The sequence below is a fragment of the Xaviernesmea rhizosphaerae genome (genome assembly GCF_001938945.1).
Taxonomy (GTDB): Bacteria; Pseudomonadota; Alphaproteobacteria; order Rhizobiales; family Rhizobiaceae; genus Xaviernesmea; species Xaviernesmea rhizosphaerae.
On record NZ_MKIO01000031.1, the window covers coordinates 284,880 to 327,443 of the forward strand.

A 42,564-nucleotide genomic window follows, 5' to 3' on the forward strand; every position below is an offset into this window, starting at 1 on the left:
AAAGCCGCAGCACCTGGGCGATCGTCGTGTGAAGCGAAAGAGCCGCCAGCAGCTGTCCGGTCGCCTCCTGGCCCAGCCGGGCCGGCGCCAGAGCCTGCAGCATCTCGGCCGTACTGGCGCCCGCAGCCGGGCGGGCAAGGCCCCGGCTTGCGGCAGCCACCATCAGATCCTGGGCGATGAATTCGATATCGACAACGCCGCCCTCGATCAGCTTCACATCCCAGATGCCCGCGGGATGTTTTTCCCGGGCGATCATGCCGCGCATCTCGGCGATATCGCGATGCAGCTTGGCGAGGTCGCGCGGCTGGTCCAGCACGGCGGCAATCGCCTCCTGCGCGGCGGCCACCATGCCGGCATCGCCCGCCACGCCGCGGGCGCGCGTCAGCGCCATATGCTCCCAGGTCCAGGCCTCTTCCCGCTGATATTTCGCGAAGGCAGGCAGGCGCGTGGCGAGCGGCCCTTTGTTGCCCGAGGGGCGCAGGCGCATGTCGACGGGGTAGAGCACGCCCTCGCTGGTCGGCGCGGACAGGGCGGCAATCAGCCTTTGCGCGAGTCGGGCGAAATAGCGCGGCGCGTCCAGGGGTCTCGGACCATCTGAATCCGGCAGCTCCCCGTCATGATCGTAGAGAAGGATGAGATCGACATCGGAGCCGGCCGTCATCTCGCGGCTGCCGAGCTTGCCCAGCCCGATCACCGCCACGCGCGCGCCGGCAATGCGGCCATGGGTCTCCGCCAGCGCATCCTGCGCCACATCGAGCGCGGCGGCGATGGAGAGGTCGGCGAGATCGGTGAAGGCCGCGGCGGCATCCTGCGCGTCCGCAACGCCGGTGAGCAGCCGCACGCCGATCAGGAAGCGTTGCTCGGCGGCGAAGATCCGCAGGCGATCCAGCCGCTCCTCCACGGCCCGCGCGCCGGCCAGAAAGAGATCGAGGCGCCGCGCCATTTCCTCACGCTGCGGCAGCTCGGTCAGCTGGCGCGGATCGAGCATGCCGTCGAAGACATGCGGGCGCGCGGCGACGATATCGGCGAGACGCGGCGCGGCCGACATGATGGTGACGAGAAGGCCGAGCAGACCCTGATTGTTGGCCATCAGCGAGAAGAGCTGGATCCCGGCCGGCAGGCGGGCGAGAAAGGCATCGAAGCGCATCATGGCTTCGTCCGCCATGCGGCTCTCGCCGAAGGCCTGCAGGAGACGCGGCGTCAACTCGGTCAGCCGCTCGCGCGCTTCGGCCGATTGCGTCGCGGCATAGCGCCCGGCATGCCAAGTTCGAATCATCCGGCAGATGTCGGAGGGGCGCGCGAAGCCCATGCGCGACAGTGTCGCGAGCGTCTCGGGATCGTCGTTCTGGCCGGTGAAGACCAGATTGCCCTGCCCGTCGGAAAGCGAGCGCTCCCGCTCGAACAGCGCGCCATAATGGCGCTCCACCGTCTTCAGCCGCGCGGTCAAGGCTTCGGCAAAGGTGGCCGTGTCGGCAAAACCCGCCATCAGCGCGATGCGCTTCAGCTCGGCCTCGGTCTTGGGCAGCGTATGCGCCTGCTCGTCATGCACCATCTGAATGCGATGTTCGACATCGCGCAGGAACCAATAGGCCTCCGTCAGCGCTTGCGCCGTTTGCGCATCGATCCAGTGCGCCTCGCTGAGGGCGGCCAGCGCGGCCTCGGTCTCGCGGGCGCGCAAGGCTGGCATGCGTCCGCCAGCGATCAGCTGCTGGGTCTGGGCGAAGAACTCGATCTCGCGAATGCCGCCCCGGCCGAGCTTGACGTGATGGCCCTTGACCGCGATCGCGCCATGGCCCTTGTGGTCATGGATCTGCCGCTTGATCGAGTGGATGTCGGCAATGGCGGCGTAATCGAGATATTTGCGGAAGACGAAGGGCGTCAGCTCCTTCAGGAAGCGCGCGCCGGCGGCGAGATCGCCGGCGACCGGCCGCGCCTTGATGAAGGCCGCCCGCTCCCAGTTCTGCCCCCGCCCCTCATAATAGGTCATGGCTGCGTCGACCGAGATCGCCAGCGGCGTGGCGCCGGGATCGGGCCGCAGGCGCAGATCGGTGCGAAACACATAGCCGTCGCCGGTGCGCTCCTGAAGGATGCGGATCAGCCGGCGCAGCAAACGTCCGAGATCCTCGGCGAGATCAGGCCGGCCGGCCAATGCCGGAGTTTCCGGATCATAGAAGACGACAAGGTCGATATCGGAGGAGTAATTAAGCTCGCAGGCCCCGTGCTTGCCCATGCCGAGCACGATCAGCCCCGAGGCCCGCGCCGGCTCGGCCGGGTTTTCCAGCCTGAGCTTGCCCGCCTCGTGCGCCGAGAGGAGCAGATGGTCGACCGTGGCCGAGACCGCCGCATCGGCAAAGGCGGAAAGGCGGCGCGTGGTCTGGCGCGCATCGAACAGGCGCAGGAGATCGCCGAGCGCCAGCACGAAGGCTGTCTGGCGCTTGGCTTGGCGCAACCCTGCCATCACGATGCCGTCGGCACGGGCCGGCTCGCCGGGCGCAGGCTGCCAGCTGCTCCGCGCGGCCTGGCAGGCGGCGTCGAGAAGCTCTTCCAGCGGCCGGGCGATGAGATCGAGCAGAAGGTCGGGATGGGTGCGGGCGAGATCGGCGAGATAGGGAGAGAGCGTGAAGGCGGCGATCACGGCGTCACGTGCCGCGCTTTCCGCGGCCAGCCAGCGCGCCAGAGGCGGCCGGTCGGCCGCCAAGGCCTTCAAATCCGCCAGCACTGCTGCTGCCGCCTTGCGGCTGAGCGGCCGCAGGGGATTGTCTTGGAGATCATCGAGCCGATGAGGGTCCAGCCTGTCCATTCTGCCTCCCTTCGGAATGCGCTTTGCGGACAGGACAGTCCTTCAGGCCTGATCCCTTCCGCCGGCATTCTCGTCTTGCGCCGCATGGTCGGCGCTTGTGCCGGAAGCTAGCCGGAATGAGCGGGGCTGGGAAGGGCAGTGCCGACAGGCAGGGCGAACAGATCCGTCATGGCGTCAGCAGGATTTCCGAAGGATCAGGTATCCAGCCGCGGAAACACCATCGACACGGTCAGGCCGCCGCCCTCCGTCTCTGTCAGTTCCAGCGTGCCGCCATGAAGCTCCATCACCGCGACCACCAGCGAAAGGCCAAGGCCGGTGCCGGGCTTCGAGCGGCTTTCGTCGAGGCGGACGAAGCGCTGCAGCACCGCCTCGCGCTTGTCGGCGGGAATGCCGGGACCGTGATCGGCCACCGAAACCAGGATCGCCTCCGCGCGCGTCGCCAGTCGCACGGTGATGACCGGATCGGTCGCGCCTGCGGCATATTTGATCGCATTGTCGATGAGATTGCCGAGCGCTTGGCCGATCAGCTCGCGATTGCCGTGGGTGACGATACCCGGCAGGATCTCGCTGGTCAGCGTCAGCGCCTGCTCCTCGGCCAGAGGCTCGTAAAGCTCGACGCAGTCCTCGGCACTTTGGGAGAGATTGACCAGGCTCATCTCTGCCACCGCCGAGCCAGCCTCCACCCGCGAGATCATCAGGAGGGCATTGAAGGTGCGGATCAGCTGGTCGGATTCGGCGATCGTGTTTTCCAGCGACGCCCTGTAATCTTCCTCGCCGGCACTCTGGGCAAGTGCCGCCTCCGCGCGGTTGCGCAACCGGGTCAGCGGGGTCTTCAGGTCATGCGCGATGTTGTCGGAAACCTGGCGCAGCCCTTCATTGAGCTTCTCGATGCGCTCCAGCATCGCATTCAGCGATTCCGAAAGACGGTCGAATTCATCGCCTGAGCCGTTGACCGGCAGACGCTGCGAGAGGTCACCCGCCATGATCCTGGTCGTGGCATGCGACATGCGGTCGATCCGGCTCAGCGCATTGCGGCCAATGACGAACCAGATGACCAGCGCGCCGACACCCATGATGCCCAGCGCCACCATCAGCGCATGACGCACCAGACCGCCGAATTTCTGCGGCTCCTGCATATCGCGGCCGACGAGCACATGCAGGCCGTTGGGCAGCACCATCACCTCGGCCAGCGCCAGATGCTTGTCGGCGTTCCCCTCCTCGGAATAACGCTGATAAAGGAAGGGCTTGCTGCTCCAGCCCTCGGAGTCCAGCAGCCCCGGCTCCAGCCAGGCGACATTGCCGGCCAGGATCTCGCCTGCGGGGCTGGCGATCACATAGAGATTGGCGCCGGGCTGGCGCGCGCGCCGTTCCAGCGTGCGCAGAACGCCGGCAATGCCGCCCCTGTCATAGATCGTCTCGATCTGATCGACCTCGGCGGCCACCGCCTCGCGCGTCTGGTTGGTCAGGAGGCGCTGCGACATGGCCGTGACATAGACCACGAGAAGCAGAGCGCAGAGCGAGAACAGCAGAAGATAGAGCGCCGACAGCCGGACAGCCGTCGTGCGCCACAAAACCCTGAGGCGGCTCATGCCTCCGCCCGTCCCTCATCCTTGATCATGTAGCCGGCGCCGCGCACGGTGCGCAGCAGGGGCGTGTCGAAATCCTTCTCGATCTTACCGCGCAGCCGCGACACATGCACGTCAATGACATTGGTCTGCGGATCGAAATGGTAGTCCCAGACATTTTCGAGCAGCATGGTGCGGGTGACCACCTGCCCGGCATTCTTCATCAGATATTCCAGCAGCCGGAATTCGCGCGGCTGCAGCGGAATTTCCCGTCCTTGGCGACGCACCGTATGCGAGAGACGGTCGAGCTCGAGATCGCCGACACGGTAGACCATGTCCTGCTCCGGCCGGCCCTTGCGCCGGCCCAGCACCTCGACACGGGCCAGAAGCTCGTTGAAGGCATAGGGCTTGGGCAGATAGTCATCGCCGCCGGCGCGCAGACCCGTGACGCGATCATCGACCTGGCCGAGCGCAGAAAGAATGAGGGCGGGGGTATGAATGTCGCTCGCGCGCAGCTCGCTGATCAGCGAAAGACCGTCGCGCCGGGGCAGCATGCGATCGACCAACAGCACGTCATAGCTGTTTTCCCTGGCCATGAAGAGGCCGCTCTCGCCGTCGCTGGCATGGTCGCAAAGGATCCCGACCTCGCGGAAGGCTTTGGTGAGATAGGCCGCTGCCTCGAGGTCGTCTTCAATCATCAGGATTTTCATGTGCGCGACCATAATCGTGTCCCCTTGCCCATGACAACGGGCAACCGCCCGTATTGAACCAAATCGCCATGGAAGCGCCGCGGAACCAGGCGGTTCCGCGGCGGCATTGCCGTCTAGGCCTCGTCAACGGCCGTCATCGTCGCACCGATCAGCCCTGGTTGATCGGCAGAGCGATGAAGCGGCTGCCCTTCTCGGCCTGGATCTGGAAGAGCGCCTTGGTACGGCCTTCCTTGCGGGCGGCATCCATGGCCTTAAGAACGTCATCGGCCGACTTGACCTCGCGATTGTTGACCGAGACGATCTTCTCGCCTTCCTTCAACCCCTTGTCGCCGGCATCGGAGTCGGGATCGACGGAGGAGATCGTCACGCCTGCGCCATCGTCGGAAGGCGTCACGCTGATGCCGAGATTGGCGAGCGCCTTTTCGCTGGAGGGCTTGCGATCCTCGTTGCGGCCGGTCTGGTCGTCCGCGGCCTTCTCGCTGTCGGCCGGCGGCAGGGTGCCGACATTCAGCTTGACGTCCATGCTCTTGCCGTCGCGCCACAGGGTGACGTCAGCCGTGGTGCCGGGCTGCATGCCGCCGATCTTGCGGGCCAGTTCGCGCGGACCCTTGACCGGATCGCCATTGACGGCGGTGACAACGTCGCCCTTGCGGATGCCGGCCTTCTCGCCGGGAGAACCGGCCTGCGGCTCGACAACCAGGGCGCCGGAGGCATCCGACAGGCCGAGCGATTCGGCGATATCCTTGGTGACCGGCTGGATCTGAACGCCAAGCCAGCCGCGCTGGACCGTGCCGTCCTTCATCAGATCGGCAATGACCGTCTTGGCGGTCGAGGCCGGAATGGCGAAGGCGATGCCGACGCTGCCGCCCGAGGGCGAGAAGATCGCGGTGTTGATGCCGACGACTTCGCCCTGCAGGTTGAAGGTCGGGCCGCCGGAATTGCCGCGGTTCACCGCTGCGTCGACCTGGATGAAGTCGTCATACGGGCCGGAGCCGATATCGCGGCCCCGGGCCGAAACGATGCCGGCTGTCACCGTGCCGCCCAAGCCGAAGGGATTGCCGACGGCCACGACCCAGTCGCCCACCCGCACCTTGCTGTCATCGGCGAAGCTGACATAGGTGAACTTGCGCTTGGGGTCGGTCACCTTCAGCAGCGCCAGGTCGGTCCGGCTGTCCTTGCCGACCAGCTTTGCATCGAGTTCGGTGCCGTCATTGAGAACCACGGTGAAGGCCGCGCCGTCATTGACCACATGGTTGTTGGTGACGATGTAGCCATCGTCGCTGATGAAGAAGCCGGAACCCTGGGCGGTGGGGCGCAAATGCTTGGGGCCGCGGTCGGCATGGCGCTCACCGCGCTCGCCGCGCTGGCCGCGCTCGCCATTCTGGCCGCCGAACTCGCGGAAGAAGCGCTTCAGCGGATGATCATCCGGCAGATCGTCGAAGCCCTGACCCCCGAAGTCGAAATTCATGCCATTGCCGTCAGCGGCAGCCGGCTGCACCTGCGACTGGACGCGCACCGAGACCACGGCGGGCGAGACGGCATCCACCACATTGGCGAAACTCGGAACGCCGGGTGCCTGGACGGAGACGGGAGCGGCGAAGGAATGGGTGATGGTGGCGGGAACGCCTGTGGTGACCATGACCGCCGCGAGGCCTGCCAGCGTGGAGGCCTTCAGGACCGTCTTGAGAGACGGGCGGTAAAAGGAGGTCTTGTTCATCGTCAGAGCCTTTCTCTTGAAGGGGCCGGCCGGTGCTTCGCCTTGGCCGTTGATCAAGAGATAGGATCTTGCACCTTACTCCGGTATTTCCAGCGGGTGAATTTTTCGTAATCTTCTCAAGGGGACTGAAGAGCGGAGATCGCGCGATGCCGACAGACCCGCCGAGGCGGCGGTTTCGCCCGGCGGCGTTGGCGGCCCAACGCCTCGAGAAACGCCTCTTGCGTGGCGTTAATCCTGGGCCCGCAGGATCGCATCGAGCCGCGCCGCCTCGGCCTCGCTGAGGCGCTCCGTCTGGCCGACCCTGCGCCGCCGCCGGGCCGCCCAGAAGAGGCCGCCCGCGCCGACGACAAGCAACAGAGCCGGCGCACCCCAGAGCATCAGCGTCTTGCCCTCCAGACGCGGCTTGAGCAGGACGAATTCGCCATAGCGCGATACGACATAGTCGAGCACCGCCTGATCGCTGTCGCCGCCAGCCAGGCGCTCGCGCACGATCAGCCGGAGATCCTTGGCAAGCTCGGCATTGGAATCGTCGATTGACTGGTTCTGGCAGACCATGCAGCGCAGCTGTGCGGACAAGGCCCGCGCGCGGTTTTCCAGCACCGGATCTGCGAGACGCTCCTCTGGATTGACGGCGCCGGCCGGCCCGGCGAACAAGATACCGGCCAGCAGCAGCGCGGCCAGACCGTAACGCGGCGAGAGGGTCATTCGGCGGCCTCCGCAGAGAGGCGAGGCCTTGAGGGCGCTTTGGCGGGCACCCCGATCCGCAGCCGGCGATCGCTGAGCGAGACGGCCCCGCCGACCGACATCAGCAGCGCCCCAAGCCAGATGCAGAGAATCCAGGGCTTCCACCAGATCCGCACCACAACGGCGCCATCATCGCGGGCATCGCCCAGCGAGACATAGAGCTGGCTGAGACCGAAGGTGCGGATGCCGGCTTCCGTGGTCGGCATCCTGCGGGCTGTATAGAGCCGCTTGGACGACCAGACCTCGCCAGCCGAAACGCCGCCCTGCCGCAGCAGGAAATGGCCGCGCTCCTCGGTGAAATTTGGTCCCACCGCCGGGCGCAGCCCGTCAAAGGTCAGGCTGTAGCCGCCGGCCTCCACCGTCTCGCCCCGGCGCATTTCCAGAATATGCTCGGTTTGATAGGCGGTTGCCGAGACGATGCCAATCAGTGTCACGCCCAGACCGAAATGCGCAAGCGCTGTGCCGAAACTCGCGCGCGGCAGGCCAATGAGGCGGCGCAGCGCGACGGAGAAGGCGAGCTTGGCAAAGCCCGCGCGCGTCCCGAGCTCGGCCAGGGCGCCCAGCATCAGGAAGACGCCGAGCCCCATCACGAAAGGCGCCAGCACCGGGCCGCCCCACCGCAGATAGAGCATGACGGCCGCAGCGACCAGCGACAGGAGCGCCGCCGCCATCAGCCGTTGCGCCGCGCCGATCAGATCGCCGCGCTTCCACGCCAGCAGCGGACCGAAGGGCACGGCAAACAGGAGCGGCATCATCAACAGGCCGAAGGTCAGATTGAAGAACGGCGCACCGACCGAGATCTTGTCGCCGGTGAGCGTTTCCAGCACCAGCGGATAGAGCGTGCCGATCAGCACAGTGGCCGCCGCCGTTGTCAGCAGCAGGTTGTTGAGCACGAGCGCGCCTTCGCGCGAGATCGGCGCGAACAGGCCGCCGGCCTTCAGCGCGCCGGCGCGCAGCGTGAAGAGCGACAAGGCGCCGCCGATGAAGATCACGAGAATGGCGAGGATGAAGACGCCGCGCGTCGGATCGGTGGCGAAGGCGTGGACCGAGGTCAACACGCCCGAGCGCACCAGGAAGGTGCCGAGCAGCGACAGCGAGAAGGTGAGGATCGCCAGCAGGACGGTCCAGATCTTCAAGGCTTCGCGCTTCTCCATGACCAAAGCGGAATGAAGCAGCGCCGTGCCCGCGAGCCAGGGCATGAAGGAGGCATTCTCTACCGGATCCCAGAACCACCAGCCGCCCCAGCCGAGTTCGTAATAGGCCCAATAGGAGCCCATGGCGATGCCGAGGGTGAGGAAACTCCAGGCCATCAGCGCCCAGGGCCGCACCCAGCGCGCCCAGGCGGCATCGAGCCGCCCTTCAATCAAGGCGGCGACAGCGAAGGAAAAGCAGACGGAAAAGCCGACATAGCCGAGATAGAGCAGCGGCGGATGGATCGCCAGGCCGATATCCTGCAGCACCGGATTGAGATCGCTGCCCTCGCCGGGCGCGGGATCGAGCCGCAGAAAGGGGTTGGAGGTCGCCAGGATGAACAGCGCGAAGGCCGCGGCCAGCGCGGCCTGCACCGAGAGTACCAGCGCCTTCAGACGCTCGGGCAGATGCGTTCCGAAAAAGGCGACGAGCGCCGAGAAGAAGGAGAGGATCAGCAGCCAGAGGAGCATCGACCCTTCGTGATTGCCCCAGACGCCGGAGAAGCGGTAGATCAGCGGCATCTGCGAATGCGAATTCTCGAAGACATTGGCCACCGAGAAATCGGAGGTGACATAGGCGGTCGTCAGCGCACCGAAGGACAACAGCGTCAGGCCGAAGCCGGCAAAGGCGGCATTGGTGCCCGTACGCATCAGCGCCGAATCAGACGACAGCGCGCCGGCCAGCGGCAGCAGCGCCTGCAGGATCGCGGTGGCCAGCGCCAGGACCAGGGCATAATGGCCGAGCTCGACGATCATCGGATGGTCTCCCCGCCGCCGAGCGAGACGCCCTGCGCCTTCAGCCGGTCGGCCACATCCTTCGGCATATAGGTCTCGTCATGCTTGGCCAGCACGGTATCCGCGACGAAGCTGCCATTCTCCGCCAGCCGCCCTTCGGCCACGACGCCCTGCCCCTCACGAAAGAGATCCGGCAGGATACCGTCATAGGTGACCGGAACGGCGCCGATCGTATCGGTCACGGTGAAATGGACCAGCGTGCCCGCGCCGCGCTGCAAGGAGCCGGACTCCACCAGCCCGCCCAGGCGGATGCGCGTGCCGGGTGCCAGATGTGCCTTGGCCAGATCGCCCGGCACATAGAAATAGGCCACGGCCTGGCTGAAGGCGAAGAGCACGAGCAACACCGCAAGCGCCACGAAGCCGACGCCGCCGGAAATCAGCGCAAGACGCTTCTGTTTGCGGCTCATGGTCCCTCCTGCGAAAGCCCGAGCGACTTCGCCAGTGCAATCAGCGCCTGCCCGGCCTCGCCATCGGCGGGGAAGCGGGCAAGCCCCTCCTTGAGCGCGCTGCGGGCTTCCTCGGGCCGCCCGAGAACCATATAGGAGCGGACGAGCCGCTGCCAGCCTTCGGCATCGTCCGGCCGGGCCTTCAGCCGTGCGGCCAATCCGCCCACCATGTCCTCGATCATCCGCCGCCGGTCTTCCTCGTTCATCGCGGCCGCGGCGGCAATCTCCTGCTCGCCAGGCCCGGGCGCGGTCACCGCGGTCGAAGGCGAGGCATCCGCCGGGCCCAGCCGCGCCAGATGCTGGCGCACCAGGGGCAGCCAGGGAGCGTCGACAGGGGCGGAGGCGGCCAGCTTGGTGAAGGCGTCGCGGGCAGCTGCAGCCTGGCCGTTCTGCTCCAGACCCAGCGCCAGATAAAAGCGGGTGCGGGGATCATCGGGCGAAAGCGCCGCGCTTCGTTCAAGCGCTTGGCGCGCCTCCGGCACGACCTGGCCGCCGGCCGCGGCGATCAGGGTCTCGGCAAGGCTCGTCAGGCGTTCGGGCGTCTCGCCGAGATATTGTATCGCCTTGCGATAGGCCTCGACCGCCTCTGGGAAACGTCCGCGTCGAGCATAGACGGGAGCCAGAACCTCCCAGCCCGCGCCATCGGCGGGATTGGCGGCGAGCGCGGCCTCGACACGCGCGATCAGCACTTCGACATCGCCATCCGGGGACGCCAGCCGTGCGGCGAGCGGCTGGTCCGGCAGGTCGGGGCTGCCCTTGGAAAGATAGATCCCGAGACAGAGCGCGGGCAGGAGAAGCACGATCACAGCCTGCGCAGCCTTGGCTGCCCGCGGCCGTCTGTCCGAATTCGTCTGGCGCGCCTGCGCATCCGTTGCGGCGATCAGGCGGCGGCCGATCTCGGCGCGGGCGCGCTCGGCATCCTCGGCAGCGATCAGGCCTGCGGCCCTGTCCCGCTCGATCTCGGCGAGCTGATCGCGATAGACGGCGATGTCGCCGCGCATCTCGATCCCGGACGCAGGCCGGCCGCGCAGCAGAGGCATCAGCAGCGCCATGGCAACGACAGCGGTGAGAAGCGCGACGAGAACCCAGAAGATCATGCGGCAGTCATAGACCGGTTGGCGTGCGCACTCCACGCATGGCGGTGCGCCTCAAGCAAACGTGACGCGCGAGCAGCCGTCACAACGGTGTCCAAGTCCCGTCGCCATTGCGGCAGGCCACGCCGCGCGCCACCTGCTCGCGGTCGTCAATGGTGACGGTGTGGGTCAACTGCCGGCAGTTCTGCGAGCCGACCTGATAGGGTGCCGCGGCAACGATGGTTCCGCTTGCCCCCTTGCCTTCCCATTCGACCTCCTGGCCGCTGGGTGTGCCCTCAAGAGCGCGATACTCTGCCGTCAGCGCTCTCTGATGATCGGCCGTCGAAAGCTTCAAGCCCTTGATCTCCCCGACGATCCCAGGACCGAGCGCGGCGAGATAGGTCGAGGCGGCCGCGGCCCCCGTATTGACGCCGACCAAGGACGACTTGTTGGCGCCGGCCCCGCAGCCCGACAGTGTCAGGCAGAGGCCGAGAAACGGAAAGAGCGAAAACCCGGCCGGGCGCAGCGCCCGGACGTGCGGGGCCGTCCCGGTCGAAAACAGATTTCCCGCCGTCGCATTCTGCCCGATCGTCACGTCCTGCAACCTCATTGTCAATGTCCTGCGCCTTGTCGCATCTGTTGGCGGCGCAAACAAGTTGCGCGCACCAGAAGATACAGGCCCATGCCTGCCTTCCGGGCGTTCCGCAGGCCGCCTGTTTCCCTTTCGCAACAGAGGCTTGTCGTCTTGCGGCCGGCGCCTGCCGGTCACGACACGCCCGGCAGCACCAGCGTCGCCTTGAGCCCGCCGCCTTCTCCGCGCGCCAAGCCGAAGGCGCCGTGATACTCGCTGGCGATCTCGCGCACGATCGACAGGCCGAGCCCGGTGCCGGGCTTGCTCTCATCGAGGCGCTTGCCGCGCTTGATCGCCAGCGCGATCTGCTCGGTCGTCAGCCCCGGTCCGTCATCCTCCACGTCGATCACGATCCAGCTGCGCCGCGCGCTGTCCTGGCCCGCCGGGGCTTCCGGGGCCGGCATGGCAGTGATCCGCACCTCATTGACGGCATAGCGGGCAGCGTTTTCCAGGAGATTGCCGACCGTCTCCTCCACATCCTGCTGCTCCATGGCCAGCGTCAGGCCGGGGGGAGACACGGTCAGGACGAAGCTGCGCTCGGGATTGAGCCGGCGCATGACGCGCACCAGACGCTCCAGCGCCGCCTCGACATCCGTGCGCGCCAGCACCGATTCGCGTTGCGCGGCGATGCGGGCGCGGTTGAGATAGGTCTGCACCTGCGTCTGCATGGCATCCGCCTGCGCCCGTAGGAGCTCGCCATGCGGCGCCTCCAGCACGCGCGCCTCATTCATCAGCACCGCGATCGGCGTTTTCAGCGAATGGGCGAGATTGCCCACCTGCATGCGCGCGCGCTCGACAATGCGCCGGTTGCTCTCGATCAGCGCGTTGATCTCGCTGGCTAGAGGCTGGATCTCCCGCGGAAACTCGCCATCCAGCCGCTCGCTCTCGCCCGCGCGGATCTTTTCCAGCGATCGGCGGGCCTGATCGAGCGGGCGCAGGCCGAAAAGGATCGCCAGGGCATTCATCCCAAGCCCGCCGAAGCCGAAGATCGACAAAGCGAGATAGAGATTGCGGTTGAAGTCGTTGATGTCGCTTTCCAGCACATTGCGGTTGCCCGCGACACGAAAGCGGGCGGTGTGCCCCTGAATGTCGAGCACGACCTCGGTCTCGGCCACCTCCACCTCGTTGTTGAACGAATCGCGGGTGGTGTAGAAGCGCTCATAGCGGATGTCGAAAGGCACTTTGTCGACGCTGACGATCGGCAGCTTGCCGGTGCCGAGCGACGTGGAGACGAGCGGCGGCGTATTGAACTCGCCGATCGGCTCGACGATCCAGTACCAGCCCGTCTGCGGCTGGGAGAAGCGCAGGTCGCCCAGCTGCGGGCTGCCGGCCAGCTGCTGGTTTTCATTGACCACGATGGAGTTGATGACGTTGTAGAGCTGGGCGCGCAGGAGATCCTGGAAGCCGCGCTCCGAGCCCTGGCGGTACAGCGCCGAGATGACGATACCGATCACGACAAGCGACGAGACCGCCCAGATGGTCGAGACGAGCAGAACGCGGGCAGTGAGCGATTGTGGGCGCAGCATCATCGGCGCAGCGCTCCGCCCGTCCGGCCCCGGCGCGCTGACGTCACGGTCTGGCGTCCTTGCCGGCCGCGCCCGGCGCCTGCATGCGATAGCCCAGACCCCGCACGGTTTCGATCAGATCATTGCCGATCTTCTTGCGCAGTCGCCCGACAAAAACCTCGATCGTATTGGAATCTCGGTCGAAATCCTGATCGTACATATGTTCGACAAGCTCGGTGCGAGAGACGACCTGACCCATGTGATGCATGAGATAGGAGAGAAGGCGGAATTCGTGCGAGGTCAGCTTCAGCGCCACGCCGTTCATCGTCGCCTTGGAACCCTTCGTGTCGAGCCGCACCGGGCCGCAGACGATCTCGGAGGTGGCATGGCCGGCCGCACGGCGAATGAGCGCGCGGATGCGGGCCAGCACTTCCTCGACATGGAACGGCTTGGTCACATAGTCGTCAGCGCCGGCGTCAATACCCGCGACCTTGTCGCTCCAGCGATCGCGTGCCGTGAGAATCAGCACCGGCATGACCTTTCCATCCGCCCGCCACTTTTCCAGAACGGTGATGCCGTCCATTTCCGGCAGGCCGATGTCAAGAATGATGGCATCGTAGGGCTCGCTGTCGCCAAGATAATGCCCCTCTTCCCCGTCGAAGGCTTGGTCGACGACATAGCCCGCTTCCTTCAGGGTATCGGCCAGCTGGCGATTGAGATTGGCGTCATCCTCGACGACCAGAATACGCATGGCGGAACTCTTCTCTTCATGTCGGCGGCCCCTGGCCGCCCGGTGCCACCGCAAGGGAGGCGTCAACTAAGCTATAAGGTCGCGCGGCGGAATTGGAAGACGAAAAGCCTGCCCTCACATCGGCACGCGCACGGTCATCTTCTTCGGCCGGCCGCCATTGCCGGGAATGAGAACGGTGATGATGCACTTGCCGTCGCCGGTCGGCTGTGCGGACAGAAGCTCACCGCCGGTTTCCGAAATCACCTGGGCGGCAGCCGCACTGCAATCGGAGGCCGAGACCTTGAGGATCGGCGGCGGCACGTCGACATTGTGCGGCGGGGCACCGGTAAGGCCCGCGGCAAGCGTCGCGATGAGCAGGGGAGACGACATGAACGCACTTTCCACGAAGGGCCGGTTTATGAGGATTTGATAGCGAAACCTGTCTGAATGGCAAATGAATGTGGAATGATCCTCTCGCCGCGATGCTGTTTCCGACCCCGCGCAGCTTTCCCGCGCGAGGCCGGATCTGGGACTCGGGCGTTTTGCGACAAGCCCGCCCCATGCGGAGATGAGAGCGCTAGACAAGCCGATGGCGCGCCCGCACCCGCCCGTAGAGCGCCAGAATTCCACCGGCCGCGCCCGCCAAGGTGCTCAGGCCATCCACCAGGCCAAGCTGATCATCCGCCTCCAGCGTGTAGCCGGCAAGATGCGCGACCGACGCCAGGATGGCGACGATCCCGCCCCAGACGGTGCGGGAGGCATACCAGTTCTTTTCCTCTGTCATCATGTCACTCCTTTGTGAAACACGCATTTGTGGATCTCAGGGAAAAAGCACGGCCTCGGCCGGCAAGCCGGCGGAGACGACACGCCCGACCTGCCGGATGCGCAGCCGGAGCCGGTCCTGCCGGCCGCTCCAGTCGGCCAGTTCATCGGCCTGGCTGTAGAGGAAGGCCGGGGTCGTCACCGTCACCGTGCGGCGCAGTGCGCCCTCGTCCGACAGCAGCTCCACCCGGTAGCGCTCCTGGGGCTCATCGAAAGGAATATCGCCATCCGCCCAGGCATCCCCGTCCAGCCGGCCGCAGCGAATCCAGCTGATCAGCACGTCGCCATCGGCTTGGCGCTCGGCGCGCAAATGCACCGGCGCCAGCGGCGTCGAGGCACGCAGCCCGCCGGTGAAGGAGAAGGGCGCGGGGGCGGCGGAGGCGGCGCCCAGACCATCGGCCACCCACCAGAGCGGCCGGCCGACCTCGTCGGCCGTCAGGCCGCAGGGCGGCACTGCGGCGTCCAGGCGAATGACGCGGGCGCCGGCGGAAGCGCCCGCCGCCATGGCATCGGTGCTGCCGCCCAATCCACGCAGAAGGCCGGAAAGCTGCCAGCGGCCGGCCGCGACTTCTTCCGCCGTCAGAAAGGACAGGACCTCCCAGGCGCCATTGCGCGCCTGGACGGCAAGCCGATTCGCACCGTTCAGGAGCGCGAGCATGACGACCGATTCGCAGGCGCCGGCGCGCAGGTCGATGGTCATGGTCGTCGGCATCAACCGGCCCGCAACGCCGGAGGGCAGCGGTTCGGCGAGGCTGCCGAGCGTGGCGGGCCGGTTGAGGTTCTGGCGGACGGCGAAATCCTCGCGCACCGGCGAGACGGAAAGCACCGCGCGCCGCCAGGGCCGGGCGAAAACGGCGATGCGGGCGAAATCCTGCGGCGCACCGGGCTCGAAGGGCGGCAGGTCCATGGGCACGACCAGCGGCGCATAGCCCCGGGCCGCATCACGGCCGGAGGCCGCGCGCCGCTGCGGCCGCTCCGGCGCACCGGGCTTGGCAGGGACAAAGGCCCTGGTATCGACGCGGCGCACCGCGCCGTCCTCGATGCGTTCGATGCGAAAGACGCCTTCGGGCCCCGGCGCAAGGGTAATGCAATCGCCCGGCTCCATGGCCAGAACATTCGGGCCGAGCGCAAAGCTCAGCCGCCGGCCGGAGGCCTGATGATCCCTCAGCGCCATCTCGACGGCGGCCGCGGCCGCTTCGGCATGCAGGACCCCGGCAACGGACAGCGCCAGCACGCGCGAATTGGCCGCCAGCGGCGCCAGCGCCCGAGCCGTGCCCCGGCCGTAACCCGTATCGGGATCGAGATAGTCCAGCACCGCCGCGCCGGAGAGTTCGCTGTCATGGGCGCGGGTCTCGATGAAGGCCGGCTCGTCCGGCTGCTCGGCCAGCACGTCGAGCGTCACGGGCGGCCCGGCGCAGAGCAGCCGGCTGCGGAAGGCAAGACGCTCGCCCCGCTCGACCGCATCCAGGCAGAACGCCGCCATCAGCGGCTCGATCAGCGTCCGCGCGGAGCCCTGCTCGGCTTTGACATAGCCGATGAGATCGCCCGAGACCGCCTCTGTATCGGCGGCATCGAAACCATGATCGGCCAGGAGCACTGCGAGGATATCGGGCAGCGTTCCCGCGCCCAGACGGCCGTTCAGCCAATGGCCGGTGCGCCAGTTGTCGCCATCGGCAAACAGCGCCGTCTGCTGCGGAAAGGCCGGGAAGGCGCGCGCATCCCAGGTCCAGAGAAAGATGTGGGCGGGATCGACGGCGCGGGGGCCAGGGCGGCCTGCCCAATAGGCCAGATGCGCCTCCAGAAAGCGGCGCTGCGTCAGGTCATCACGCCGGCCGGTGGAAAAATAGGGAGCAGCGCTTTCGGCCGATTTCGGATCGAGGAAAACATTGGGCTGGTTCGCCCCCTTGTCGATCGCCGGGCAGCCGAGTTCCGTGAACCAGATCGGCTTCATGCGCGCCACCCAGGCGGTAGGCGCGGCGACCTCTTGCCCGTTCACGCGGTCATAATGCGCGCTCGCCCACCAGGCCTCGATATCCTTGACGCGGAAAGTCCAGGGCTTAGCCGCGCCACCATCCGTGATCGGCACGCGCCGGCGCTCGCGCCGCGCCGCCGCATCGGGATAATACCAGTCGAAGCCTTCGCCGCCGGCAATCATCGCCGTCATCGCCGCGCGGTCGGCGGCCAGCCGGAAGCCGTCGGGATTGCCTTGCGCCACATCCTCGTCGCGCCAGTCGGCGAGCGGCATGTAATTGTCGATGCCGACCGCGTCGATCATGGGCGATGCCCAGAGAGGATCGAGATGGTAGAGGACGTCGCCGGATCCATCCTGGGGATGATAGCCGAAATATTCCGTCCAGTCGGCGCCATAGGTGAGCTTAACGCCTGCCCCGAGCACGGCGCGCACATCGCTCGCCAGATCGATCAGCGCCTCGACGAAGGGAAAGGCGCCGGCACTGTCGCGCAGCACCGTCAGCCCAACCAGCTCGGAACCGATCAGCATGGCCTCGACGCCACCGGCGCGTTTGACCAGCATGGCCGCATGCAGCACCATCCGGCGATAGCCCTCATCCTGCGCGCTGCAGCGGATCTCTCCATCGACGATGGTGAAGTCGCTCGCGTCCGCCGCCCCCATGAAACGAACAATTTCGCCGCGCAGGGCCGCCGTGCCGTCCGTCGTGCCCGGCCGGCCGGGCGCAATGGCGCTGGTGATGCGCCCGCGCCATGGAAAAGCCGCCTGCGCGCCCGCGCCATAGGGGTCCGGCAGGTTGTTGTTCGCGGGGATGTCCATCATCAGAAAGGGGTAGAGGACGACTTTCAGCCCGCGCGCCTTGAGATCGGCGATGGCAGCGATCACCGAGGCATCCGATGGCGTGCCGCCATAGGCCGGACTGCCGCCGGCCCCGGTGATGGGATGCGCCTGTGAGCGCGTGAGGCCCGCCACGCGCCAGGCCGAGGATTCGCCCTCCCGCTTCGGAGTCTCCACGCCGGGAAGGATGCGGCAGACGCCGGCCCTGAGATCGGTGCCGAACCAGGAGACGACGAGCGCCACGCGCTCCAGCTTCGGGCAGAGTGCCTGCAACTCGTCCAGCGACGCGGTCCAGTCGCTCGATGCCTGGAACACATGGCGGTTGACGAAACGGCTTTCGCCCTCGCCGAGGCTCTCGCTGACCGAGTTCGGATCGTAGCCATGCTCGGTGGCGCCGGGAATGAGCGTCACGGCCCGGATCTGGCTTTCCAGCGTACCGACGCTGCGCAACACCTCGGCCTGGATCGCGGGAAGGCGGTTGCCATAGGCTTCCAGCGGAAAATGCTCGAACACAAGATAGGCAAGACCGCGGTAGGCCGGCGCCATGCCCTCCCCCTGCTTGGCCTCGATCAAGGGATCGGGAAGCTGGCTGCGCGTGCCGAGATAGACCCGCATCTCGATCGTCGTCAGGTCCAACTCGCGGCCATCGGCCCAGACGCGGCGCACGGCGGCGATCGGCCCCTCGCAAAGGCCAAGGGCGAAATTGGCGTGGTAGCGATAGGTCTCGAGCCGAGGGCCGCTGCCCTTGCCGCCCTGGCGTTCCACCCGCGTTTCCTCCTCGAAGCGCGTGGCCCAGATCAGCGTTCCGCCCAGCTTGACCGTGCCATAGGCGCGCGGCATGGCCGTGCCCTCTTCCGCCCCCACCAGCCGCGCATCGCCGAGCCGCGGGCCCATCGATTGCGTCTGGCCGAACAGCGCCCGGTCGATGGCGGAGCCGGCCATGGCGCCAGCCGCCCGGCCGATGATCGAGCCGACAGGACCGAAGACGCTGCCGAGCGCCGCGCCGGCCGCCTGAAGAAGAAGGGTCGCCATGAAGCCTCACAGATCGGGAAAACGAAAGCAGCCAGCGATGCGCCGCGCCCAGCCGGGCGCGAGCGGCGAGACGATGACCGCCGCCTTTTCATAGGCATGGATGAAACGCTGCCCGCCGGCATGGATACCGCAATGCCGGGCCGGCAGATCCGGCCGCCAGCGAAACAGCAGAAGATCGCCGGGCGCACAGGTGTGCCCCGCTTCGCGCGGCTGGAAATGGCGCCTGGCCGCCTCGGTCAGGCGATCCTCGCCGCTGCGCTCGGCCCAGTCGCGGCCATAGGCCGGCAGGGCTTCCGGCTCCGCGCCATAGAGGTCCCGCCAGATGCCGCGCACCAGACCAAGGCAATCGCAGCCCACGCCCTTCATGCTGGCCTGATGGCGATAGGGCGTGCCGATCCACTCTTGCGCGGCGGCAAGAACGCGGGCACCGATGTCCTCTTCCGCGCCGGTCATGGCGCGTCGTCCTGATAGAGCGGCCGCCCGTCATGCTCGGTGTCGCCATCGGCATAGCCATAGGCGAAGTCGAGGCCTGGCATATGGGGAAAGCCCTGGAAGTTCACCCCGTTGCCAAAGCGGTCGCGGCAGGTGGAAAAGCGCTTGTCGCAGCCGGCCGTCAGCGCCACACGGTCGCCGACGCTGATGGCAACCGGCGGCGCCAGCCAGAGGGTCAGCCGCGTGGATCCGTCCGGCTCCGCCCGCTGATCGGCGATCTGCGCCTGCCAGCCAGCCGCCGCGCCATCGAGGACGGCAAGGCGGCCCAGCCGCCAGTAGAGGGAGGATGGCGGCGCCGGCGCGGCGACAAGGATGTCCAGAGCGCCGGCGACGGCAACCACGCGCCGCTGCGCCAGCAAGGGCGGCGACGTCGCATCTATCCCGCAGCGCGCATCGCCGAAATCGGCATCGCAGCATCGCCCGTAAAGCCGGCCCTGCACCTGCTCCAGCCGGTGGGTGATGCGGCGCAGCTCGGCGCGGAAGCTTTCGCCCGCGCGGGTCACCTCGCCGATCTCATGGACGGAGAGGAGCAGCAGCTGAGCGGTGTCGGCCCAGTTGACCCGCAAGAGTTCGACCCGCGCGCCATCATAGCGCCCGGCGGCAACATCGGCCTCGGCGATCGCCTCGCTGGAAAAGCCGCCCGTCACCTCACCGGCCTCCACGGAAAGGCCAGCGGCAAACAGAGCTTCGGCCGAGGCGAAGCCGCTCGCGGCGCGATAGAGGAGACCGCCGAACGCCAGGTCCTCGTCATGATCGGTAAAGCCGATGCGCACGCCATCGCGCCGCGTCACGCGCCAGGCATGGCAAAGCGTGGTGGCGTCGCCGGCCAGATGCGCGGCCAGCGGTGCGGAAATCTCTCTCATGGGCGGATCTCGATCAGCGGGATGGTGGGAATGCGGCCGGCCTGGAACTGGGCCAGATCCACATCGATCCGATCCGTGTCGAAGCGAACGGGAACGTCGAATTCGAAGCCAGCGGTGATGATCGCCCCGGCGGCCGGCGCCTTGCCAGCGGCGAATTCGAGCATACCGGTCGCCGGATCGCAGCTCACCTCGGCTGCGGGAACGGGGCGGCCGTCGACGGCAACGAGCACGGAGCCCGCCACCGGTTTGGTGATTTCACGTTGAGTGGCGCCGCCGGCATCACCATAGGTCTTGCGCAGGGAAAAGCGCAGGCGCGCGCCATCGCCCGTGCCGAGCGTCTGGTCGCCCGCCTGCGGTGTTCTGCCAGGCGGGCAGGAGCGGAAATCCACGGGATCGCGAAAGCGAAACCCATGCAGCCTGCCCGCCCGCGCCTCGAAAAAGGTGAGAACGGCGTAGAGATCCTCGATCGAGCGAATGCCCGATCCGGCATCATAGCGGCGCCGGGCGCGGGCCCAGCGCTGATTGCGCGTCTCCCGCCCGTTGGACAGGCTGACGATATCGGTGCGCCGCTCCGGCCCGCCGCTGGTGCCAAGCGCCACGCGCAGGGGAAAGCGGATTTCATGAAAACCCATCGGCCATGCCTCCTGAAAAGGGTCAAATGCGCGAGGAGCGAGGCAGAGTTAAAGACCGCGCCGGCCGCGCAGCACCGTCCGGCTCAGCATCGCCGCGATCTGGCCCTCGGACCGGCGGAAGCTCGCGGCATCCTCGGTGCGGATGTTGAACACGACCGAGGGCGCGGCAGGCGCCGCCGCGCTGGCCGGCATGCCGGCGGAAACGGGCTCGGACAGGCCCGGATCGCGCGCGCTTGCGGCCTGCCGGAGCAGGGCCGGCGTGGCGAACTGACCGTCGGCCGTAAAGGCGCTCGCCGCCGCTGCGGCGAGCGGCGAGGACGCGGGGGCAGCCGCCGCGCCCCTCTCGCCCGCCGCGATGGCCAAGTTCGGCGAGCTTCCGGGCGTCAAGCCCGGCGTCGCCCCGGCCGCCTTGCCGAGACCCTCGATCAGGCTGCTGGCGGTCGCACCGACCAGGTTCTGCAGCGGCTGCAGCCCGGCCTGCAGGGCGATATCAGACAGGCGCAGAGCGGTCTGGCGCAGAACGTCTTCCAGCGAGCGGCCGTCGCGCAGGCCTGCGGTCAGCGCGCCCGTCAGCGCCGTTCCGAAGCTGCGCGCGCGCCTCAAGACCGTCGAGCACCTCGGCAAGCGACCGCCCCGCCTGGGTCAGGTCGCCCAAGCCCTCGACACCCGCCGCCGTGGCGCCGCCTGTTGCAGGGCTCGTTGTCACATCGCTCATTGCGGTTCTCCTGCGAAAAAGGGCGACGAGGCGGCGTCACCGTCAAGACCCGCCGAGGAAGGCGCATCGGGATAGGCGGCCATCAGCGCCGCCAGATCGTTGCGCGCGGGGACCGCCTCTTCCGGCGCGAAGGCGCCTGTCGCGGCAGCGAGTTCCACCGGGGTCAGGCGCCAGAAGAGGTCGGGATGAAGCCGCAGCCGGCACAGGCCCGCATGCATGAGCCCGGCCCAGGAAAAGGGTTCGGGCGCGCTGCCGGCTGCGGCGCTCAAGGGTCCTGCGGAGGGTCCGGCACAGGGTCCGGCGATGTCTCCGGCGATGCAGGCAGGCCGAAGGCAGCGGCGAGCAGAGCGGAGACGGCGTCGGCCGCCGGGGCCAAGCCGCCATCCATCGTCATCGCGGCCACCTCCTCGTCCGAGATGTCCGCACCCGCGCCGCGCAGGCCGGCCCCGAGAAGGTGGATCAGGTCGCGGGCGGCGAGCTGCCCCTGCCCGAAGCGGGCGGCAAGCGCCGCCAGCCCGGCCACGCCGAAGGCGGTTTCCAGCTCCGCCAGACTGCCGAGCGTCAGGCACAGCACCCGGCGCTCGCCGCCGAGAACGGCCTCGATCTCGCCGCGCTGCCGGTTGGCGCGACGCGGGTCACGGGACGGCGCGCCCATCACAACGCCACGAAAGTCAGTGCGCCCGCCGATTCCAGCGCAATGTCGAACTGCACCTCGCCATTATAGGCGCCGGAATAGGTGAGCCCGGCAATCTGGAACAGGCCGGTGATCGTGCCGAAATCCGGCAGGATCAGCTGCCAGGACAGAAGGCTGCCGGCGAAGAACGCCGTGCGCACCAGCGCATCCGCTTCCTGGTCCTTGAACAGGCCCTGGCCGGAAACGGCGGCGCGCTGCACGCCGGCCCCGCCCAGAAGCTCGCGCCAGCGGCCGGAGGATTCCGAATCGGTCACGTCCACCAGCTCCGCATTGAAGGCGAGCCGCTTTGCGCGCAGGCCGCCAATGGTGACGAAGGCGCCTGACTTGTCGATCTTCAGCAGGAGATCCCTGCCCTTCTGCACGGCCATGATCTCTGGCTCCTGGTTGTTTTGAACTAAGGGGAAGGCTCACGCCGGCTCGGTGACGGCGCGCAAGGTGAGTTCGGCCACATGGCCCTTCAGCGTTTCGTCACGGCGAATGCGGCAGGACTGGCAGGCAAGGCTCGCCAGGTGGTGGCCGTTAAGCGTCAGCGCGGCATTGTCCAGAAGCAGCCGCAACCGGGCGGCGACGGTCTCGACCACGCGGTGTCCGCCCTCCGGCCCCACCACGAGCAGGCGCAGCCCATGTTCCCAGAGGGGCATGAGATCGCCCGAAATGTCGCGGCTGTCGATGTCGAGAATGCGCAGATAGGGCCGTGGCGTCGTGGCCGGCACCAGCCGGTCGCAAATGCCATGTGCGCCGATCAGCGCGGTCAGAGGCGCATCGGCGGAGAGATAGGCGACCAGCGCCGCCTGCAGAGGACCGGCCGCGCTCATGACACAAGCTCGCGCGCCTCGGCCACCAGCATGCGGCGCGTCTCGTCCGGATCATGGAGGCTGAGGAGGGTAAACAGCCGCGCGCCCAGACGCAGCCGGTCGCCGGCCTTGAGATCGTCGCGATGGCGCAGCCAGATGCGGTGCGTTCGCTCGGCGCCGGCCTCGTTGCCCGCCTCCTCCCACCGCGCCTGCACGGGCTCGATGCGGGCCCAGAGCGCGCCGGCAGTTTGATAAGCGATGGAGACGCCGCCCTGTCCATCCGGCGCTTCCACCGGATGCTCCCAGGCAAGCCGCGCGGAGAGCGCGCCGGGATCGAGATTGGAGAGCATGGCGATCATAGCCTCCACATGCGGTAGGGCGCGAGCAGACGGTCGTAGCCGAGCGGCACGCCGGCCGGCTGGTCCTGCGGCGCCACCACCCCGCGAAAGGCGAAGAGCAATGCCAGGTGCTGCAGCATCGCCCGCTTCAGCCCATCCGGCACCGTGGCGCCCGTGGGGCCGAAGCCGGCGGTAAGGTCGATCTCGATGCCGTTCAGCGGCTGGTCGGGCGAAGGCAGGACCGGCGCGAGCAGCCGCGGCGGATAGGCCCGGCCATCGAGCACGAAACCGGCCGCGCCGATCTCGCTGGGATGCCCCTCGGCATCGTAGAGCGTCACGCCGTCTACGGCGGTCACGGGGCCGACCGGAAGGGAGATGATGCGTGTGTCGGGCCAATCATCGAGATAGAGCCGCAGGCTGCGGGTGATCAGCGCCAGTCCGGTCTCGCGCTCCAGGTGCTGGCGCACCGTGCGGATCAGCGCGGTGACGAGCGCATCCTCATCCGCCGTCTCCAGGCGCAGATGCGCCTTCGCCTCGGCCAGCGTCAAAGGTTCGCTGCCGGGCGGTGTCAGTTCTGCAAGGGTCATGGAAAAATTCCGCAGGTTCCGGCATCGCGGCGCTCAGCCGGCGGTGCGGTGAAGAGATCAAAAAATCATCGAGAGAGGTCGGGCGGATGCGGGTGGGAGGGGCTCCCCGCATCCGCCCGCGCGGCCTTCATCCATCGCCATCCCGCGCCGACGTTGCAGGCGCGGGGCGACGGACGGGCCGCAGCCGCGAGAGAGCAGGACTGGAAACCGGAACCAGTCCGAGTCTCTGGAGGCAGGAGCGGCGCTTAAGCCTCGGACGGCCCTTCTCGCTGCCGACCGGTCGCATCTGGGCGATGGCAAGCGCCGGCATGGCGACATCACGGCCGCGTGATCCAGCAAAGGGAGAAAGGGCTGCCCGGTGCAAAATCAAGAGGCGGCGAATTTGATCAGCTTGATCGCCTCGAAATTCTGCACCCCGCCGCCCACGCGCTTGGTGGTGTAGAACAGCACATAGGGCTTGGCGGAATAGGGGTCCCGCAGCACGCGCACGCCGGTGCGGTCCACCACGAGATAGCCGGCCGCAAAATCGCCGAAGGCGATGGCCAGGCTGCCGGCGGCAATATCCGGCATTTCCTCGGCTTCCGTCAGCGGGAAGCCCATCAGGCTCGCCCGCGCTTCAGCAGAGGCCGGCGGCTGCCAGAGATAATGGCCGGTGGAATCCTTGAGCTTGCGGATTTCGGCCTGCGTCTTGCGGCTCATGACGAAACCGGCATTGCGGCGATAGCTGGCCTTCAGCGCATAGATCGTGTCCACCAGCGTGTCCGAGGCGCCTGCGGGCGAAAAGGCGCCGGCCGCGCCCGTGGCCACATAGCCGAGATTGCCCCAGCTCCAGGCGCTGTCGGCCACGGTGTCATAGCTCAGGAAACCCTTGGGCTTGTTGACGCCGTCGCCGGTGACGAAGGCCTGGCCTTCCTGCAGGCCGAAGGCAAGATCGACCTCCGCCGCGATCCAGCTTTCCACATCGACGGCCGCGTCATCGAGCAGGGCGGCGGTCGCCGCCGGCATGGCGTAAAGCTCCATGGTGGGGAAGGAGAGCTCGGCCAGCTGCGGGGACGCCGTCTGCGGACGCGCCGCCGTTTCCGCCACCCAGCCGGTAGCCATGCCGGCCAGCGCGAAGGGCTTCTTCAGCACGGCGCCGGTCACCTGCCGCACGGTGGCCAGCCCGCGGATCGGCGAGACCACCGCCAGGCGCCGGCCGATCTCGCTGTCGGTTTCCCGGGGCACCAGATAGCCGCCATCGGCGGCCGAGCCGACGCTCATCGCCTTGCTTTCCATCTCGCGCAGGCCCTGCTCGTCGCCCTTGCGCAGATAGGCCTCGAAGGCGGCCTTGTGTTCGCGCATCTCTCCGGCCGAGGCATCGCCGCCGCCGATCGCCGGGCGGGCCTTGCGCAGGATGAGCTGGTCGAGCGCGCGCTTCTGCTCGTCCATGCTGCGGTTGATGCGCTCCATCTTCTCGCGCGTCAGCACGTCGGACGACAGCTTGGTTTCCAGCTCGTCCAGACGCCGGTCATTGGTTTCCTTGAAGGCCTCGAAGGCGGACATGAAATCCTCGAAGGCGGCGGCCACGGTGTCCGGCGTGGTCTTGATTTCCGGCGCGGTCATGTGGTCGGCGGCCTTCGTCTCGGGATGTTGGGTCTCAACAGTCATGAAAAGCGATCCTTATGGTCTGGTTTTCATCATGCGGGCCACCCGGCGCAGACCGCGCACGAGCTCCGTTTCCTTGTCGCGGAACCACCGCGCATCCTTCACATTCGACACGCGCGCCGAAGGCAGCATGGGGAAGGTGACGATCGAGATTTCCCAGAGATCGGCCTCCAGGATGCGGCGCACGCCGGTCTTGGCGTCGGTGCGGGCGCGCAGCGTCTGGAAGCCGATCGAAAGCCCGTCCAGCGCGCCATTGGTCAGCAGCGCATGCACCTCGCGCGCCCGGGCCACGCCGGTGGCGAGCTGCCCCTCGACGAAGAGGCCGCGCTGGTCCTCGCGCAGCGTCACCCAGCTGCCGATCGGCTCGGCCGGGTCGTGCTGGAAGAGCATGCGCACGCCCTCGGCTCCGCGCCGCGCCAGCGAGCGGGAAAAGGCGCCGGGCTCGATCATGTCCTGGCCGAGGTCCACCTCGTTGAACAGGCTGGCATAGCCGGAGAAGCGGCCCTGGCCGCTGACGCCCGAAAGCGTCAGCCGCGCAGCCGTCTTCGTCTGCCAGGCCCGTGGTCGGTCTGTCATCTTGCTTGTCTCCGCGATAATCGGATGGTTGCGAGGCCAGGACGGGTTCGCGCAATCCCCGGCCTCTGTTCGTCTCGCCGATGAACGGCGAGCGTCAGCGCCCGTTCGGCGTGCCCCGGCCCAGCCGGTCGGCCAGCCGGGCGATGGCGCCGAGCCCCCACCAGGCGCCGAGGCTGGCGGCGGCCGAGCCCGTCAGCAGCATTTCGCTGGCCGACAGCGCCGGGGCGATCTCCAGCTTCCGGCTGAGCCACAGACCGGCCGGCCCGCCGAAGACGAGGCCGCAGGCAAGCCCGGTGAGGAAGCGGATGGCCGCCTCCTGCGCGCTTTTCGGCAGCATATAGACCAGCGAGACCGAGGCGCCGGCGAGCGCGCCCAGGAGACGCGCCAGCCAGACATCCGAAACGCCATTCCAGTCGGCCATGTCGCCGTCCTTTCCCTGGCCAGCGCGGGGGAGCCGGCCGTTTTGTCCGTTAAGGCGCACCGGATCGTTCAGATCCGCTTTCTCGCGCTATAAGTCTCTGTTTTCTCGAAGGTCTCACCGCGAAACCGGTGAGCCGTCCGCGGCGGCATGCGTCAATAGCCGACGGCCTGGCGCTTTTCGGCTTCGGTGAGGAAGTCGGCCTCACTCAGCCGCTTCCACAATTCGCCGCGCTCGGCCGAAAGGCCGGCCACGGCATCGAGATCCGGCCGCAGCGACAGATCCTCCCCGAAACGCTCGCCGAACCAGACAGACAGCGCCGCCAGCGTCCGGCCGATCATCGGCAGCACGGTCAGGCGGAAAAAGGCGCGGTTCGCCTCCTGGTAATTGGCATAGGTGTTGTCGCCCGGCAGGCCGAGCATCATGGGCGGCACGCCGAAGGCGAGCGCGATGTCGCGCGCCGCCCCGTTCCTCGCCTCGACAAAATCCATCTCCCGGGGCGAGAGCCCCATGGGCTTCCAGTCCAGCCCGCCTTCGAGCAGCAAGGGCCGGCCTGCGCGCGCGGGGCCGGTATAGCCGTCGTCCAGCTCGCTCTTCAGCCGGTCGAACTGCTCCGGCGGCAGGTTGCCGCCCTCCTTGGGCTGATAGACCAAAGCGCCGGAAGGGCGGGCCGAATTGTCGAGCAGCGCCTTGTTCCAGCGCGCCGCCGCGTTGGACAGATCGAGCGCGGTCTGCGCGGCGGCGAGCGGCGGATAGCCCAGATGATCGTCCAGCGGGTGGAACAGCCGCAGATGCAGGAGCAGGCCATCGGCCGCGCCATGGCGCCGCACGCGTCCGCCCAGCCGGTATTCATAGGCGTCCGGCCAGCCATCCGCGCCCTCGACAATGCGGATGCGGTCCGGCCGCAGCAAGTGCAGCGCCCGCAGCCGCCCGTCGATCGCCACGCCCTCGACATAGGCATTGCCTGACAGAAGCAGATGGCCATAGAGGGTTTCGAGAAAGTCGATGCCCGACTGCCGCTCGTTCGGCCGCGCCAGCAGGGTTAGAACGGGGTGTTCCGTCAGTTCCTGCTGACGGGTATAAAGTAGGAGCGGCACCGCGCCCGCCGCCTCCGCCACCAGGCGCACGCAGCGATAGGCGACCGGATTGCGCAGGAACCCTTCCCGCGCCAGCGCGCCATAGGAACGGCCGGTCCATTGCGCCGGGGCCCCGGCGGAAAGTGCCGCCAGGATCGCCGCGCTCTTGGCCTCGTCCGGCCGCGGCGCGCGCGGAGCGGGCGCCTGCCCCGCCTCGTCAGGCAAGCGGCGCGCGCGCAGTTTGAAGAATGGGCGCATGGCGCTCTCCTTGGTCTCTTGCGGGTTGTCTCATGCAGGTTGTCTCTAGCGGGATGATTCGCTTGCGGGCGGTTGACGGGCAGAGAGCCCCGCGCGGTCAGAAACCGCCGGCCAGCAGCGCCGCCTCATAGGCGCGGGCATAGCCTGCGATCAGCTCGGCCCGGTCTGTGCCGTTCACCGTGCGGCGCGCGCCACGCCAATCCACGGCGCCGGCCCGCAGATAGTCGCCGAGGCGACGGCCGGTGAAGAGCCCCTCGACCAGCCCGGTGACGAGGATGGTCGCGGCCGGTTCGCTCTGCAGCGCCAGATCGGGATTGCCCAGGAGATCGAGGCCGGTGGCTTTCGACAGAACGGCATAATTGGCGCGGTGCGTCAGCTGGACGTAACCGCGCCCGAACCAGCTTCGGCCCTCGGCATCCGTGCGCCAGTAGGGCTCCGTCACCTGCGGCAGGCGGCCGCGGCGATAGGCGCGCTCCAGCCGGGCAATGGCCTGCGCGTCGCTTGCGGCAAAGGTCTCGCGCACCGGCTGCATCAGCCGGCCGGTCTCGTGATGCGCCGTCGCAAGACCGTAAGCCACGAACCGGCGATCTACATGCGGACCCAGGCTGCGCCAGCGCGCCAGAATCGTCTCGATGCCCGCTTCCTGGTCTGCCGTCATCTTACCGGCGAAAAGCGCGGCACGGGCTGTCTCAAAAAAGGACGCTTTGCACAAAGGTCGTGCTCCATTTTGCTCATGCATAAAATGACCTGTTTGACTCAACCGATTTAGATTTTTTAAACCGATTAAATCGTTGAAATGCCTATTTACTTCGAAATGCTGCAATGCAATCGTTCATGCCATAACAACCATTGAGCAGGAGCGGCCGATGAGCATGATCGAGACCAAGGTGCGTCCCGCACAGACCGAAACCATCTCTCAGAAGATGATGAACCGCATCGAGAACGAATGGCAGCAGATGCGCGGCGCGCAGGCCGCCCGCCCAGGAATCAATTTGGCCTTCCGCGCCTCCAGCAAGGGCTGAGACGGGCGCTGAGGGAAGGTTCGCCGGATAAGGATGGAACCAATGTTCCGCCAGACCGTTAGCCCGGCCGAACCCCCAACAGACATGCCGGAAGACTGACCATGACGATCAAGACCATTTCGCAGAGCCTGTTCGAACGCTTCGAAAACGAATGGCGCGCCATTCGCACCACCGGATCCAAGCCGGTCAAGCCGTCGCAGCCTGCCGCCAAATAGGTCTTCGCAAAGCGTCGATAGGACGCGCCGGGCCGCTTGGCGCATCCGCGTCCCCAGTTTCAAGACGAAAGCCTTTATACTTGGGTATATTTCATGACGAGAGGGCGATCGGGCAACCGGTCGCCTTTTTCGTTCTTCCGGCGCGCGGCGTGATCTCCATAGTGTCAGCGCTGCAAGGCGAAAGCCGGGCCCCACGTTCCAGTCCGATACTCTAGAGGCTGCGCACGCGCGGCAGTCCTTGCCCGTCGATCAAAAGCGCCGTCAGCGCCCAGACCAGCGCGTCGAGCCGGTCGGGCGAGCGGCCGGACGAAAGGCCGTCGGGGCCGAAGTCGCACATCTGGTCCTCGAGCGCTGCGAAGGCGCCGGCATGCAGCACGCGGCCCTGCTCGTAGAGCGCGGCGACCGGCTCCGCCCGTCGCCATTTGCCGCGCGTCGCGCGCACGCTGGTCAGCGGCAGCGCCGCGTCTATGCCCTTCAGCAGCGCCGCCACCATGTCGCCGCCCTGGTTGACCTCGGCCACCAGACGGTCGGCGGAAAAGCGGTGATAGGCCTCCACTGCCGCCCGCGCCCAGCCGGCCGGGCTGCGGCTTTCCACCGAGGCATCGGCCAGCACCACGGCCTGTCCCGCCGCGTTCAGCCCGGCGACGACAATACCGCAGCAGCTGTGGCGGCCGGCAGCCGCCGGCGGATCGACCGCGACGAGAATGCGGGTGAGCGCATCCGGTTGCCGGCAGCGCAAGGCTTCCAGCTGGCTGCGCGACCAGAGCGCATCCTCGCGATCGGCGATCAGCTCGCCCTCCAGCTCCTGCCGGCCAAGCCGCGTGCCGCCATAGCGCTGCGCCATGGCCTTGAGGAAGCCCGGCGAGAGATGCGCCTGATTGTCGGCCGTGCGAATGCGGGCGATGACGGTGTCGGGATCGGCCATCAGCGCCTTCATCAGCGGCGTCGGCCGCGGTGTGGTGGTCACCAGGCTGCGGGGATTTGCGCCGAGCCGCAGCGCGAATTGCAGCATGTCGAAGGTCTCCTGCGCATGGCGCCATTTTCCCAGCTCGTCGCACCAGGCAAGGTCGAATTGCGGCCCGCGCAGGCTTTCAGGGTCTTCGGACGAAAACAGCTGCGCGATCGTGCCGTTCGGCCAGACCAGCCGGCGGCGCGAGGGCTCGAAAAGCGGCCGCGCCCGCCGGGCGATGCGGATGATGCCCGAGACGCCGTCGATCATCACCTCGCGCGCATCGCCCAGCGTCTCCGCCACCAGCGCGATGCGCAGCGGCGCTCGTGCCGCACAGGCATGCTGATGCACCCATTCCGACCCCGCCCGCGTCTTGCCGGAGCCGCGTCCGCCCATCAGCAGCCAGATCCGCCAGTCGCCCTCCGGCGGCATCTGCGCCAACCGCCCGGTCAAGGCCCAATCCTCGCCGAAGCGCTTCAGCGCGGCAAATCCCGGCGCGCGCGCCCCGGACATCGACAGCGCGTTCACAGAGCCGGAAATCCCGTCGCTGGCACAGTCTGCGCCTTCAGAAATGGATCCGCTCGAAGACGCCACGCTGTCACACTTTCAGTTTGCTCAACCATTTCGGCCTGCACCGTCACGGGGAGACGCGGGAACGACGTTCGCACGATGCCGAAATAGAAGATCGGGTTTCGGATGGCTGTCCGTCCTTGCGTTAGACGTCTCAGGCGACCGCGACCGAAGCCGCCGAAACCGCATCGGGCCCGAGCTGGGTCCGGCTGGCTCGACGTCCAGACCGTGGCCTGCGAACCATCTCAGTCGGGCGACGCTTTCGCCGGGGCGGTCTTGGCCGTTCGTTTGCGCGGCGCCGCGCCGCGCGCCACTGTGGCAGGCCGACACGCCTTGCCGCGTGCCGCCAGCTCGCGCGCCCGCGCCTCCACCCGCGTCTCGAAGAGCGCCACAAGCGCGGCGTAATCCGCCTCGCCCTCGGCAGCGTCCCGGTCGCTGCGCGCCTCGGCCAGCGCCCGCTGCAGGCTGTCGATCTTTTCCAGTGTCCGCACGATCAGCGAGATCGCCTCGATCTGCGCCTTGGCATCGGCCTGAACCAGCTTGCGCTCGACGCCCGCTCCGTCCGCCGTTTCCGTCACCAGCCGGCCGAGGCTCTGCAGCAGTTGAACCTGCCCGCACAGCTCCCGCGTCAACGCCCCCAGGATCAGCGGCAGATCCTCTCCCTGCACCTCGCCGAGGCCCTTGAGATCGAGCCCATTGTGATCGAGGTTCATAAGATCGAGATCCACGCCGCCAGAGAAAGGATATTTTTCCTCATTCCACCCGAGGCCGCCATCGTAGGCAGCCGGCGCGGGACGGCAGGAAAACAGGCTGGTCTCGATGGTGTCAAAGTGCATCGGCTCATCCGATCATGAAAAAGGCGCCTCCCGCTCTCGCAGGCAGCGCCTTGATTTTCTTCCCTTGTCGAAGGCCGACCCGTCAGAGGGGATCCTTGATCCACCGCCCCGGCCCACTTCTTCGACGATGCCTGAACCCTATCAAAGCACCGTCACGCCGTCAAGGACTATTTTCCTATATTTCTATTTTTCCTTGCCGTCGGAGGGGTCGAGCGGCCAGTCCACGACATAGTCCTCGAAGTCGTCGAGATCGACCTCATCCTCGGACACCGTGCGCCCGCGGGCGGAAATGCCGGCCTGGTGCACGGTGTCGGGATCGCCCGAGACGAGCGGGTGCCACCAGGAAAGGTCCTCGCCGTCGCGCACCTTGCGATAGCCGCAGCTCGGCGGCAGCCAGGCCAGCGTGCGCACGGCCTCCGGCGTCAGCTGGATACAGTCCGGCACGGTCTCCTGCCGGTTGGGATAGTCGCGACAGCGGCAGCTCTCGCCGTCGAGCAGCGTGCAGTGGATCTCGGTCCAGGCGATCTCGCCCGTCTCCCAGTCCTCCAGCTTGTTGAGACAGCACAGGCCGCAGCCGTCGCACAGGCTTTCCCATTCGCCCTGGTTCATCTCCTCGAGCGTCTTGGTCTTCCAGAAGGGAGGCTCGGCGCCCTGCTGCCCTTCCCGGTGCCAGTCCCCCGCAGGACCGCTATCCCCGCCAGGCTTGGTCAACGATCTGTGGATTTCATGCGACATGACGGCAGGGGCTTTCGGCTGTTAAGAGGCTGGGAGACAAAAGGGGCGTAGAATAGATCCGCCCGACGTGCAACATTTGGGCCGGCTCCGCCGCCGAAACAAGCAGGACGTGCCCTTGCCGCAGATGAACGACGACGACAGACCCAGAAAGCGCCATATCTTTCTGCGGATCGACGCCTGGATCGATTCCACCGTCTGGGCCGCCGGCTTCCGCTTTGCCGAATGGTGGGAAGACATCACCATCTTCTTCCGCCGCTTCCGCATGCGCGGCTGGAAGCGCTGGCTGTTCGAACTGCTGGGCGAAGGCATGACGTGGGGCACGGTCGGCTCGGTTCTCCTGCTTGCGCTGGCCCTGCCCGCCTTTCAGGAGACCAAGGGCAACTGGCGGGCGCAGAGCGATTTCGCCGTCACCTTCCTCGATCGCTACGGCAACGAGATCGGCCATCGCGGCATCATCCATGAAGATTCCGTGCCGGTGGACCAGCTGCCGGACACGCTGGTCAAGGCGGTGCTTGCCACCGAGGACCGCCGCTTCTTCGATCATTACGGCATCGACTTCCTGGGCCTCGCCCGCGCCCTGACGGAGAATGCCCGGGCCGGCGGGGTGGTGCAGGGCGGCTCCACACTGACGCAGCAGCTCGCGAAGAACCTGTTTCTCTCCAATGAGCGCACGATCGAGCGCAAGATCAAGGAGGCCTTCCTCGCCCTCTGGCTGGAAAGCAACCTGACGAAGAAGGAGATTCTCGGCCTCTATCTCGATCGTGCCTATATGGGCGGCGGCACCTTCGGCGCGGCGGCGGCGTCGCAGTTCTATTTCGGCAAGCCGATCACCGACGTCAACCTGGCCGAATCGGCCATGCTCGCCGGCCTGTTCAAGGCCCCGGCACGCTATGCGCCGCATGTGAACCTGCCGGCCGCGCGCGGGCGGGCCAATGAGGTCCTGACCAATCTGGTCCAGAGCGGGCTGATGACCGAGGGGCAGGTGATCGCCGCGCGGCTGAACCCAGCCACCGTGGCGGACCGGGCGCGCCGGCTGGAAGCGCCGGACTTCTTCCTCGACTGGGCTTTCGAGGAGGTGCAGCGCATCGCCACGCCTTTTGCCCAGCACTCGCTGATCGTACGCACCACCATCGACATGGGCCTGCAGAAGGCCGCGGAGGATGCGGTGGAAACGGCCCTGCGCGAATATGGCGAGAGCTACCGCGTCAAGCAGGGCGCGCTGGTGATGGTGGAGAATGGCGGCGGCGTTCGGGCGATGGTCGGCGGGCGGGACTATGGCGAAAGCCAGTTCAACCGCGCCACCAAGGCGCTGCGCCAGCCGGGCTCTTCCTTCAAGGTCTATACCTATGCGGCGGCGATGGAGAAGGGCTTCACCCCCGAAAGCGTCATTAGCGATGCGCCGATCACCTGGCGCGGCTGGTCGCCGCAGAATTACGGTCGGTCCTATTCCGGCAAGGTGACGCTGCTGACCGCGATCGCCAAGTCGATCAACACCGTGCCGGTGCGCCTGGCCAAGGACGAGCTGGGCATCGATCGGATCGTCAAGATGGCAAAGGACATGGGCGTGGAAACGCCCATTCGCGCCGACAAGACCATTCCGCTCGGCACCTCGGAGCTGACCGTTCTCGATCAGGCGACCGGCTATGCCGTCTTCCCCGCCGGCGGCGTCGAGGCGCGGCGCCACGGAATCAGCCAGATCCTGAACTATGACGGCGACATTCTCTACGACTTCAACCGCGACGCGCCGCCGGCCCGCCGGGTTCTGAGCGAGAAGGCGACCTCCAGCATGAACCGGATGCTGACGCAGATCCCGGTGATCGGCACCGCGCGCAAGGCGGCGCTCGACCATGTGCTCTCGGGCGGCAAGACCGGCACGACCCAGGCCTATCGCGATGCCTGGTATGTCGGCTTCACCGGCGATTACACCACGGCCGTCTGGTACGGGAACGACGATTACACCTCCAGCAACAACATGACCGGCGGCTCCCTGCCGGCCATGACCTTCAAGCGGCTGATGGACTATGCCGAACAGGGCATCGAGCACCGGCCGATCCCCGGCGTGGACATGCCCGCGCCGGGAAAGAAGGACAAGACGCCCGCCACGGCAACGGTGGCCGAGAGCGAGGCGCTGCCCGCCATTCCGCTGCGCCCGCGCATGCTTTCAAACGAAGCGACGACGCTTCTGAAGACGCTCGCCGACCGCTTCACCGCAGCCCCGGCGCTCCACCCCGTGCCGCTGGCGCCGGGCAAGGTCGCGGCGGCCCGGCCGTGAGCGCGATGGCACAGCGGGAAAGGGCACCATTGCGGGTGCCGGTCTGGCAGGGGTTGAGACCGGCCGGCAGCGGCCCACAACAGCTGAGCTCCGAGAGGGAGCGCTGTCAGCCGGCGCCTTCGCACGACCATCTCATCCCGGCCGCAATCGCCTGCTTCATCCCCTCAGCCTCTCTTTCCCTGTTCTAAAGGCGGCCTGTTCCCTTGTTTCGCGTCCCGTTCCTCGTTGCCCTGGCTCTTAGCGTCGCCTTCGGCCTCGGCATCGCTTCCGCGGTGCAGGCGTTGAAGACCACGGTCGGCTTCGGCGTGATTGCGCTCGGCCCATGGACCGCCTTTCCCAATGCCCAGACAGCATCGGCGGACCCCTATGCCCGTGCCCACCGCGCGCGCCAGGGCCGCCTGCTCTATGGCGGGGCGGAAGGGCTGCAATTCATCGCTTCCGTCGACAGCGCCGGCGCGCCGCTCGAAGCGGCTTGCGCGTACGAGATCGCCGGCCAGACGCCGGTCGCCCGGTTCTGGACGCTCTACATGACCGATCTGCAGGACCGCACGCTCACCGCCGCGCCCGAGCTGCCAACCGCGCTCAACAGCTGGACGGCCCTGCACGAAGGCGACGGCGTGATCCACATCCGCCTGTCCGCCGCCGCGCAGCCCGGCAACTGGCTGGCCTTGACGGCGGCGGGGCCCTTTCGCCTGGTGCTGACGCTTCTGGACACGCCGACAGCCGGCTCGTCCGGTCTCATCGATCTCGGCATGCCCGCGATCCGCAAGCTCGGATGTGGCTCCCATGCGTAGTGTCGCCTATGCCATCCTGATCGGCCTCATCGGCGCGGCCATGCTGCATATCGTGCTGGTGCTCGGCCTGCCGCGCTTTTCGGCGGAGGACGCCTATAGCCGCGTTCTCGGCCTGTTCGAGATGGACAGCTTCTTTCGGCTCACCCGCGCGCCGGGCACAACCGGCCTGTCGGATGACGATCCGTTCCTGCGGGTGGCGGTCTGCGGCTTTTCCGTCGCTGGTGGCCCGGTGCGCTTTTCCGCCGGAGGCGATGTGCCCTTCTGGTCCTTCGCCGTCTATGACAGCACCTCCAACGAGGTGTTCAGCATGAACGACGCCACAGCCGTCCAGCGCAAACTCGACGTCATCGCCGCCACGCCGCGCCAGCTGACCGAGCTGCGCAAGCTGCCTTCCGATGCGCTGGGCGCGGCAATCCTGGTGGAAATGCGCGATCCTGAAGGCTATGCCGTGGTGCGCGCCATGGCGCCGACGCAGAGCTTCGAGGAGAGCGCGCGCGATTTTCTGGCGAAGGCGTCCTGCGAGACGTTCCGCGCTGAAAACTGACGCATGTCAGGGATCAAAGAGACGCCGGTTTTCGATAACGACGTGGGGGCAAATGGGGCTCAAGGTGTCGGGAGCTCACCCGGACCATCATAACGCGCTCAAGCGTCGGTCATCCCGTCGTCGGCCTGAAACCATGTCACCAGACAAATGGCCCGCGATCTTGTCGCCTTGCCGACAAAGTGCATGACCAAGGCGGTCTTTTCAAACCTGTTCAACAGGGCGCGATCCCAAGATGCCTCTCAGTGCGATGCGCCAGGCCACACGCCGGCAGCCCTGTTCACCAGCAACCGCTAGGGGCGAACAGGAGTCAATGCGTGGAGGAGGTATTCAGCGGCTGCGTCATATCGCGCGGCACTGTGGCCTGCTCGCCGATCCGCTCATACCGAATGCCTGTAAACATCAGCACTACGGCCTCGGAGCTGCCTTTGCCGTAATTCTGTGCCCGACGGCTTGCGCGCGCGGGGTGGTCCTTTAATCGGATTACGTCTGCCATTCTCGTCTCCAACACTGGGTTTGAGAGGGATGAATACGAAACAGATTTCACCCTGCCCTGTCCGGGCTGGTGTCGTGGCAGGCCGAGGCCTGACCGCACCGTCCTGGTTTCTCCTTTTTCCGGATCATTCCGGCTTTCATGCATTCGGTCTTCATGACCGTGACGTGACGGGTTCATCGTCGCATCTTCGGCATGATTTGGCCACAGCTTCGTTAACAGCCGATTAACGCACCTTAATGCTGCTATGACCAGAGATTTCATGGCCTTGGATCCAACCGGCTGAAACAGTCGCAAATGTGGCCTGCGCCGGGCTGTTTGCCGGCGCAGGCCCTGTCTTTCGTGTCCAGTTGTAGGCGCGGCTGTTCAAGCCGCGTTAACTTTTGACGCATCAGCGGCGAAAGAGCATGCCCAGCACGAAGGAGACGCCGGCAATGGTGGCAAGCGTCGAGATCGGCTCGGCGCGCACGCGTTCGCGCAGGCGGTCGGCCATGACTTCGGCTTCCGACTGAACGACGGCCTTGGCGCTATTGCCGATAGCGGAGACGGAATCGGTCAGGCGCGCAATTTCCGCCTTCAGATCGGCGATCTGCGCATCGAGATCTGCCTTGGCCGCGCTGGCTTCGACTTCGGAGATGTCTTCGTTCGTCACGGTCGCAAACTTCTTCTCAATCATGGGTCGGGCTCCTTGTAGCTGACGTGAGAACGCGCGGGTGCTGCTTTGGTTCCCGGCGTCGCGTGAGAAAAGACTGATAAGCCAGCTTGCCTGCCGGAGGCATACCTGTCTGCCGAGCCACAGCGGACTGCGCAGGGGGTTTCTGTGCAAAGTGCCCGCAATGCCTGCGGTTCCCGGCCGAAATGTCCCGCAACCATCAAGGCAACCTTGATCGCGCAGGGCCCTTTTCCGCACGCCTTGATTTTGACAGAGTGCACCGTGAGGAACTTCTTGAGGGCTGCACAGGTTTATTCACGCTTTTGCGCGATCTCGTGAAGCAGCCCCGGACGTCCTCGAAAGATGCTTTCTTTCGCCCGCGCCACGGGGAGGCCGCTGGTGAGAAGAGGCATGGTCAGGGTCACAGGGAGAGTTCAGTGTTTAACTCCGCTTTCAAATTTTCGGCCGCAGCGGGTGCTGCATTTCTGGCCGTCGGGCTGTTTCCGTCGCTGGCAGAGGCCGCGTCGGGCTATTCCACAGCCAATGTCAACATGCGCTCCGGCCCCAGCACGCGCTATCCGGCCGTCACCGTCATCCCGGCCGGCGCCTCCGTCGAGATCCATGGCTGCCTGGCCGAAGTGCCCTGGTGCGATGTCTCCTTTCGCTATGGCCGCGGCTGGGTGGCCGGGCGCTACCTGCAGACGATCTATCGCGAGAGGCGCGTCTATCTGGCACCGGAATATTACCGACCCCTCGGCATCCCCACGGTCACCTTCGACGTCGATACCTATTGGACACGCAACTATCGCAGCCGCGACTTCTACCGTGAGCGCGACTACTGGCGCGAATGGCGCGGGGGCTGGCGTGATGACCGTCCCCTGCCGCCGCGTCCGCGCTGGGAGCCGGATCGCCCTCGCTGGGAGGCCGATCGTCCCCGCTGGGAACAGGACCGGCCGCGCCGCGAGCCCGACCGCCAGAACTGGGAGCGCGATCGCCAGCAGAACTGGGAGCGCGACCGGGAAAACCGCGAGCGCGACCGGATGAACCGCGAGCGGGATCGCGAGAACCGCGAACTCGACCAGCGCAACCGCGATCTGGACCGCCAGAACCGCGAGCGTGACCGCCAGAATTTCGAGCGCGACAACCGCCAGCGGGAGTGGGACAACCACCAGCGCGACCGGGACCAGCGCGGCGGCGACCAGCGTGAGCGCGATTACCGCGGCGAGCGCGAGATGCGCGACCGCGACAGGCAGAACTGGGAGGGCAATCCCGAGCGGGACGGCGCCGAGCGCGCCCGGATCCGCCGCCCGGAAAACGGCGCCTGCATGCCTGGCGATCCCGCCTGCGCGCGCTGAGCAAGCGCGGCCGATTTCTTAAAACAGATGCAGCCGGCATGCTTCAGGGCATGCCGGTTTCTTTATGCGCCGACCCGCCCGGAAAGGCTGGATGATGGGGCACACAGTCCCTGGCTTCTTGCTGCCAAGCCCCGGCCTCGACCTGCCATCGGTCCCTTGTGGAAAAAGCACATATTGGCGGCCATCGGACCGCAAGAGGGCCAAGTTGCCGGAAAATTTGATGCGGAACCAAAATCTTAGGAATCGGACCGCGTCGGGTTTCTCGACCCCTGCTTCAGGCAGATAGACCGATGTATCTGCTGGGGCTGGCACCGACTGTGGCCGGATGGCCACAGTCGTACCGATTTATGACAGCAGATCTTAGTATCTTCTTTACCCTTAAGACCTCGTTAACCACGCCCTTCTAGACTGCAGTCTCAAGCGTGTCCGGAGACCTGTTCAGAGCAGGCCCGCCGGTCCGGCTGATAGATCAGCCGCCTTCTTCCTGTGTTGCGTGCAAGTGGGTTCTCATCATGTCTGATCGGTTCCGGGAATTGGAGAGAGCACAAGGCAGCCGGGTGAAGGATGTCGTCCTTCTGGCCACGGTCACCAGCTACGAGGCCTTGCGCCAGCCCCGCAAGGCCGATCAGCGCCAGTTCGAGGAACTCTTCGTTCCGCTCTTCGCCGCCTCCAGCAACGAGGCACGGCGCCAGGCGGCCTCGGCGCTTTCGCGATGCCAGCACGTGCCGCAGGCGGTCGCCTATCAGATCGGCAGCGCCCCCATCGCCATTGCCGCCCCGTTTCTCACAGCCTCGCCCGTCATCGATGATCAGACGCTGATCGCCCTGGTGCGCACCCAGAGCATCGAGCATGCCGAGGCCATCGCCCGGCGCGACAGCCTCTCGGCGCCCCTGATCGAGGCGCTGGTGGAACGCCGCCAGCGGATCTCGCGCGGCGGGCTCGACATCGCCACCGGGCGGCTGACGGAAATGCCAGCCCGCCAGGAAACCGCCGCCGAGGCCGACAGCCAGATGGATCGCGATCAGCGCCTGCGCCGCGAGCTGAAGGCCATGGTGCAACGCGTCCAGCCGCAGCCGGCAAAGGCCGAGCCCAGCCTGCCGGCCGTGGATTCCACCCATGCGGCCCTGCTCGTGCGCTTCGCCCGGCTCGGCGAGATCAACATGCTCGCCTCCTGCCTTTCGGCCGTTCTCAACGCCGATCTCGAAGTGGGCGAGCGTCTGGTTCTCGATGTGTCAGGCCAGCAGCTTGCAACCGCGCTGGTCGCGCTCAAGCTGCCAATCGCCGATCAGCTGACGATCCTCAGCTATCTCTATCCCTATCTCGCGGAAATGGTCGATGGCCGCACCCGCGCCGAGCTGCTGGTCGATACGCTGGTGCCTGCCGAATGCGTCGCCCGCGTGGCCGGCTGGCTGGAAAGCGCTGCCGGCAGCGCGCGCACCCCGCAGGCCATCAGCTATCTCGCCGCCAATCGCGAGAAGGATGCGCGCCGCCAGGGCAATTATGCCGCGCCGGCCAGCCGCCCCGCGCCACTGCGCGCCCGGACCCTTCCCGGCAAAGCCTGATACGCCATGAAGCAGGGCCTTACCCGTCAGAAGCGGCCTGCCTGAGCGCGGGCGGTCCCTGCACGTCAATGTCGATAATGCCGGTGAGGCAGCCGGCGCCGCCTGCGCCCCGCGCTCCCGCTCTGTCCCGCTATCCGCCTCAAGGGCCGAGGAGCGCCTTGATCAGGGCATAGGTCGCCCGCACGCGCGCCTCGATCGGAATGTTCTTGTTGGCGAGCATCACCACGCCGAGCCTTTCGCTCGGGACCATGGCGATATAGTTCCCGAAGCCATTGGTGGATCCGGTCTTGTTGAGGATCACCGGGTCGCCTGCGCGGGCTGCGGGATCGAGCGCCTCGACCGGCTGCGGCGTCATGATCATGTCGGGCCCATTGCCGGCCACCATCCGCTCCAGCCCGACCGGCCAGGGATATTGCTCCCAGATCATGTCCTGGGTGAAGAAGGCCGTGCGGTATTGCGGCTCCCGCGTCCGGGCAATGGCTTTGCGCAGCTCCTTGGGCGCATCGGCCTGCCCGAGTTCGACATCCAGAAGCTGCAGCATGTCGCGCGCGCTCGATTTCACGCCATAGGCTTCGGCATCGAGCAGGCCGGGATTGACGCGGATCGGCGCGCCGCTGCGCCAGTCATAGCCATAGGCATAGAGCGCCATCTGGCGCTTGGGCACGTCGATCCAGCTGTTCTCAAGGCCGAAGGCCGGGAAGAGCACGGTCTGGACCGCTTGCTTATAGGGCATATCCAGGGCTTTGCCGGTGACATGACCCAGCAGGCCGATGCTGATATTGGAATAGCTGCGCGCTCCCGGCTTCGGCGGCTGCCAGCTCTTCAGCCAGCGCGCCAGCCCGTCCACCGTCTTGACGCCATCAGGCACCTGCAAAGGCAGCCCGCCCGAGCGGTGCGTCGCCAGATCCATCAGCGTGAGATCGCCCGAGATCGTGCAGGCGCCGGCGCACAGATGCTGGGCGAGCGTGTCGTCAAGCCGAAGCTTCCCCCGCTCCTCCGCCAGCGCGGCCAGCGTCACGGTGAAGATCTTGCTGATCGAGCCGAGCTCGAACAGCGTGTCCGGCGTCACCGCGCGCCGGTCGGCTTTCGAGGCCAGGCCTGAGAGGTAAAAGCTGTGCTTGCCATTGCGGGTGATGCCGACGACGAGGCCGGGAATGGCGTGTTCCTTCACCACGGGCGCAAAGACAGCGCGCGCGGCCTCATTCCCATCCTGCGCTCCTGCAACGGATATCGCTGCGAAAAGGCTTGCCATCAAGCAGCCCATCAGGGCAATCGACTGTCTCATTTGCGGCTCCCACCTCCATCGTTCAGCAAGGGGATGCGGGGAGAAACCGGCATGTCTGAGGCAAAGCCATGAATACTCATCCTTTTTGCAAGGGCAGTCATGGCTGTGCGCAGCGACCGTTTCCAGCCGCTGCGCACAATTGCCTTTTCCACTTGTGTCCGCTCAGTCACCCAGAGAGCATTTGACCGAAAGCGGTGTGCGGTCCATTGCTCCAGCTTTCTGTCTTCGCATCGGATTTCTGCGAAAACAGCTTCCCGCTTTTCGGTCGGATGTTTTGCCTCAGGCGCTGACGCGGAAGTCGTCGTCATCCTCGTCCGGCCCACCCATATCGAGCGCGAAGCCTTTGACGCGGGCCTGCTGGGCAGCCACCGTCTGGCGGCCGGCGGCAGGGGCAGCAGCGGCGGGCTTGCGCTTGACCGGAGCCGGTGCTGTCGGCGCCTTTGCGCGAGCAGGGGCTGCGGCGGGACGTGCACCCTGCCGGGCGGCCGCCTGGCTCTGCTCGACCTTGAAGAAGGCGATCGAGGCCTGCAGCTCCTCGGCCTGGGCGGCCAGCTCTTCCGACGTTGCCGACATTTCCTCCGAGGCCCCGGCATTCTGCTGGGTCACCTTGTCCAGCTGCTGGATCGCCTCGTTGATCTGCGAGGCGCCGATGTCCTGTTCGCGGCAGGCGGCCGAGATCTCCGAGACCAGCTCGGCGGTCTTGCGGATGTCGGGCACCAGACGGTTCAGCATCTCGCCGGCCTCGGTCGCCACCTGAACGGTGTCACCTGATAGCGCCGAGATTTCGGCGGCGGCGGACTGTGAGCGCTCGGCCAGCTTGCGCACTTCGGAGGCGACGACCGCGAAGCCCTTGCCGTGCTCGCCGGCGCGGGCGGCCTCGACGGCGGCATTCAGCGCGAGCAGGTCNTCGGGCACCAGACGGTTCAGCATCTCGCCGGCCTCGGTCGCCACCTGAACGGTGTCACCTGACAGAGCCGAGATTTCGGCGGCAGCGGACTGCGAGCGCTCGGCCAGCTTGCGCACTTCGGAGGCGACGACCGCGAAGCCCTTGCCGTGCTCGCCGGCGCGGGCGGCCTCGACGGCGGCATTCAGCGCGAGCAGGTCGGTCTGGCGGGCGATTTCCTGGACGATGGAGATCTTCTCGGCGATGGTGCGCATGGCGCCGACGGCACGATTGACGGCCTGGCCCGAGGCTTCGGCATCCTTGGCGGACTGGCGGGCGATCTTCTCGGTCTGGGCGGCGTTGTCGGCATTCTGCTTGATGTTGGCGGCCATCTCCTCCATCGAGGCCGAGGCTTCTTCGGCGGAGGCCGCCTGTTCGGAAGCGCCCTGGGAGACCTGTTCGGAGGCGGAGGAGAGCTCCTGGCTACCGGAAGAGACATTGTCGGAAGCGGCGAGCGCGTCGCCGACCACGCCGCGCAGGCGGTGGACCATGGTTTCCAGCGCGATGCCGAGCGTGTCCTTGTCCGACATCGGCTTGACGTTGACGGTCAGGTCGCCATTGGCGATGGTTTCGGCAACCCGGGCGGTCTCGCGCAGGTTCGTCACCATGCTCTTCATGGCGATGCCCAGCGTGTCCTTGTCGGAGAGCGGCGCGACGTCGGTAGACAGGTCGCCGAGCGCGATCTCG

43 protein-coding genes (1 of these 43 cut by a window edge) are annotated in these 42,564 nt (G+C 66.9%); 6 read left to right on the forward strand and 37 right to left on the reverse strand.

Features of this window, described 5'->3' with window-relative positions; translation table 11 throughout:
- The 29 genes from BJF92_RS14585 to BJF92_RS14725 form a co-directional block, all read right to left on the reverse strand.
- Nucleotides 1-2,800 carry the 5' portion of a bifunctional [glutamine synthetase] adenylyltransferase/[glutamine synthetase]-adenylyl-L-tyrosine phosphorylase gene (locus BJF92_RS14585; RefSeq protein ID WP_075635464.1) on the reverse strand. It extends 167 nt beyond the left edge of the window, so the window shows 2,800 of its 2,967 coding nt (coding positions 1-2,800); the start codon lies at nt 2,798-2,800; its stop codon lies beyond the left edge, outside the window.
- A gap of 194 nt (nt 2,801-2,994) precedes the next feature.
- Nucleotides 2,995-4,389 carry a sensor histidine kinase gene (locus BJF92_RS14590; RefSeq protein WP_075635465.1) on the reverse strand — a complete coding sequence of 465 codons (1,395 nt, stop codon included), beginning with the start codon at nt 4,387-4,389 and terminating at the stop codon, nt 2,995-2,997.
- Nucleotides 4,386-5,087, reverse strand: a complete 702-nt coding sequence (locus BJF92_RS14595; RefSeq protein WP_078058052.1) for a response regulator transcription factor — start codon at nt 5,085-5,087, stop codon at nt 4,386-4,388. The genes BJF92_RS14590 and BJF92_RS14595 overlap by 4 nt, the downstream gene beginning before the upstream one ends.
- A 136-nt stretch (nt 5,088-5,223) precedes the next feature.
- Nucleotides 5,224-6,792 carry a Do family serine endopeptidase gene (locus BJF92_RS14600; protein WP_075635551.1) on the reverse strand — a complete coding sequence of 523 codons (1,569 nt, stop codon included), beginning with the start codon at nt 6,790-6,792 and terminating at the stop codon, nt 5,224-5,226.
- Nucleotides 6,793-7,020: 228 nt separating this feature from the next.
- The gene (locus BJF92_RS14605; protein WP_075635467.1) at nt 7,021-7,497 is read right to left on the reverse strand and encodes a cytochrome c-type biogenesis protein; all 477 of its coding nucleotides are present in this window, start codon (nt 7,495-7,497) and stop codon (nt 7,021-7,023) included.
- On the reverse strand, nt 7,494-9,482 hold the full coding sequence (locus BJF92_RS14610; RefSeq protein ID WP_075635468.1) for a heme lyase CcmF/NrfE family subunit: 1,989 nt from the start codon (nt 9,480-9,482) through the stop codon (nt 7,494-7,496). The genes BJF92_RS14605 and BJF92_RS14610 overlap by 4 nt, the downstream gene beginning before the upstream one ends.
- The gene (gene ccmE, locus BJF92_RS14615) at nt 9,479-9,928 is read right to left on the reverse strand and encodes a cytochrome c maturation protein CcmE (RefSeq protein ID WP_075635469.1); all 450 of its coding nucleotides are present in this window, start codon (nt 9,926-9,928) and stop codon (nt 9,479-9,481) included. Before ccmE ends, BJF92_RS14610 begins: the two co-directional genes overlap by 4 nt.
- Nucleotides 9,925-11,064, reverse strand: coding sequence for a c-type cytochrome biogenesis protein CcmI (gene ccmI, locus BJF92_RS14620; RefSeq protein ID WP_075635470.1), 1,140 nt, complete (start codon nt 11,062-11,064; stop codon nt 9,925-9,927). Before ccmI ends, ccmE begins: the two co-directional genes overlap by 4 nt.
- A gap of 79 nt (nt 11,065-11,143) precedes the next feature.
- Nucleotides 11,144-11,566 (reverse strand): hypothetical protein, encoded by a 423-nt coding sequence (locus tag BJF92_RS14625; RefSeq protein WP_075635552.1) that lies wholly within the window; start codon nt 11,564-11,566, stop codon nt 11,144-11,146.
- Nucleotides 11,567-11,805: 239 nt separating this feature from the next.
- On the reverse strand, nt 11,806-13,194 hold the full coding sequence (locus BJF92_RS14630) for an ATP-binding protein (protein ID WP_075635553.1): 1,389 nt from the start codon (nt 13,192-13,194) through the stop codon (nt 11,806-11,808).
- A gap of 46 nt (nt 13,195-13,240) precedes the next feature.
- Nucleotides 13,241-13,927, reverse strand: a complete 687-nt coding sequence (gene feuP / locus BJF92_RS14635) for a two-component system response regulator FeuP (RefSeq protein ID WP_075635471.1) — start codon at nt 13,925-13,927, stop codon at nt 13,241-13,243.
- Between the two features lie 114 nt (nt 13,928-14,041).
- The gene (locus BJF92_RS14640) at nt 14,042-14,296 is read right to left on the reverse strand and encodes a hypothetical protein (protein WP_075635472.1); all 255 of its coding nucleotides are present in this window, start codon (nt 14,294-14,296) and stop codon (nt 14,042-14,044) included.
- A gap of 187 nt (nt 14,297-14,483) precedes the next feature.
- The gene (locus tag BJF92_RS14645; RefSeq protein ID WP_075635554.1) at nt 14,484-14,690 is read right to left on the reverse strand and encodes a hypothetical protein; all 207 of its coding nucleotides are present in this window, start codon (nt 14,688-14,690) and stop codon (nt 14,484-14,486) included.
- 36 nt (nt 14,691-14,726) lie between these two features.
- Nucleotides 14,727-18,566, reverse strand: coding sequence for a baseplate multidomain protein megatron (locus tag BJF92_RS14650; protein WP_075635473.1), 3,840 nt, complete (start codon nt 18,564-18,566; stop codon nt 14,727-14,729).
- Nucleotides 18,567-18,572: 6 nt separating this feature from the next.
- Nucleotides 18,573-19,019 (reverse strand): NlpC/P60 family protein, encoded by a 447-nt coding sequence (locus BJF92_RS14655; RefSeq protein ID WP_075635474.1) that lies wholly within the window; start codon nt 19,017-19,019, stop codon nt 18,573-18,575.
- Entirely contained in the window at nt 19,016-19,921 is a 906-nt protein-coding gene (locus BJF92_RS14660) for a DUF2163 domain-containing protein (protein ID WP_075635475.1), read from the reverse strand. The genes BJF92_RS14655 and BJF92_RS14660 overlap by 4 nt, the downstream gene beginning before the upstream one ends.
- Entirely contained in the window at nt 19,918-20,553 is a 636-nt protein-coding gene (locus BJF92_RS14665) for a TIGR02217 family protein (protein WP_075635476.1), read from the reverse strand. The genes BJF92_RS14660 and BJF92_RS14665 overlap by 4 nt, the downstream gene beginning before the upstream one ends.
- Before the next feature lie 48 nt (nt 20,554-20,601).
- A complete protein-coding gene (locus BJF92_RS14670; RefSeq protein ID WP_075635477.1) occupies nt 20,602-21,156 on the reverse strand; it encodes a hypothetical protein in 555 nt (184 codons plus the stop codon).
- 108 nt (nt 21,157-21,264) lie between these two features.
- The gene (locus BJF92_RS14675; RefSeq protein ID WP_078058055.1) at nt 21,265-21,537 is read right to left on the reverse strand and encodes a rcc01693 family protein; all 273 of its coding nucleotides are present in this window, start codon (nt 21,535-21,537) and stop codon (nt 21,265-21,267) included.
- The gene (locus tag BJF92_RS14680) at nt 21,534-21,923 is read right to left on the reverse strand and encodes a gene transfer agent family protein (RefSeq protein WP_075635478.1); all 390 of its coding nucleotides are present in this window, start codon (nt 21,921-21,923) and stop codon (nt 21,534-21,536) included. The genes BJF92_RS14675 and BJF92_RS14680 overlap by 4 nt, the downstream gene beginning before the upstream one ends.
- A complete protein-coding gene (locus tag BJF92_RS14685; RefSeq protein WP_075635479.1) occupies nt 21,923-22,330 on the reverse strand; it encodes a phage major tail protein, TP901-1 family in 408 nt (135 codons plus the stop codon). The genes BJF92_RS14680 and BJF92_RS14685 overlap by 1 nt, the downstream gene beginning before the upstream one ends.
- A gap of 39 nt (nt 22,331-22,369) precedes the next feature.
- Nucleotides 22,370-22,777 (reverse strand): DUF3168 domain-containing protein, encoded by a 408-nt coding sequence (locus tag BJF92_RS14690; protein ID WP_075635480.1) that lies wholly within the window; start codon nt 22,775-22,777, stop codon nt 22,370-22,372.
- Nucleotides 22,774-23,115 carry a phage head closure protein gene (locus tag BJF92_RS14695; RefSeq protein ID WP_245294764.1) on the reverse strand — a complete coding sequence of 114 codons (342 nt, stop codon included), beginning with the start codon at nt 23,113-23,115 and terminating at the stop codon, nt 22,774-22,776. The genes BJF92_RS14690 and BJF92_RS14695 overlap by 4 nt, the downstream gene beginning before the upstream one ends.
- A complete protein-coding gene (locus BJF92_RS14700) occupies nt 23,112-23,681 on the reverse strand; it encodes a head-tail connector protein (RefSeq protein ID WP_075635481.1) in 570 nt (189 codons plus the stop codon). The genes BJF92_RS14695 and BJF92_RS14700 overlap by 4 nt, the downstream gene beginning before the upstream one ends.
- A 366-nt stretch (nt 23,682-24,047) precedes the next feature.
- Nucleotides 24,048-25,328: a phage major capsid protein gene (locus BJF92_RS14705; RefSeq protein ID WP_078058057.1), complete on the reverse strand. Its 1,281-nt coding sequence runs from the start codon at nt 25,326-25,328 to the stop codon at nt 24,048-24,050.
- A 12-nt stretch (nt 25,329-25,340) separates the two neighbouring features.
- Nucleotides 25,341-25,901 (reverse strand): HK97 family phage prohead protease, encoded by a 561-nt coding sequence (locus BJF92_RS14710; protein WP_075635482.1) that lies wholly within the window; start codon nt 25,899-25,901, stop codon nt 25,341-25,343.
- Between the two features lie 94 nt (nt 25,902-25,995).
- Entirely contained in the window at nt 25,996-26,322 is a 327-nt protein-coding gene (locus BJF92_RS14715; RefSeq protein WP_075635483.1) for a DUF6107 family protein, read from the reverse strand.
- Nucleotides 26,323-26,474: 152 nt separating this feature from the next.
- A complete protein-coding gene (locus BJF92_RS14720) occupies nt 26,475-27,653 on the reverse strand; it encodes a phage portal protein (RefSeq protein WP_075635484.1) in 1,179 nt (392 codons plus the stop codon).
- A gap of 97 nt (nt 27,654-27,750) precedes the next feature.
- Nucleotides 27,751-28,311 carry a glycoside hydrolase family 19 protein gene (locus BJF92_RS14725; RefSeq protein ID WP_245294765.1) on the reverse strand — a complete coding sequence of 187 codons (561 nt, stop codon included), beginning with the start codon at nt 28,309-28,311 and terminating at the stop codon, nt 27,751-27,753.
- A gap of 214 nt (nt 28,312-28,525) precedes the next feature.
- Here BJF92_RS14725 and BJF92_RS25600 point away from each other — a divergent pair, with 214 nt between their 5' ends.
- A complete protein-coding gene (locus BJF92_RS25600; RefSeq protein ID WP_158032230.1) occupies nt 28,526-28,675 on the forward strand; it encodes a hypothetical protein in 150 nt (49 codons plus the stop codon).
- Nucleotides 28,676-29,101: 426 nt separating this feature from the next.
- Here BJF92_RS25600 and BJF92_RS14730 read toward each other — a convergent pair whose 3' ends face one another.
- The 3 genes from BJF92_RS14730 to BJF92_RS14740 form a co-directional block, all read right to left on the reverse strand.
- Entirely contained in the window at nt 29,102-30,352 is a 1,251-nt protein-coding gene (locus BJF92_RS14730; RefSeq protein ID WP_075635558.1) for a DNA-packaging protein, read from the reverse strand.
- Nucleotides 30,353-30,654: 302 nt separating this feature from the next.
- Entirely contained in the window at nt 30,655-31,245 is a 591-nt protein-coding gene (locus tag BJF92_RS14735; RefSeq protein WP_075635486.1) for a hypothetical protein, read from the reverse strand.
- Between the two features lie 183 nt (nt 31,246-31,428).
- Nucleotides 31,429-31,956 carry a YcgN family cysteine cluster protein gene (locus BJF92_RS14740; RefSeq protein ID WP_280938385.1) on the reverse strand — a complete coding sequence of 176 codons (528 nt, stop codon included), beginning with the start codon at nt 31,954-31,956 and terminating at the stop codon, nt 31,429-31,431.
- 148 nt (nt 31,957-32,104) lie between these two features.
- Between BJF92_RS14740 and BJF92_RS14745 the strand changes: the two genes are divergently transcribed.
- The 3 genes from BJF92_RS14745 to BJF92_RS14755 all read left to right on the forward strand — a co-directional run bounded on the left by BJF92_RS14745 (nt 32,105) and on the right by BJF92_RS14755 (nt 35,590).
- Nucleotides 32,105-34,252 carry a transglycosylase domain-containing protein gene (locus BJF92_RS14745; RefSeq protein WP_075635560.1) on the forward strand — a complete coding sequence of 716 codons (2,148 nt, stop codon included), beginning with the start codon at nt 32,105-32,107 and terminating at the stop codon, nt 34,250-34,252.
- Between the two features lie 203 nt (nt 34,253-34,455).
- Nucleotides 34,456-35,046 carry a DUF1214 domain-containing protein gene (locus tag BJF92_RS14750; protein WP_075635487.1) on the forward strand — a complete coding sequence of 197 codons (591 nt, stop codon included), beginning with the start codon at nt 34,456-34,458 and terminating at the stop codon, nt 35,044-35,046.
- A complete protein-coding gene (locus BJF92_RS14755) occupies nt 35,039-35,590 on the forward strand; it encodes a DUF1254 domain-containing protein (protein WP_075635488.1) in 552 nt (183 codons plus the stop codon). Before BJF92_RS14750 ends, BJF92_RS14755 begins: the two co-directional genes overlap by 8 nt.
- Before the next feature lie 307 nt (nt 35,591-35,897).
- On the opposite strand, the gene BJF92_RS25195 is transcribed toward BJF92_RS14755, so the two are convergent.
- The gene (locus BJF92_RS25195; protein ID WP_143524036.1) at nt 35,898-36,083 is read right to left on the reverse strand and encodes a hypothetical protein; all 186 of its coding nucleotides are present in this window, start codon (nt 36,081-36,083) and stop codon (nt 35,898-35,900) included.
- A 388-nt stretch (nt 36,084-36,471) separates the two neighbouring features.
- Nucleotides 36,472-36,756: a hypothetical protein gene (locus tag BJF92_RS14760; protein ID WP_075635489.1), complete on the reverse strand. Its 285-nt coding sequence runs from the start codon at nt 36,754-36,756 to the stop codon at nt 36,472-36,474.
- Nucleotides 36,757-37,169: 413 nt separating this feature from the next.
- Here BJF92_RS14760 and BJF92_RS14765 point away from each other — a divergent pair, with 413 nt between their 5' ends.
- Both BJF92_RS14765 and BJF92_RS14770 read left to right on the forward strand, forming a co-directional pair.
- Nucleotides 37,170-38,087: an SH3 domain-containing protein gene (locus BJF92_RS14765; protein ID WP_245294766.1), complete on the forward strand. Its 918-nt coding sequence runs from the start codon at nt 37,170-37,172 to the stop codon at nt 38,085-38,087.
- A gap of 557 nt (nt 38,088-38,644) precedes the next feature.
- The gene (locus tag BJF92_RS14770; protein ID WP_158032231.1) at nt 38,645-39,649 is read left to right on the forward strand and encodes a DUF2336 domain-containing protein; all 1,005 of its coding nucleotides are present in this window, start codon (nt 38,645-38,647) and stop codon (nt 39,647-39,649) included.
- Nucleotides 39,650-39,788: 139 nt separating this feature from the next.
- Here the strand turns inward: BJF92_RS14770 and ampC are convergent, their stop codons facing one another.
- The 3 genes from ampC to BJF92_RS14780 form a co-directional block, all read right to left on the reverse strand.
- Complete coding sequence (ampC, locus tag BJF92_RS14775; protein WP_075635491.1) at nt 39,789-40,934, reverse strand: class C beta-lactamase; 1,146 nt, start codon at nt 40,932-40,934, stop codon at nt 39,789-39,791.
- A complete protein-coding gene (locus tag BJF92_RS25200; protein ID WP_143524037.1) occupies nt 40,931-41,242 on the reverse strand; it encodes a hypothetical protein in 312 nt (103 codons plus the stop codon). Before BJF92_RS25200 ends, ampC begins: the two co-directional genes overlap by 4 nt.
- On the reverse strand, nt 41,214-42,564 hold a 1,351-nt coding region (locus tag BJF92_RS14780), incomplete at its 5' end, for a methyl-accepting chemotaxis protein (protein ID WP_245294767.1). The genes BJF92_RS14780 and BJF92_RS25200, both read right to left, overlap by 29 nt.

Coding starts and splice junctions, on each gene's coding strand:
- BJF92_RS14590 (WP_075635465.1), bottom strand. CDS start 4,389: ATGAGCCGCCTCAGGGTTTTGTGGCGCACGACGGCTGTCCGGCTGTCG.
- BJF92_RS14595 (WP_078058052.1), bottom strand. CDS start 5,087: ATGGTCGCGCACATGAAAATCCTGATGATTGAAGACGACCTCGAGGCA.
- BJF92_RS14600 (WP_075635551.1), bottom strand. CDS start 6,792: ATGAACAAGACCTCCTTTTACCGCCCGTCTCTCAAGACGGTCCTGAAG.
- BJF92_RS14605 (WP_075635467.1), bottom strand. CDS start 7,497: ATGACCCTCTCGCCGCGTTACGGTCTGGCCGCGCTGCTGCTGGCCGGT.
- BJF92_RS14610 (WP_075635468.1), bottom strand. CDS start 9,482: ATGATCGTCGAGCTCGGCCATTATGCCCTGGTCCTGGCGCTGGCCACC.
- ccmE (WP_075635469.1), bottom strand. CDS start 9,928: ATGAGCCGCAAACAGAAGCGTCTTGCGCTGATTTCCGGCGGCGTCGGC.
- ccmI (WP_075635470.1), bottom strand. CDS start 11,064: ATGATCTTCTGGGTTCTCGTCGCGCTTCTCACCGCTGTCGTTGCCATG.
- feuP (WP_075635471.1), bottom strand. CDS start 13,927: ATGCGTATTCTGGTCGTCGAGGATGACGCCAATCTCAATCGCCAGCTG.
- BJF92_RS14640 (WP_075635472.1), bottom strand. CDS start 14,296: ATGTCGTCTCCCCTGCTCATCGCGACGCTTGCCGCGGGCCTTACCGGT.
- BJF92_RS14645 (WP_075635554.1), bottom strand. CDS start 14,690: ATGACAGAGGAAAAGAACTGGTATGCCTCCCGCACCGTCTGGGGCGGG.
- BJF92_RS14650 (WP_075635473.1), bottom strand. CDS start 18,566: ATGGCGACCCTTCTTCTTCAGGCGGCCGGCGCGGCGCTCGGCAGCGTC.
- BJF92_RS14655 (WP_075635474.1), bottom strand. CDS start 19,019: ATGACCGGCGCGGAAGAGGACATCGGTGCCCGCGTTCTTGCCGCCGCG.
- BJF92_RS14660 (WP_075635475.1), bottom strand. CDS start 19,921: ATGAGAGAGATTTCCGCACCGCTGGCCGCGCATCTGGCCGGCGACGCC.
- BJF92_RS14665 (WP_075635476.1), bottom strand. CDS start 20,553: ATGGGTTTTCATGAAATCCGCTTTCCCCTGCGCGTGGCGCTTGGCACC.
- BJF92_RS14680 (WP_075635478.1), bottom strand. CDS start 21,923: ATGGGCGCGCCGTCCCGTGACCCGCGTCGCGCCAACCGGCAGCGCGGC.
- BJF92_RS14685 (WP_075635479.1), bottom strand. CDS start 22,330: ATGGCCGTGCAGAAGGGCAGGGATCTCCTGCTGAAGATCGACAAGTCA.
- BJF92_RS14690 (WP_075635480.1), bottom strand. CDS start 22,777: ATGAGCGCGGCCGGTCCTCTGCAGGCGGCGCTGGTCGCCTATCTCTCC.
- BJF92_RS14695 (WP_245294764.1), bottom strand. CDS start 23,115: ATGATCGCCATGCTCTCCAATCTCGATCCCGGCGCGCTCTCCGCGCGG.
- BJF92_RS14700 (WP_075635481.1), bottom strand. CDS start 23,681: ATGACCCTTGCAGAACTGACACCGCCCGGCAGCGAACCTTTGACGCTG.
- BJF92_RS14705 (WP_078058057.1), bottom strand. CDS start 25,328: ATGACTGTTGAGACCCAACATCCCGAGACGAAGGCCGCCGACCACATG.
- BJF92_RS14710 (WP_075635482.1), bottom strand. CDS start 25,901: ATGACAGACCGACCACGGGCCTGGCAGACGAAGACGGCTGCGCGGCTG.
- BJF92_RS14715 (WP_075635483.1), bottom strand. CDS start 26,322: ATGGCCGACTGGAATGGCGTTTCGGATGTCTGGCTGGCGCGTCTCCTG.
- BJF92_RS14720 (WP_075635484.1), bottom strand. CDS start 27,653: ATGCGCCCATTCTTCAAACTGCGCGCGCGCCGCTTGCCTGACGAGGCG.
- BJF92_RS14725 (WP_245294765.1), bottom strand. CDS start 28,311: ATGACGGCAGACCAGGAAGCGGGCATCGAGACGATTCTGGCGCGCTGG.
- BJF92_RS25600 (WP_158032230.1), top strand. CDS start 28,526: ATGATCGAGACCAAGGTGCGTCCCGCACAGACCGAAACCATCTCTCAG.
- BJF92_RS14730 (WP_075635558.1), bottom strand. CDS start 30,352: ATGTCCGGGGCGCGCGCGCCGGGATTTGCCGCGCTGAAGCGCTTCGGC.
- BJF92_RS14735 (WP_075635486.1), bottom strand. CDS start 31,245: ATGCACTTTGACACCATCGAGACCAGCCTGTTTTCCTGCCGTCCCGCG.
- BJF92_RS14745 (WP_075635560.1), top strand. CDS start 32,105: ATGAACGACGACGACAGACCCAGAAAGCGCCATATCTTTCTGCGGATC.
- BJF92_RS14755 (WP_075635488.1), top strand. CDS start 35,039: ATGCGTAGTGTCGCCTATGCCATCCTGATCGGCCTCATCGGCGCGGCC.
- BJF92_RS25195 (WP_143524036.1), bottom strand. CDS start 36,083: ATGGCAGACGTAATCCGATTAAAGGACCACCCCGCGCGCGCAAGCCGT.
- BJF92_RS14760 (WP_075635489.1), bottom strand. CDS start 36,756: ATGATTGAGAAGAAGTTTGCGACCGTGACGAACGAAGACATCTCCGAA.
- ampC (WP_075635491.1), bottom strand. CDS start 40,934: ATGAGACAGTCGATTGCCCTGATGGGCTGCTTGATGGCAAGCCTTTTC.
- BJF92_RS25200 (WP_143524037.1), bottom strand. CDS start 41,242: ATGACGACGACTTCCGCGTCAGCGCCTGAGGCAAAACATCCGACCGAA.